Raw genomic sequence first — 48,424 nt, 5'->3', positions numbered from 1 at the left:
TCCGCGTAGTCGGTGATCACGAGCGAGTTGTTGCCCGGGTTCACGTTGATGGTGTTGTTGGGCGGAATGAGCGGGCGCAGCACCGGCAGCAGGCTGTTGGGCGACTCGTAGTTGAGCCTGAAGATCTGGGTGACGATCTGGTTGCCGGCCGACGAAGGCACAGCGCCGATGGAGGTGTTCACGGCAACGCTCTGCAGCTTGGCGTTGGCTTCGAGCACCACCTTGTAGAGGCCGTCGGCCTCCACCACCGCAAAACCCTGCAAACGCAGCGCCGCGGCGAACTGGTTGAAGGCAGCGGCTGGCTGCACGGGACGGTCGGTCACGAGGTCCATCGTGCCCTTCACGCGCGGATCGACCACCACGTCGCGGCCGGTCACCACGGCCATGGTGCGGGCCACGGCTTCGATGTCGGCATTGGAAAAGTTGAGCGTGATGGGCTCGGCGCGGCCGCGCGATACTGCGGCGCCGGCTGAAGGAGAAGCCTCTGTCGACCGCGTATCCGCAATGACCTGAAGCGTGATCCGCAGTGACTTGCCTTGCAGTTCCGCCTTGTATGACGTCGATTGCCTGAGATTCAATACAACCCGGCTGCGCTCACCTGCCTGGACCACATTGATTGAGCGCAGGTTGGGTTGGCTCACTTCAATGGCTGCGCGTCCGACATCGTTTGCGGCACCGGGAAAGTCCAGTGCGATACGCGCCGGGTTCTGAACTGAAAACCCGCTGGGCAAAACGGCGAGCGGTTGTGCCATATCGATCTGGATGACCTCGACACCCTGCTGCATGAAACCTGTGACCGCCTTGATTGCGTTTTGCGCACGGGCCGCAGTGAACGCGCTGGCCGCAAGCAGACTCAAGCCCACGGCACGCACGTAACCAGCAAATGCGAAACCACTCGGAGCCCTATGCAGCCGCTGGGTCTGACCGACACCCTTCCCGTCAGTGATAGTGGCCATGCCTTGTTTGTTCTGGTTCTCGCGTCAGCATGGGCCGCGGGTCTATATGTCGAACACGACGGTGCTTCGCGAGGCATCAGTCGCCGCCGATGACACCGCCGATGCGATGCCTGCGGCAGCGTCATTATGCCATTTGTTTCTATACGTAACCGACCGTGGTGAGTATTTGGATCAGCTCTTGACCGTGGAGCCAGTGGCGCCGGCACGGCTGCGGTTGTGGCTGGATGCGCGTCAATCGCGCATCGGGTTCACTACGGTCTGGAAACGAACAGCCCCAGTTCGGAAAGATCCGTAAAAGCTCCGTCGCCATTGTTGGCTGTGATGTTGAGCCGGTAGTAGCGATAGGAGGCCGCATTCGCGATCGCGTAGGTCTTCAGTTCCAGGCGTTCGGCAAACACCTGGTCGCTTTGCGTGTCGAGCGTGGTCCAGGCGGCGCCGTCGTTGGAGGCCTGGAACTGCCAGTCCTTCGGATCGCGGGGGACCTGGTCGTAGCTGCTGGTGACCGCATAACGCAGGACGCGCTCCGTGTGCCCGAGGTCGTACTGCAGCCAGCCGGTCGTGCCAGAGTAGAACCATTGCGTCGCCGAGTTCTGGTCGAAGGCACGTTTGGCGTTGCTCGCGTTGCCTGCGCTGTCGTTTGCAGTGCCACCGGTGGCAACGTTCACCATCGTACGCACCGGCGTGGCGCTGTCCATGGGAGAACGGCCGCTCGTTCCGGCGGAGTTGCTCGCCGTGATGGTGTAGTAGTAGGTCGTGCCATTGGTCACGGAGATGTCCGTGTAGCTGCTGCCGGTGACGCCCGACGCGATGGTCTCGTAGGGCCCGCCGCTGAACTCGGAGCGGCCGATCGTGTAGCCGGTGGCCCCGAAGGACGCCTGCCAGCGCAGCGGGACGGCGCCATCGCCCGGCGAGGCCAGCAGCATGGCGGGTGCCGCCGGGATGACGCGCGGCGCCCCACCGTCGCCGCCGGTGATCTGCACGTTGCTGAAGGTGGAGCTGTTCAGGGTGCCCCAGTTGGCCGAGGCGACCACCAGACCGACATAGATCGTGTCGGGAACGGGGGTGTCGATGCGGCCGACATCGGTGGCAGCCCAATTGGTGCCGTCGGGAGAAACGTAGCCGGTGATGATGTTCCCGATGCGCTCGAGCTTCACCCAGTACGAGCCCGTGGAGCTGGCGATGTCATGGGCTTTGGTCCCATAGTTCGTGCCGCCATACACCGCGAGCTTCGGCATGCTCTGTTCGACCTGGCCCCTCCCGGAAAGGGCCATCCAGGCGCGGGGAGCGCCTGTTTCCAGGCTTGTGCGCATCATCACGCCCGCCTTCGCGGCTGGGTTGGTGTTCTGCACCGACTCGACTTTCGCGATGATGGCGCTGTTGCCGGTGAGGGCCTTGTAGGTGAAGTGGCAAGCGTCTTGGGCGCCCCAGAAGATGTCGTTGCCCGCTCCTTGAACTGTCCATTTGCCATTGGCGTATGTGGCCATGCCGGCTGGGGTGGCGCCCCCGAAGTCAACATTGCTGAACCCCGAGGTGATCGAGGTGGTCGAAGGAATGGGCAGCGCCGGTGGCGGCGTCGCCTTCGAGGTATCGGACTCCTTGAGGAACATGAAGCTGGTGCCGTCCACGGGCGCCCAAAGGCGTCGCTGCGTGATGAAGGGTGCCTGGAGTCCCTTGCGCAGGACGTAGGCGCCATAAAGCTGAGTGAGTGCGACGCTTCCGCCATTGGCGCCCCGCCAGCCGCGATTGGTGACGTCTGAGGTGTAGTAGCGATCGGTGGTGCCGAAAGGAAGGGCTGTCGTTGGGACGAGCTCGTTCACCCTCGCGAAATACTCACCCGCCGCCAGCAGGCGGTTGTCAAAGTCGGAATAAATGTCGATGCCTTGGGTCCAGAGCGCCTCGGCCAGCATGGTCAGTGACTTGAGCTGTCCATAGGCGTGCCCCTGGTCGCGGAGGTAGTCGCCGAGCATGCCGATGTCATTGGAATTTCGCAGACCGATATGGGCGAGCGTGCGCGTCTGGTAGACGACCCTGTCCAATGTCTCGATGTCGTCGTTGTAGATCGCCATGAGTCCAAGCGCGACGAGGGCCAGTGCGCCCTTGTTGGCGGCCCCGAACTGACTTTCGCCATAGGGGTTCGCCGCTGGCATCAGGACGTTCTTGAAGTACGTCTTGACCGTCGCCGTGTCGGCCTCCGTCCAGCCCGGATAGGTGGTGCGCAGGATTTCCGCACCGCCAACGAACTGCATGGCGTAGTCACCCAGATCCAGCATCGATTCGCGACCCGAGAACTCAACGTGGGTGGTGGCCCACCCAAGCAGCAACTTGCGCGCATTCACCGCGTATTGCTCATTCTGGGTGAAATACCACATCCGCGAGAGGTCCGAGATCGCGACCATATCGGAGCGCCAAGCATTGAGATTCTCGTCGGGGGCGCGGCTCACCTTCGCGAATGGGCCACCACGCCCCGCGTAGCTGAGCCTGGACGTGGGGCTGTTCGCCAGTTGGTCGTAAGCGGACTTCCACGGCTCCTTGCCCTGATCCACGTTCGCCTTGAGCGTCTGAAGATCCGAAAGGGTGACCCCAACACCTGGATGCTTGATGACGCGGGCCACCGGGGCGTCTCCCGGGGCGGCGGGGACTTCGGGGCTGCCTTCCGGGCCGCCGGAGATTTCGGGGGTGCCCCCCGGGGCGGCGGGAATCTCCGGTGTACCTCCCTCGACAGCGGGGACCACCTGAGTGCCTTCCGTGACAACGGGGATCTCCAGGGCGCCTACCGCCTGGGCACTACCCTCATTTCCGCCACCGCAACCCGGGAGCACGACCGTGCTCAACACGAGCAACGCAGCAGCAAAATTGGCTTTATCAAACATCGGAACCTTCTTGGTCAATATGCGGAAAAGTCAGGGCCGGCATGGGCCGCCAGCTTTCCTCGACGACGCCGCGGCGTGCCGGCTCATCGGAGCCAGGTGCCCATCACAGTCGTCCTGCTCATGAGCGATGCGGGATGAAGCGGACGGGGCTGGGCGACGAGCGTCAATGGACACTTCACCCCTTCCTCTTATAACCTGTGACATTTTTGGCATATTTGTGTGTAGTTGTATATTGCTGCAAGAACCGAACCATTCGGATCGTTGCCGCAAGCCCTGAAAAGGCGACAAGACGCGTCAAGGCGTTGCACCTGCGCGGTCGGCGGGGTAAGCCCGGTGCCGAATTTCCCTCTCGTTTGATACGATTTTTGCCAGAACCGCCGGTTTCACAGGCGCTGGAGACAAGATGGGTTCGAGCATTTCACCGAGCGGCGCCGGCCAGGCGCTGTACCGCACCATGGTGCGCATCCGCGCCTTTGAGAATGCCGCCGAAGCGGCGAGCCAGGGTGGTGTGAGCGCCTATGGCCAGCAGGCCGCCGGCTCCGCCAAGGTGCGCGGGCCGCTGCACCTTTCCACCGGGCAGGAGGCCGTGCCGGCCGGCGTGTGCGCGCACTTGCGAACCAGCGACTACCTTACCTCCACGCACCGCGGCCACGGCCATACGCTGGCCAAGGGCGCGGACCTGACACGCATGATGTGCGAGCTGTTCGGCAAGGCCACTGGTTTCAACGGCGGCAAGGGCGGCTCGATGCACATTGCGGATTTCTCCGTTGGCATGCTGGGCGCGAATGGCGTGGTCGCGGCGGGACTGCCGATTGCCGTGGGTGCGGCACATGCGCAGAAGATCCTCCAGAAAAATGGCGACATCACGGTCTGCTTCTTCGGCGATGGCGCAATCAACCGCGGGCCCTTTCTCGAGGCACTGAACTGGGCGCGCGTGTACGACCTGCCGGTGCTCTTCGTCTGCGAGGACAACCGCTGGAGCGCCACCACCGCGAGCGGCCCGATGACGGCCGGCGAAGGCGCCTCGGCGCGCGCCGCCTCGATGGACATCGCGGCGACGCAGGTCGATGGCAACGACGTGTTCGGGGTGCACGAAGCCGCGGCCAAGCTGGTCGCCGAAGTGCGCGGCGGTGGCGGGCCGCGCCTGCTGCATGCGCTGACCTACCGGGTGAAGGGGCATGTGTCGGTCGACGTCGCGGCTTACCGCGATCCGGCCGAACTGGCGGCCGCGCTCGAAACCGATCCGATCGCGCGGGCGCGCGGGCACCTCCTCTCCCACGGCGTCAGCGCAGCTGCGCTCGATGCGATCGAGAACGCGGCACGCGACGAAGTCGATACCGCGCTGGCCGTGGCCGACGCGGCGCCCTGGCCCGAGCCCGGCGACGCCTTCACCGACGTGCAGACCATCGGAGCAGGGCAATGGCACTGACGATCACGAACGAACTCAGCTATTCCGAAGCCGCCGTGCTCGCCATCCAGTGCGAGATGGAAGCCGATCCGCGCGTGGTGGTGCTCGGCGAGGACGTGGGCCGCGGCGGCATCTTCGGCCAGTACAGGGGACTGCAGCAGGCCTTTGGCGCCGAGCGCGTGATCGACACGCCGATCAGCGAGGCCGCGATCATGGGCGCGGGGGTGGGCATGGCGCTCGCGGGCCTGCGGCCCGTGGTGGAAATGCGCGTGGTCGACTTCGCGCTCTGCGGCATGGACGAGCTGGTGAACCAGGCCGCCAAGAATCGCTTCATGTTCGGCGGGCAGGGCCGCGTGCCGCTGGTGGCGCGCATGCCGGGCGGCATCTGGGACGCCTCGGCCGCGCAGCATTCTCAGTCGCTCGAGGCCTGGTTCGCGCATCTGCCGGGCGTGGTGGTGGTCAGCCCCGCGACGCCGCAGGACAACTACAGCCTCTTGCGCGCGGCGCTGCAATGCGGCGATCCGGTGGTCTACATCGAGCACAAGACGCTCTGGGGCCAGCGCGGCGAAGTGGACGAAGACATGGCCGTGCCGCTCGGCAAGGCGCGGCGCGTGCGCGAGGGCGACGCGCTCACGCTCGTGAGCTGGAGCAAGCAGATGCAGGCGTGCGCCGCGGCCTGCGACACGCTCGCGGCCGAAGGCATTGCGGTCGACCTGATCGACCTTCGCACGCTCTGGCCCTGGGACCGCGAAACGGTGCTCGCATCGTGTGCGCGCACGCGGCGGCTTTTGGTGGTGCACGAGGCGGTGCAGGTGGCGGGCTTCGGCGCCGAGATAGCCGCCAGCGCCGCGGAGGCCACGGGCTGCCGCGTGGCGCGGCTTGGCGCGCCACGCATTCCGGTCGGCTATGCGCCGGTGCTCGAGGCGCAATCACGCGTGGGCGCCGAATCCATCGCGGCCGGCGCGAGAAAACTGCTGGGCTGAGCCGCCGTGCGCCATGGACCCGCTGTTCTTCAAGCTTGTGCGGGTGGTCAATCTCACGGCGCGCCCCTTCCATGAAAAGGTCGGCCGCGAACACCATCTCACGCTGAACGAATGGCGCGTGATGGTGGTGCTGGGTGGCGAGCCCGGACTCAACGCGACACAGATCACCGACTTCACGGGCCTCGACAAGATGGCAGTGAGCCGCGCTCTCGCGGGCCTGAAGCGCCACAAGCGCGTGCAGCGCCTGGGCGACCCCACCGACCGGCGCCGCGGCCGGCTCTACCTCACGGCGGCGGGCAAGGCGCTGCACGAATCCGTCGGAGCGCTGGGCCGGCAGCGCGAGGCCGTGCTGTTCGAGGGCGTGAACGCCGACGAGCTCGCCCGCCTGGGCGCGACGCTGGACAAGCTGATTGCTGCGGTTCAGCGCGCCGACTAAGGCGTCTGGTCAGGCTGCGAAGCCGCCGTCGATGTTGAGGCTGGCCCCAGTGACAAAACCTGCTTCGGGGCTGGCCAGGTAGGCCACCATGCCGGCGATTTCTTCGGGGCGGCCATGGCGGGCCAGTGCCATCAGGCCGTGCATGGCGGCGGCGTTCGGGCCGTCGGCGGGGTTCATGTCGGTGTTGACCGGGCCGGGCTGCACGTTGTTGACCGTGATGCCGCGCGGGCCGAGGTCGCGCGCGAGGCCCTGCACCAGTCCCTTGAGCGCCGACTTGCTCATGGCATAGGCGCTGCCGCCAGGCCAGGGCATGCGCTCGGCGTTGGTGCTGCCGATGTTGATGATGCGGCCGCCCTCGCCCATGTGCCGTGCGGCGGCCTTGGCAGCCACGAACACGGCGCGCACGTTGATGTCCAGCGTGCGGTCGAAATCCTCGAGCGAGAAATCTTCCAGGGTGCCGGGCAGGAAAACGCCGGCGTTGTTGACGAGAACGTCGATGCGGCCGAGCTTGCGTGCGGCTTCGTCGATGCCGGCGGTGAGCGCGGCGGCGTCGGCGCTGTCGATCTTCAGCGCCAGGGCGCGGCCGCCTTCGGCCTCGATGCTGCGCGCCAGTTCGTCGGCCGGCGCGGTCGAACTCGCGTAGCTGAAGGCGACGGCGGCGCCATCTTCGGCCAGGCGCCGCACGATGGCAGCGCCAATGCCGCGCGAACCGCCGGCGACGAAAGCGACTTTGCCAGTAAGGACAGGGGACGCTGTTTTGCTGATAGCCATGATTTTTTCCTTGAGATGTGAGGGGAAGGCCTTCAGTGTCGTGAGTCGATTACCTATGCGGTAGCCACCAATTGGCGCAATCAAATTCAACCAATGGTTGAAAATAGCCGTCCATGGAACCGCTCAATCACCTCGAGTCTTTCGTCCAGAGCGCGGACAGTGGCAGTTTCTCGGCCGCGGCCCGGCGGCTCGGGCTCACGCCGGCCGCGGTCAGCAAGAATGTTGCGCGGCTGGAAAAACGGCTCGGCGTGCGGCTGTTTCAGCGCAGCACCCGCCGCCTCACGCTCACCGAAAGCGGCGAGCGTTTCCTGGGCCAGATCGGCGGCGCGCTCACCACCCTGCAAGACGCGGTGGCCGATGTTTCGAAGAACGACGGGCAGCCTGCCGGTACGCTCAAGGTGAGCATGGGCCAAGCGTTTGGCCGCGAGCACGTGCTGCCGATGATGGGCGACTTTCTTGCGCGCTACCCGTCGATCCTGCCCGACTGGCATTTCGACAACCAGCAGGTCGATCTGGTGGGCGAAGGCTTCGACGCGGCCATTGGCGGCGGCATCGAGCTGTCGCCGGGCATGGTGGCGCGAGAGCTGTCGCGCATCCACGTGGTGGCGGTGGCCGCACCGGCTTATCTGTCGGGACGAACGCTGCCGGCGCATCCCGCGGAGCTGGTGCGGTTCGACGCGCTGCTGCGCCGCTCTTCGCCCACGGGGCGGCTGCGCAGCTGGACCTTGCAGCATGCAAGCGGCGACCAGACCACGGTGGAACTGCCCCGCCCGCGCGCAATTTTCAACGACCCCGAAGCCATTGCGCATGCTGCGCTGATGGGGCTGGGCGTGGCCATGCTGCCGATGCCATTCGTCGAGCGCGGCCTCCGGAGCGGCGAACTGGTGCGCCTGCTGCCCGAGTGGCATTTCGACGCGGGCGCGGTCTGGCTCTACTACCCGAGCAAGAAGCTGCTGCCGGCGAAGACGCGGGTCTTCATCGACTTCGTGCTGGAGCGCTTTCGCAGCGAACGCTTCGCGGAGCGGATGCAGGTGGCATAGGCCGGCGGATCACCGGGGTTTTACCGGCGGCGCCCGCCGCGGTTCACCTGTACAAACAGGCGCATGACTTCTTCAATTTTCAAAATGAATCGCCGGGCTGCGCTTGCGGCTTCCGCGGCCATTGCATTTGCAGCAACTCCCTCCTGGGCCCAGAACACCTGGCCGAACAAGCCGGTGCGCATCGTCGTGCCCTTTGCGGCGGGCGGCACCACCGACATCCTGGCGCGCGCGATTGCGCCCGAGTTGTCGAAGGCCTTCGGCCAACAGTTCATCGTCGACAACCGCGCGGGCGCGGGCGGCAACGTGGGCGCCGAAATCGTGGCGCGCGCGCCCAACGACGGCTACACGCTGCTGATGGGCACGGTGGGCACGCATGGCATCAACCGGGCGCTCTATCCCAAGCTGCCGTTCGACCCCATCAAGGACTTCGTGCCGATCACGCTGGTGGCGGCCGTGCCGAACGTGATGGAGATGAACGCCGACAAGGCCAAGGCACTTGGCATCCGCAACGTGCAGGATTTCATCAAGTACGCCAAGGCCAACCCGGGCAAGCTCAACATGGCATCGAGCGGCAGCGGCACCTCGATCCACCTGGCGGGCGAGCTCTTCAAGAGCATGACCGGCACCTTCATGACGCACATCCCGTACAAGGGGTCGGGTCCGGCGCTGCTCGACCTGGTGGGCGGCAACGCCGACGTGATGTTCGACAACCTGCCCTCGTCGATGGCGCAGATCAAGGGCGGCAAGCTCACGGCCCTGGCCGTGACCAGCGCCCAGCGCTCGCCGGCGCTGCCCGATCTGCCCACGGTGGAAGAAGCCGGTGGCCCGGCGCTCAAGGGCTTCGACGCCAGTTCATGGTTTGGCCTGCTGGCACCTGCAGGCACTTCGCCCGACATCGTGAACCGGATCCAGCAGGAAGTTGCCAAGTCGCTCAGCACCCCCGCCATCAAGGAAAAGATGCTGGCCCAGGGCGCGATTCCGAGTGGCAATACGCCGGCCGACTTCACCAAGCTGATTGCCAGCGAGCACGTGAAGTGGGCGAAGGTGGTGAAGGACTCCGGCGCAAAGGTCGACTGACCTCAGGCACGGATGCGTTGCCGGAGTCCCGTCAGGTCTTCCAGGTGACGTCTTTTTTCTCGACCAGGGAGTCCCTCAGCATGTGGAGCAGAGGGGCGGCGCGCTGGTGCAGTCCCACGTGCTGCTTCTCGGCCTCGCTGGCGTGGCCTTCGACGGCGTAGTCGTCGTTATTGTGGGGATTGCTGGCCTCGCGTGCCAGCGCGGATTCGAGCGCCGCAATGGCGGCGGGAATCTGCTCGACCGTGATGATGCCTTTGGGCGCGATGTCCTTGCCGACAATGTCGAACAGCTGGCGCGCGTGCACCTCGAGCATCACGAAATCAGGGGAGGCGCGGGACTGGAATCGGTACAGCATGATTGTTTTCACTCACTTGTAGATGTAGTCACGGGCAAAAGGGTACACCGATTGCGAACCGCGCAAAACACCATGCTCCACCCTGCCGTCCGGCCGGGTGGAAAGCATCTGGTGCAGTGAGATCCAGCCCTGCTCGAAGCTCATCGCGGAGCCCGCCAGGTAGAGGCGATAGGCACGCAGGATCCGTTCCGCGTTCGCGCCTTGCCGGCCACCTGCACGCTCGAGCACTTCGCGTGCCGCGCCGAGCTGCGCCTCGAGGGCGTCCGACCAGGCCCACAGCGTGCGCGCGTAGTGCGGACGAAGGCTTTCGGTGTCGACCATCTCCAGGCCCGCGGCAGCCGTTTCGCGCAGCACGTGCGTCACGTGCAGCAGTTCGCCTCCCGGGAAGATGTACTTCTCGATGAAATCGCCCATACCCGCGCCAAGCTGCCGGTAGTCGATCTGGCCCGAGGTGATGCCGTGGTTCAGCACCAGGCCGCCGGGCTTCAGGAGCGAATGGATCTTGCGGAAGTAGGTGGGCATGTTGGCCGCACCCACGTGCTCGAACATGCCGACCGACGAGATCTTGTCGAAAGGCGCGTCGGCAGACAGCTCGCGGTAGTCGCGCAGCTCCACGCGCACGCGGCCCTGCAGGCCTTTTTCCTCGATCAGCTGCTGCACGTGCGCGTGCTGGTTCTTCGACAAGGTGATGCCGGTGGCGTCGACGCCGTAGTGCTCCGCCGCCCACAGCAGCAGCCCGCCCCAGCCGGAGCCGATGTCCAGAAAGCGCTCGCCGGGCTGCAGCAACAGCTTGCGGCAGATGTGGTCCAGCTTGGCTTCCTGCGCCTCGGCCAAGCTCAGCTCGGGCGTACGAAAGTAAGCACACGAATAGACCCGGCGCGGGTCGAGCCACAGCGCGTAGAAATCGTCGGAAACGTCGTAGTGGAACTGGATCTGCTCGGCATCCTTGTTCATTGAATGGGAGCCGCGGGACTTGGCCAGCCGCATCAGGCGGGTCCACCAGGCGGTGTCGGTCTCGGCGGGGTTGCCGGGCAACATGCCGACCGTGGCGTCGATCAGGTCCCGCATGGCGCCCTCGATCTGAACCTTGCCTTCCACGTAGGCCTCGCCGATAGCCCCCACCTGTCGCGCCGCCAGCTTGGCCAGCGCGGACCACTCGCTGAATGCCAGCGTCACACGCGACCCGGGCTTGGCCACTCTTCGGCCATCAGGCAACTCCAGCGCGATGGGCACGGGCAGCGACGCAAGCTGCGACTCGATTTTGGGTATCAAGCTTTGCATGGTGAGCTCATGGTATTGATTTTTTCAGTTTTTTGCATGACATCACACGACTTGTGGGGTACCCCTGTGGTACGACCCCGTTGACAGCATATTGTTTATGCTTAAACTATTCAATCATGAACAGCTTCACCGACGGTCTTTCCGCCGCACCCGCCATGGACCTTCAACGCATCCTGTGCATCGGCGGCGGCCCCGCGGGCCTTTACTTCGCCTTGCTGATGAAGGCCCGCAACCCGGCGCTCGACATCACCGTGGTGGAGCGCAATCGGCCCTTCGACACCTTCGGCTGGGGCGTGGTGCTGAGCGACCAGACGCTCGCCAACCTGGCGGCGGCCGACGCCGAGACCGCGGCGCTGATTGGCAATGAGTTCCACCACTGGGACGACATCCAGGTGTTCTTCAAGGGGCGGCAGGTGCGCTCGGGCGGCCACGGCTTCTGCGGCATCGGCCGCAAGCGGCTCTTGAACATCCTGCAGGAGCGCTGCCTGGCTCTCGGCGTGAATCTGGTCTTCGAAACCGACGCCACCGACGACCAGGCGATTGCCGCCCAGTACAACGCCGACCTGGTGATTGCCAGCGACGGACTCAACAGCCGCATCCGCCAGCGCTACGCCGACGTGTTCAAGCCCGACATCGACCTGCGCAACTGCCGCTTCGTGTGGCTCGGCACGCACCAGACCTTCGACGCCTTCACCTTCGCCTTCGAACAGACCGAGCACGGCTGGTTCCAAGCCCACGCGTACCAGTTCGACGACAAGACCTCGACCTTCATCGTCGAGACGCCAGAGGCGGTGTGGAAGGCCCATGGCCTCGACCAGATGGAGCAGCCCGAGGCCATCGCCTTCTGCGAGAAGCTGTTTGCCAAGTACCTGGGTGGCCACCCGCTCATCAGCAACGCCACGCACCTGCGTGGCTCGGCCAACTGGATCCGCTTTCCGCGCGTGGTGTGCGAGCGCTGGACGCACCGCATCGACGTGGAGGGTCGCTCGGTCCCCGTGGTGCTGATGGGCGACGCGGCGCACACGGCGCACTTCTCGATCGGCTCGGGCACCAAGCTCGCGCTCGAAGACGCGATCGACCTGGCGAACGAGTTCGAGCGCGGCGGCACGGTCGACCATGTCCTCGAAGGCTACGAGGCACGCCGCAGCATCGAGGTGCTCAAGATCCAGAACGCCGCGCGCAACTCGACCGAGTGGTTCGAGAACGTGCCTCGCTACACGGGCATGCAGATCGAGCAGTTCGCCTACTCGCTGCTCACGCGCTCGCAGCGTATCAGCCACGAGAACCTGCGCGTTCGCGACACCGAATGGCTGGGCGGCTATGAACGGTGGCTCGCCGGGGGCAAGCCCGTGGCGCCCATGCTGATGCCGTTCACGGTGCGCGGTCTCACGCTGAGGAACCGCATTCTGGTGTCGCCGATGGCTACCTACAGCGCCGTGGACGGCGTGCCGCAGGACTTTCTGCTGGTGCACCTGGGCGCGCGCGCGCTCGGCGGCGCCGCGATGGTGTGCGTCGAAATGACCAGCCCGACACCGGAGGGCCGCATCACCCCCGGCTGCACAGGTCTGTACAACGACACGCAGCAGACGGCGTTCAAGCGCATCGTCGATTTCGTGCACACACAGTCGAGCGCGAAGATCGCAATGCAGCTCGGCCACAGCGGGGCCAAGGGTTCAACACGCGTGGGCTGGGAAGGCACCGACGAGCCTCTGGAGAGCGGCAACTGGCCGTTGCTGTCCGCCAGCGCGGTCGCCTATGGCGAGCAGAACCAGCTGCCGGCAGCAATGACGCGCGAACAGATGGACGACATGCGCGAACGCTTCGTCGACTCCACGCGCCGTGCCGCCGAATGCGGCTTCGACTGGCTCGAGCTGCACTGCGCGCACGGCTACCTGCTGTCGGCCTTCATCAGCCCGCTCACCAACCAGCGCACCGACGAGTACGGCGGCGGCATCGAGGCCCGCTGCCGCTACCCGCTCGAAGTGTTCCGCGCGATGCGTGCGGCGTGGCCCGAAGACAAACCGATGAGCGTGCGCATCTCGGCGCACGACTGGGCGCCGGGCGGCAACACCGACGCCGACGCGGTCATCGTCGCTCGACTCTTCAAGGATGCCGGCGCGGATTTCATCGACGTCTCCTCCGGCCAGACCACGCGCGACGCCAAGCCGGTGTACGGCCGCATGTACCAGACGCCGTTCTCGGACCGCATCCGCAACGAGGTCGGCATCTCGACGATTGCCGTGGGCGCCATCACCGATGCCGACCAGGCCAACAGCATCATCGCGGCCGGCCGCGCCGACTTGTGCGCCATCGCGCGCCCGCACCTCGCCGACCCCGCCTGGACGCTGCACGAAGCCGCCAAGCTGCAAAGCCGCGACGTCGACTGGCCCAAGCAGTACCTGAGCGGACGCGACCAGATGTACCGCGAAATTGCCAAGCAGCAGCAGATCGCCGCGGCCGCGAATGCGGCGCTGGCAGCGCAGAACACCGAGGAGACACACTGACATGAAACCCCCACGCTCATCGCTTCGCGTATCGCTGCCCCCCGAGGGGGCGCGTCAGTGCCTTCGGGCGGCCGGGCACCACTGACATGGACCTCGAAGCACGCGCCCACAGCGAGCATCCCGAGGCGCTGCGCCTCTGGCTGCGCCTTCTCACTTGCACCCAGCTGATCGAGAAGCAGGTGCGCAACGAACTGCGCTCGCAGTTCGCGACCACGCTGCCGCGCTTCGACCTGATGTCGCAGCTCGAGCGCTCCCCCGACGGGCTGAAGATGAATGAGCTCTCGCGCCGCATGATGGTGACGGGCGGCAACGTCACCGGCATCACCGACCAGCTGGTGACCGAAGGGCTGGTCGAGCGCATCAACGTCGAGGGCGACCGACGCGCTTGGCGCGTGCGCCTCACCGCCCGCGGGCGCAAGCTCTTCAACGACATGGCGCAGCAGCACGAAGACTGGATCGTCGATGCCTTCGCGGGCCTCAGCGCCAAGGAGATCGCGCAGCTCCACAAGCTGCTCGGCAAGGTCAAGCAACACTCACACAGCCAGATGGCGGAGGCCGAATGAAGCACTACATTGGCGCGGGCAATCCCATGCGCGCGCAATTCGAGGCGAAGGCGCCTTACGTCGCCAAGCACTTCGCATGGAGCTACGAGGCCGGCGTCGGCACCGTTACGCTGAACCGGCCCGAGCGCAAGAACCCGCTCACCTTCGACTCGTACGCCGAACTGCGCGACCTGTTTCGCGCGTTGAACTACGCAACCGACGTGAAGGCGATCGTTATCACCGGCGCAGGCGGCAACTTCTGCTCGGGCGGCGACGTGCACGAGATCATCGGCCCGCTCACCGGCATGCGCATGCCCGAGCTGCTCGAGTTCACGCGCATGACGGGCGACTTGGTGAAAGCCATCCGACATTGCCCTCAGCCGATCGTCGGTGCGATCGACGGCGTGTGCGCCGGCGCCGGCGCGATGATCGCGCTGGCCTGCGACCTGCGCTACGGCTCGCCCGCCACGCGCACCGCTTTCCTGTTCACCCGCGTGGGTCTTGCCGGCGCGGACATGGGCGCTTGCGCATTGCTGCCGCGCGTGATCGGCCAGGGCCGCGCCTCCGAACTGTTGTTCACCGGCCGCGCGATGACGGCGCAGGAAGGCCACGCCTGGGGCTTCTTCAATGCGCTGCACGAGAGCGATGCATTAGTGGAAGCCGCCACCAAGGTCGCGCGCGAACTGGCCGAGGGGCCGAGCTTTGCGCATGGCATGACCAAGACGATGCTGTCGCAGGAATGGTCGATGACCATCGACCAGGCGATCGAGGCCGAGGCGCAGGCGCAGGCCATCTGCATGCAGACCGAAGACTTCAAGCGCGCTTACGAAGCTTTCGCTGCCAAGCGCAAGCCCGTGTTCGGTGGGGACTGACGCCATGATGACGAAGATTCCCGCACCGCCTTCGACGGCGCATCTCGCACTGCCATTCTTCGACGAAGCCCATCGCTCGCTTGCGCGTGAGCTGCTGCCTTGGTGTGCGGCACAGGAAATCGATGAGCGCGACGACCGCGCCGCTTGCCGCGAATGGGTTCGCCGCCTCGGCGACGGCGGCTGGCTGCGCTATGCCGTGCCCGGCAGCGCGGGGGGGGCACTCGAACGCCTCGATTCACGCGCGCTCGTTTTGCTGCGCGAGACGCTCGGCTACCACTCGCCGCTGGCCGACTTCGCGTTTGCGATGCAGGGCCTGGGCAGCGGCGCAATCACGCTCGCAGGCACGCCCGAGCAGCAATCGCACTACCTCACGGCCGTGGGCAAGGGCGGCAAGATCGCGGCCTTCGCGCTCAGCGAGCCCGAGGCCGGTTCCGACGTGGCCGCCATGGCCATGCGCGCCGAGGCCACGCCCGACGGTTGGCGTCTTCATGGTGAAAAGACCTGGATCAGCAACGGCGGCATCGCCGACTTCTACTGCGTGTTCGCGAAGACGGAGCCGACGGCCGGCACGCGCGGCATCACGGCGTTCATCGTCGATGCGAATGCGGCCGGACTCGATACCTCCGAGCACATCGACGTGATGGCGCCTCATCCGCTCGCCACCCTGCGCTTCGAGAACTGCATCGTGCCGCGCACCGCGCAGCTCGGCGAACTCAACGGCGGCTTCAAGCTGGCGATGCGCACGCTCGACATCTTTCGTGCGTCGGTCGCGGCGGCTGCGCTCGGCATGGGCCGCCGTGCACTCGCCGAAGCTGTCGCACACGCGAAGGGCCGGCGCATGTTCGGGCAGACGCTCGCCGACTTCCAGCTCACGCAGGCCAAGCTCGGCGAGATGGCCGCATTGATCGACAGTGCCGCCTTGCTCACCTATCGCGCCGCGTGGATGCGCGATGACGCCGAACAGCGCGGCGCCCCAGCGGTTGGCGATGTTTCCGCTGCCGCGGCCATGGCCAAGATGTGCGCCACCGAGAACGCAAGCCGCGTGATCGATATGGCACTGCAGATGCACGGCGGCCTTGGCGTGAAGGTCGGCACGAAGATCGAGAGCCTCTACCGCGACATCCGCTCGCTGCGCATCTATGAAGGCGCAACGGAAGTTCAACAACTGATCATTGGCAAATCCGTTTTGCGGGGATAAACACCGTGTCTGCACAAGTCGACCGCTTCGTTCACGACCGCCTGCCGCCTGCCGAGCAGTTGCCGGTCTTCCGCTACGACCTGCCGGAGTTGCAGCTGTCCGATCAGCTGAACCTGGTCGAAGAGCTGCTGGACAAGGCACCCGCCAAGGGGTTCGGCGACAAGCCGATGCTGCGCTCACCCGCCGGCACGCTGACGTATTCGCAGGCAGCCGTCGAGGTCAACCGCATTGCGCAGGTGCTGACGGAGGACCTGGGCCTCGTGCCCGGCAATCGCGTGCTGCTGCGCGGCGGCAATTCCGTGGCCATGGCGTTGTCGTGGCTCGCCGTGGTGAAAGCCGGCTTGATCGCGGTGGCCACCATGCCGCTGCTGCGCGCCAAGGAACTGGGCGACATTATCGAAAAGGCACGCCCCGTGGCGGCGCTGTGCGATGGCCGCCTGCTCGAGGAGCTCGTGCTGGCGCAACGTGAGCACCCAGTGCTTGCCACGGTAATCGCGTTCAACAAGCCCGATGCGCCCGATTCTCTGTCGGCGCGCGCGGCCGGCAAGAGCGGCGTGTTTACGGCCTGCCCCACGGCGTCGGACGACATCGCCCTGCTCGCATTCACCTCGGGCACCACCGGCAAGCCCAAGGCGCCGGTCACCACGCACCGCGACGTGCTGGTGATGTGCGAGACCTGGCCGCGCCACGTGCTGAAGGCGCGAAGCGATGATGTCGTGATCGGCTCGCCGCCGCTGGCTTTCACATTCGGGCTTGGCGGACTGCTGGTGTTCCCGATGTGGGCTGGTGCCTCGGTGTACTTTGCCGATGCACCGTTCACGCCCGAAGGGCTCGTCAAGCTCATCAACGAGGTCGGTGCGACCATCTGCTACACCGCGCCCACGTTCTACCGCCAGATGGCGCCCTTCGTGCGGCAGCACGGCGCACCGAGTCTGCGCATCTGCGTGAGCGCCGGCGAGGCACTGCCCGACGCCACGCGGCAACTGTGGAAGGAAGCCACCGGCATCGAGATGCTCGACGGCATCGGCGGCACCGAGGTGTTCCACATCTACATCTCCGCGGCTGGCGACCAGGTGCGCCGCGGCGCGGTCGGCAAGGTTGTGCCCGGCTTCACCGCAAAAGTAGTAGACGACCAGGGCAACGAGGTGCCGCGCGGCACCGTCGGCAAACTGGCGCTGCAGGGGCCGGTGGGCTGCCGCTATCTCGACGATCCTCGCCAGGGCGATTACGTGAAGAACGGCTGGAACTACCCCGGTGACTCTTTCGTGCAGGACGACGATGGCTACTTCTTCTACCAAGCACGCGCCGACGACATGATCATCACGGCCGGCTACAACGTGGGCGGTCCCGAGGTGGAGGATGCGCTGCTCAAGCACCCTGCCGTGGCCGAATGCGGCGTGATCGGCAAGCCGGATCCAGACCGCGGCATGATCGTGAAGGCCTACTGCGTATTGAAGCCCGGCCATGAAGGCGATGCCGCACTCGTCAAGGCGCTGCAGGACCACGTCAAGGCCACCATCGCGCCGTTCAAATACCCGCGGGAGATCGAATTCGTGACGGTCCTGCCGCGCACCGAAACCGGCAAACTCCAGCGATTCAAACTGAGACAACTCGACCACGACACCACATCATGATGAACAAACTTTTGCAGCCTGCGGGCTGGTTGCCCCCCAAGGGCTATGCGAATGGCGTGGCCGCGCGCGGCACCATGGTGTTCGTCGGCGGACAGATCGGCTGGAATGCGCAGCAGCAATTCGAGTCGGACGACTTCATCGAGCAGTGCGGCCTGGCACTGCGCAACATCGCGGAAGTGCTGCGCGAAGCCGGCGCCGGCCCCGAGCACATGGTGCGCATGACCTGGTACGTGACGGACCGCGACGAGTACAGCCGCCGGCTCGCTGAACTCGGGCCCGTGTATCGCGACGCCATGGGGCGCAACTTTCCAGCCATGACCTGCGTGCAGGTGGCGGCGCTGGTCGAGCCGCGCGCCAAGATCGAGATCGAGGTCACGGCCGTCATCCCGGACTGACGCAAACACTCGCCCATAAAAAAGCCCTCTTCGCGAGGGCATTTTTTTATTTGCATTCTTCGACCCAAGAAAAAAGGCCCTTTGAAATTCAAAGGGCCTTTTAAATTGGTTGCGCGAGCAAGATTTGAACTTGCGACCTTTGGGTTATGAGCCCAACGAGCTACCAGGCTGCTCCATCGCGCGGCAAGATGGAATTATACCTTATTCAGCAGCGCCTTGTTCGGCGGCTTCTTCTTTAATTTCAGGACGGTCGACCAGTTCGACCAGAGCCATCGGCGCGTTGTCGCCCACGCGGAAACCCATTTTCAGGATGCGCGTGTAGCCGCCCGGACGTGCCGCGAAACGCGGGCCCAGATCGGCGAAGAGCTTGACGACGCTGTCGCGGCTGCGCAGGCGGTCGAAGGCCAGGCGCTTGTTGGCAAGCGTGGGCTTCTTGGCGAGCGTGATCATCGGTTCGATGACGCGGCGCAGTTCCTTGGCCTTGGGGACCGTGGTCTTGATGACTTCGTGCTCGATGAGCGAATTCATCATGTTCTGCAGCATCGCAAGGCGGTGCGAGCTGGTGCGGTTGAGTTTGCGGAGTCCGTGTCCGTGACGCATGGTGCTTTCCTTTACTTTATTTAAACAGGCAGCCGTATCAGGTACTGCCCGGTGCACGAGCCCTCATGGGCTCTCTTCAAAAAATCAACGCTTGTCGAGGCCAGCCGGCGGCCAGCTTTCAAGCTTCATACCCAAGGTCAGGCCGCGCGAGGCAAGCACTTCCTTGATTTCGTTGAGCGACTTGCGACCCAGGTTCGGGGTCTTGAGCAGCTCGTTCTCGGTGCGCTGGATCAGGTCACCGATGTAGTAGATGTTTTCGGCCTTCAGGCAGTTGGCCGAACGCACGGTGAGTTCGAGCTCGTCGACAGGGCGCAGCAGGATCGGGTCGAATTGCTGTGCGCTGCGCGGTGCCGGCGTGTCGAATGCAGCCAGTTCGCCGCCTTCGAGCTGTGCAAACACGGCCAGTTGCTCGACCAGGATTTTAGCCGAGGCGCGAACTGCGTCTTCGGCGGTGATCGCACCGTTGGTTTCGATTTCGACCAGCAGCTTGTCCAGGTCGGTGCGCTGTTCGACACGAGCGCTTTCGACCGTGTAGCTCACGCGCTTGACGGGCGAGAACGAAGCGTCCAGGACGATGCGGCCAATCGACTTGGTCGGCTCGTCGGCGTAGCGGCGCATCGTGCCGGGCACGTAGCCGCGACCCTTTTCGACCTTGATCTGCATGTCGAGCTTGCCGCCTTGCGACAGGTGCGCGATCACGTGGTCGGGGTTGATGATCTCGACGTCGTGCGGGGTCTGGATGTCCGATGCCAGCACCGGGCCTTCACCGTCTTTGCGCAGGCTGAGCGTGACTTCATCGCGGTTGTGGAGCTTGAACACCACGCCCTTGAGGTTCAGCAGGATGTTGACGACATCTTCCTGCACGCCGTCAATCGACGAGTACTCGTGCAGAACGCCGGCGATCGTGACTTCGGTGGCCGAATAACCGACCATCGACGACAGCAGAACGCGGCGCAGCGCGTTGCCGAGCGTGTGGCCGTAGCCGCGCTCGAAAGGCTCGAGCGTGACCTTGGCCTTGTTGGCGGCAAGTTGCTCGACCTGAATGGTCTTGGGTTTCAGCAGGGTGGTTTGCATGCAGACTTCCTCTCAATACCCCCGGCTCGTTACACCGGTAAGGCTGGTGAAGCACCCGTCGAGAGTGCCTCCCGATGGGAACAAAAAAATCAAACTCGGGCCGCGAAGGGCGACCCGTTATCGTCTGTTTAGCGCGAGTACAGTTCGACGATCAGCGATTCGTTGATGTCGGCTGCGAATTCGTCGCGATCAGGCACCTTCTTGAAGGTACCTTCGGCCTTGTCGGCGTTCACTTCGACCCAGGCCGGGATGCCGACTTGCTGGGCGAGCTGGAGCGCTTCGGCGATGCGGGTCTGCTTCTTCGACTTGTCGCGAACGGCGATCACGTCGCCGGTCTTCACCAGGTACGACGGGATGTTGACCGATTGGCCATTCACCGTGATCGCCTTGTGCGACACGAGCTGGCGTGCTTCGGCGCGCGTCGAGCCGAAGCCCATGCGGTAGACGACGTTGTCCAGGCGCGATTCGAGGATGAACAGCAGGTTGGCGCCGGTGTTGCCACGGCGACGATCGGCTTCTTCGAAGTAGCGGCGGAACTGCTTCTCGAGCACGCCGTACATGCGCTTGACCTTCTGCTTTTCGCGCAGCTGCAGGCCGTAGTCGGACGTGCGCTGACCCGAAGTGCGGCCGTGCTGGCCGGGCTTGGAGTCGAACTTGGCCTTGTCCTGGATGGAGCGGCGGGCGCTCTTCAGGAACAGGTCGGTGCCTTCACGGCGGGAGAGTTTGGCCTTGGGGCCGAGGTAGCGTGCCACGAGTTTTCCTTTGTGTCATCTGCCGCAGTTGCCTGCGGGAGCCATCGGCGAAGACGCGGATGGCGGTGGGCTTAGTAAAAAAACAAATGCGCAGCCGCTCAAAAGCCGGCTGCGCCTTGCGGACTGACGATCAGATGCGGCGACGCTTCTGGGGACGGCAGCCGTTGTGCGGAACGGGCGTCACGTCGGCAATGGAATTGATCCGGATGCCGAGCGCTGCCAGTGCGCGCACCGACGATTCGCGACCGGGGCCTGGGCCCTTGATCTCGACGTCGAGGTTCTTGATACCTTGTTCGACAGCAGCACGGCCGGCCACTTCGGAAGCCACCTGCGCAGCGAACGGCGTCGACTTGCGCGAGCCCTTGAAGCCCTGGCCACCCGACGAAGCCCACGACAGGGCGTTGCCCTGGCGATCGGTGATCGTGATGATGGTGTTGTTGAACGAGGCATGCACGTGGGCGATGCCGTCCGCAACGTTCTTGCGAACCTTCTTGCGAACGCGCTGTGCGGCGTTGTTTGCAGGTGCTTTAGCCATGCTGGTCTATCCTTATTTCTTCAGGGACTGCGCAGCCTTGCGCGGACCCTTGCGGGTGCGGGCATTGGTGCGCGTGCGCTGGCCGCGCATCGGCAGGCCGCGACGGTGACGGAAGCCGCGATAGCAACCGATGTCCATCAAACGCTTGATGTTCATCGTCGTCTCGCGACGCAGATCGCCTTCGATGGTGAAGAGAGCGATCTGGTCGCGGATCTTTTCGAGATCGGCGTCGGTCAGATCCTTGATCTTCTTCGAATATTCGATGCCGCTCGCTTCGCAGATTTGACGGGCGCGCGTGCGACCGATGCCGAAGATGGCGGTCAGGCCGATTTCAGCGTGCTTGTGCGGCGGAATGTTGATGCCAGCAATACGTGCCATGTGCGTCCTCTAATACTCTTCAATCAACCCTGGCGCTGCTTGTGGCGCGGGTCGGTGCAAATCACACGCACCACACCTTTACGGCGGATGACCTTGCAATTACGGCAGATGGTTTTGACCGAAGCCGAAACTCTCATTTCATTCTCCTAAAACTGTTTAACGTGGCGGTACACCGCCCCTACCCAAATTCTCAAACTGAAACTCACAGCCCTACGATGTCTTGAAGTTGGCCTTCTTCAGCAGCGATTCGTACTGCTGGGACATCATGTAGTTTTGCACCTGGGCCATGAAGTCCATCGTGACGACCACGATGATCAGCAGGGAGGTACCACCGAAGTAGAACGGTACGTTGTACTTCAGGATCAGGAACTCGGGCAGCAGGCAGACGAAGGTGATGTACACCGCGCCGGCCAACGTCAGGCGAACCAGAATCTTGTCGATATAGCGAGCGGTCTGGTCACCCGGACGGATGCCCGGAATGAATGCACCGCTCTTCTTGAGGTTGTCGGCCGTTTCCTTGCTGTTGAACACGAGTGCCGTGTAGAAGAAGCAGAAGAAAACGATCGCGGCAGCGTACAGCAGCACGTAGATCGGCTCSCCCGGACGCAGCGCGCCGGCAATGTCCTTGATCCAGCCGAAGCCACCTTCACCGGTGCTGAACCAGCCGACCACCGTTGCCGGCAGCAGGATGATCGACGAGGCGAAGATCGGCGGAATCACACCGGCCATGTTCAGCTTCAAGGGCAGGTGCGACGACTGGCCGCCATAGACCTTGTTGCCGACCTGGCGCCGCGCATAGTTCACGAGGATCTTGCGCTGGCCGCGTTCGACGAACACCACGAAGTAGGTGACCAGCACCACGATCGCGATGATGAAGAGCGCGATGATCGGGTTCATCGCTCCGGTGGTCACCAGCGATGCGAGACCGCCGATAGCGCTTGGCAGGCCGGCCGCGATACCTGCAAAGATCAGGATCGAGATGCCGTTGCCCAGGCCGCGCTCGGTAATCTGCTCGCCGAGCCACATCAGGAACATCGAACCTGCCGTGAGGCTCACCATCGCGGTCAGGCGGAAGCCAAAACCGGGAGCATTCACCAGCCCAGCCGACGACTCGAGTGCCACTGCGATGCTGAACGACTGGAACAATGCCAGGCCAAGTGCGCCGTAGCGCGTGTACTGCGTGATCTTGCGACGGCCAGCCTCGCCTTCCTTCTTCAATTGCTCGAAGGTAGGAACAACGTAGGTCATCAACTGCATGATGATCGACGCCGAGATGTACGGCATGATCCCCAACGCGAACACGGTGAAGCGCGACAGCGCCCCGCCCGAGAACATGTTGAACAGGCTCAGGATGCCGCCCTGCTGGCCCTGGAACAACGCAGCCAGCTGGTCCGGGTTGATGCCCGGCACAGGAATGTGCGCGCCGATCCGATAGACCACGAGCGCGAGCAGCAAGAAGACCAGCCGGCGACGGAGGTCGCCGAACTTGCCTGTCTTTGCGATCGTTGCCGCGTTAGTTGCCACGAAGAACTTCTTTCAGTCCAGTGTGATCAGGCGATGCTGCCGCCGGCTGCTTCGATTGCAGCCTTGGCACCAGCGGTTGCGCCCACGCCCGTCAGCTTGACGGCCTTGGTGAGTTCACCGGTCTTGATGATCTTGACCACCTTGGCGAGCTGGCCCACGAGGCCGGCTTGCTTGAGCGCCAGGACATCGACTTCGGCCAGGCCGAGCTGCTCGAGGGCAGTCAGCGTGACTTCGGCGTTGAACTTCAGCAGGTGCGACTTGAAGCCGCGCTTCGGCAGGCGACGCTGCAGCGGCATTTGACCGCCTTCGAAGCCAACCTTGTGGAAACCGCCTGCGCGCGACTTCTGACCCTTGTGACCGCGACCTGCGGTCTTGCCGATACCGGAGCCGATACCGCGGCCGACACGGCGCTTGGCGTGCTTGGCGCCATCCGCCGGCTTGATGCCATTGAGTTCCATATCAGTCTCTCTTACAGAACTTTGACCAGATAACTGATCTTGTTGATCATGCCGCGCACCGCCGGGGTGTCTTGCAGCTCGCTCACGCTGTTGAGCTTGCGCAGGCCGAGGCCACGCACGGTCGCGCGATGCGATTCCTTGGTGCCAATCGGGCTCTTGACCAATTGCACCTTGAGGGTTTGTTGTTGCGTCGTCATTTGAATGCTTCCTTCAGCCTTGCGAGAGCTTGCGCTCAGGCGAAGATTTCTTCGACGGTCAGGCCGCGCTTGGCAGCCACTTCGGACGCGGTCGTCGAGTTCTTCAACCCGTCGAGCGTGGCGCGAACCATGTTGTAGGGGTTCGACGAACCATGGCTCTTGGCCACGATGTCGGTGATGCCCATGACTTCGAACACGGCGCGCATCGGGCCGCCGGCGATGATGCCGGTACCCTTCGGGGCGGGGATCATGACGACCGAAGCGGCGCCATGGTGACCCGTCACGCGGTGATGCAGCGTGCCGTTCTTGATCGAGATCTTGGCCAGGTTGCGGCGGGCTTCTTCCATCGCCTTTTGCACGGCAGCAGGCACTTCCTTCGACTTGCCCTTGCCCATGCCGACGCGGCCTTCGCCGTCGCCCACGACGGTCAGTGCTGCGAAACCGAGGATACGACCACCCTTCACCACCTTGGTGACGCGGTTGATCGCGATCATCTTCTCGCGCAAACCGTCTTCAGGGCCTTCGTTCTGCGTTCTTGCTTGAATCTTTGCCATTTTGAATCTCGTGTCCGGTTAGAACTGCAGACCGGCTTCGCGAGCCGCATCGGCCAGCGCCTTGACGCGGCCGTGGTACGCAAAACCTGCGCGGTCGAAGGCGACCTTCTCGACGCCGGCAGCCTTCGCCTTTTCAGCGATGCGCTTGCCGATGGCCGTTGCAGCGGCGGCATTGCCACCCTTGCCCGAGCCGCCGAGTGCGGTGCGCACTTCGGCTTCGGCCGTCGATGCGGTGGCAATCACCTTGGTGCCGTCGTCGGAGATGACGGTGGCGTAGATGTGCAGATTGGTGCGGTTCACCGTCAGACGGGCCACGCCCTGCGTCGCGATGCGAATGCGGGTCTGGCGCGAGCGGCGAAGACGCTGTGCTTTTTTGGTCAACATCATTTTGCTGCCCCTTACTTCTTCTTGGTCTCTTTGATCACGATCTTCTCGTCCGAATAACGGATGCCCTTGCCCTTGTAAGGCTCAGGCGGACGAACAGCGCGGATCTCAGCGGCGATTTGACCAACGCGCTGACGGTCAGCACCCTTGATCACGATTTCGGTCGGGGTCGCGGTGGCCACCGTGATGCCTTGGGGCATTTCGATGTTGACCGGATGCGAATAACCGACTTGCAGGTTCAACTTGTTGTTGGAGGCTGCAGCCTTGTAGCCGACGCCGACCAGGTTGAGCTTCTTCTCGAAGCCCTTGGTCACGCCAACCACCATGTTGTTCACCAGCTGACGGATCGTGCCGCTCATCGCGTTCGCTTCACGCGACTCGTTGGCGGGCTCGAAATTCAGCTTGCCGTCATTGCTGACGACCTTGACCAGCACATTGCGTGCAAGGTTGAGCGTGCCGCCCGTGCCCTTGACGCTGATCTGGTCTTCCTTGATCGACACATCCACGCCTGCGGGGATGGTGATCGGCATTTTTCCTACTCGGGACATTTCAGTTACTCCTCGATGTCTCGGTTAGGCGACGTAGCACAGCACTTCGCCACCGACACCGGTAGCGCGTGCCTTGCGGTCCGTCATCACGCCCTTGGGGGTCGTGACGATCGCAACGCCGAGGCCGTTCTGGACTTGCGGAATGGAAGCACTGGCCTTGTAGACGCGCAGGCCGGGACGGCTCACGCGCTCGATGCGCTCGATGACCGGGCGGCCAGCGTAGTACTTCAGCGTGATGACGAGTTCGGACTTGCCGTCTTCGGTCTTCACTTCGAAGCCGTCGATATAGCCTTCGTCCTTCAGGACCTGTGCAATCGCAGCCTTCACCTTGGAAGACGGGATCGACACAGTGGGCTTCGCCACCATCTGCGCGTTACGGATACGCGTCAGCAGGTCGGCAATGGGATCACTCATGCTCATGTTGTTTGCTCCTGCCTGGCTTACCAGCTGGCCTTGGTGACACCGGGGATGTCGCCATTGAAAGCCAGTTCGCGGATCTTGGCGCGGGCCAGACCGAATTGACGGAAGGTGCCACGCGGGCGACCGGTGATTTCGCAACGGTTGCGCTGACGCGTGGGGTTCGCGTTGCGCGGGAGCTTTTGCAGGCCCAGGCGGGCAGCAGCGCGCTCTTCGTCGCTCTTCTTCAGGTCGTTGGAAATCGCCTTCAGTTCCGCGTGCTTCGCAGCGTACTTGGCGACCAGCTTGTCACGCTTGAGTTCGCGTTGGATCAGGGATTGTTTAGCCACGGTTCGCCTCAGTTCTTGAACGGAAAACGGAAACCAGCGAGAAGCGCCTTGGCTTCTTCATCGGTCTTGGCCGTCGTCGTGATGCTGATGTTGAGACCGCGCAGGGCATCGACCTTGTCGTATTCGATCTCGGGGAAAATGATCTGTTCCTTGACGCCGATGTTGTAGTTGCCACGGCCGTCGAACGCACGGCCGGAGATGCCGCGGAAGTCGCGAACACGCGGCAGCGCGATGGTCACGAAACGGTCCAGGAACTCATACATCTGCACGCCACGCAGCGTGACCATGCAGCCGATGGGCTGGTTTTCGCGGATCTTGAAACCGGCGATGGCCTTCTTCGACTTGGTGACCACGGGCTTCTGGCCGGCGATCTTGGTCAGGTCGGCAACTGCGTTGTCCAGGACCTTCTTGTCGGCGACAGCTTCACCCACGCCCATGTTGAGCGTGATCTTGGTGAGGCGGGGGACCTGCATCGGCGACTTGTAGCCGAACTTTTCCGTCAGGTCTTTCGCGATCTTTTCGCGATAGTGTTGTTGGAGACGTGCCATGTGAGTACCTCTTAGGCGAACTTGATTTCGTCGCCGCTCGACTTGAAGACGCGAACAGCCACGCGCTTGCCGTCAGCACCCTGGGTGATCTTGATGCCCACGCGATCGGCCTTGCCGGTCGCGGCATTGAAGATCGCCACGTTGGATTGGTGAATGGGCATGGTCTTTTCGACGATGCCGCCGGTCGTACCCTTGAGGGGGTTCGGCTTGGCGTGCTTCTTGACGATGTTCACGCCCTCGACGACGAGATGCGAATCATCCTTGCGAAGCGAGACGGTGCCGCGCTTGCCCTTGTCGCGCCCGGCCAACACGATGACCTGGTCGCCTTTGCGAATCTTGTTCATGGCGTTGTTGTCCTTACAGAACTTCGGGGGCCAGCGACACGATCTTCATGAACTTTTCGGTGCGCAGCTCGCGCGTCACCGGTCCGAAGATGCGGGTGCCGATAGGCTCCAGCTTGGCGTTGAGCAACACAGCTGCGTTGCCATCGAATTTGACGAGGGAGCCGTCGGCGCGACGGATGCCCTTGGCGGTGCGGACCACCACTGCGCTGTAGATCTCGCCCTTCTTGACGCGACCACGCGGAGCGGCTTCCTTGATGCTCACCTTGATGACGTCGCCCACGCTGGCGTAACGCCGCTTGGAGCCACCGAGCACCTTGATACACAGGACGGACTTCGCGCCTGTGTTGTCGGCCACTTCGAGCCGGGATTCAGTTTGGATCATTGCTAGTAGTTCCCAACTTGTACCGATGCGCCTCCGGGAGGGAAACGCTGCGGTCAGTCTTGGGCCCGTCGTCTGCACCTCGAACCACTCGAGGCACTTCCGCTTTGGGCTGAAAGCTTCGCCTTTTTGAAGCGAAGCCTGCGATTGTTGCACGGTGGCCAGGGCATGTCAACTGCCTTCTGACACGAAATGCACTGGAACTAGACTTGGCGGCGTGCATACCGTCAATTCAGGCCCCGTAGCTCCCGCATCTCCCCTGCGCCGCAGGCTGCTGGCCAGCGCGGCCGCCGCTGCAGCGGGGTCGGGACTGGCCGGCTGCGGCAGCCCGGTGATCCCCACTGCCACAACGGTAAGGCTGCGCCGCTTGGCCGAGGCGTACTGGCCGCACCGGCTGAATATACAGGGCACTACGGCGGGCGGCCTCTCCGGCATAGACTACGACGCAGAAAGAAGTGAGTACATCCTTCTCAGCGATGATCGGTCAGACCTGAACCCCGCCCGTTTTTATACCGCTCAATGGGCACCGCCGTGGCTGCAGCCGCCCGCGCCGAAGAGCGTCGTGCAATTGCAACGCCCTGGCGGCGGCCCCTGGCTCGCGCGCCGCCGGGCCGAGGCCCAGGCGCCCGTGCCCGACCCAGAGGCACTGCGCCTGCGTCCAAGAACCGGAACCCTGCTCTGGACCAGCGAAGGCGACGTGACACGGGGATTCGGACCTGCTTTCTACGAATCGGCGCGCGATGGCCGGCTGCTGCGCGAGTTTCCCCTGCCGGCCATGTTCAATGCCGATGCCTCGCAGCGCCGCGGCCCACGCGACAACCTGGGACTGGAGGGCCTGGCGCTCACGCCCGACGGCCGCCACGCCTGGCTTGCCATGGAAAACGCGCTGATCCAGGATGGCCCGACCCCCACCACCAGGGCGCCGGGCGGCCCCTGCCGGCTGACCCGCATGGACCTGGAAACCGGCAAGGCCACGCGCCAGATTGCCTATGTTCCCGATGCGATTCCGCAGCGGCCGCTGATTCCCGGCAGCCTTGCCGACAATGGCATCAGCGAGGTCCTGATGCTCGACGCCGACCGCATGCTGGTGCTGGAACGCGCCTATGCCACGGGCGCCGGAAACTCGTTGCGCCTCTACGAGATCGATACCCGCGACGCCACCGATGTGCTGGACATCGACGCGCTCGCCGCGGGCAACCATCGCCCCGCGGCGAAGACGCTGGTCGCCGACTTTGCCCAGCTCGGCCTTTCGCGCCTCGACAACACCGAAGGCATGTGCTGGGGGCCGGCGCTGCCGGACGGCAAGCGCATGCTGGTGGTGGTGAGCGACGACAATTTCAACCCGCTGCAGACAACCCAGTTCGCGGCATTCGAATACACCGACCGACCATGACCATTGCCGTCACATTCCTGCCCCGCACCGGCCCGGCGCCGCTCCCCCCCATTGCCTTCATCGGCGGCGGCAACATGGCCAGCGCCATCATCGGCGGCCTCATCAAGCAGGGCACGCCCGCCGACGCCTTCGAGGTGGTCGAGCCCTTCGAGGAGGCTCGCCGGAAACTGGCGCAGTCCTTCGGCATCACCGCACACAACGAGGCCGGCGAAGCCCTTTCGCGCTGCGCCGTGGTGGTGTGGGCGGTCAAGCCGCAGACTTTTGCGGACGCGGCCCTGCCGGTGCGCCCCTTCGCCGAAAACGCGCTGCACCTGAGCGTGGCTGCAGGCATTCCATCGGGCAGCATTGCGCGCTGGCTCGGCAGCGAACGCGTGGTGCGCGCCATGCCCAACACGCCCGCGCTGGTGGGCCAGGGCATGACCGGCCTCTATGCACGCGCCGGGGTGGACGCGGCCGATCGCGCCCTGGTCGGGCAGCTGCTGGCGCCGACCGGCGAGCTGCTCTGGGTCGACGACGAAGCCGCGCTCGACGCGGTCACGGCCATGTCCGGCTCGGGCCCGGCCTACGTGTTCTATTTCATCGAGGCCATGACCGAAGCCGGGGTCGAAATGGGCCTGTCGCCCGACCAGGCGCAGCGGCTGGCCATTGGCACCTTCACCGGGGCCTCAGCGCTGGCGCATAGCGCCACCGAGCCGCCGTCGGTGCTGCGCGAACGGGTGACCTCGAAGGGTGGAACCACTTACGCGGCCCTCACTTCGCTCGAGGGTGCCGACGTCAAGGCGAAGTTCAAGACCGCGATTCGCGCGGCGCAGAAGCGCGCGGCGGAACTGGGCGAGGAATTCGGCAAGGCCTGAGCGGCCCGGTCTTCGCCCGCTCTATTTCAGCGCATAGCCGCCTGCGATGCCGGCGAACACCGTGAAGCCGAGCCAATGGTTCAGGCGGAAGGCCTTGAAACAGCCGTCGCGGGTGCGGCCGCGAATCAGCTGCCAGTGCCAGACGGCCTGCGCCGCGGCGATGCCGATGGCTGCGAAAAACACGGCGCCCAGGCCCTGGCTGGCCCCAGCCCAAGCCCAGACGGCCAGGAAGATCGCGTAGCTTGCCATCACCGCCGCCACGTCGAAGCGGCCGAAGGTGATGGCCGAGGTCTTCATGCCGATCTTGAGGTCGTCGTCGCGGTCGACCATTGCATATTCGGTGTCGTAGGCCAGCACCCAGAACAGATTGCCGGCCAGCAGCCAGGCAGCGAACACCGGAACCGTCGATTGCACCGCCGCAAAGGCCATCGGAATGCCAAAGCTGAAGGCGATGCCGAGCACCGCCTGCGGAACCGACACGAAGCGCTTGGCGAACGGATAGGCCAGCGTGATGGCCAGCGCCGCGAACGACCAAAGAATGGTGAGCCGATTGGTCGTGAGCACCAGCCCGAAGGCCGCTAGCGCCAGCACCGCGCCCAGCAGCAGCGCCTCCTTGACCGACACCGCGCCGCTGGTCACCGGCCGCTGCGCGGTGCGCTTCACATGGCGGTCGAAGTCGCGGTCGGCCACGTCGTTGACGCAGCAGCCCGCACTGCGCATGAGGACGGTGCCCAGCGCGAACACCACCAGCAGATGCCAGCCCGGCCAGCCCCCTGAAGCAAACCAGAGCGCCCCCAGCGTAGGCCAGAGCAGCAGCAGCCAGCCCGCGGGGCGGTTCCAGCGAATCAGGTCGAGATAGAGCGCAAAACGGCGGGCGAGCATGCGGCAGGCAAAAAAAGAGCGGCCATTGTGCCGCTCTCGGTGCCAAGGCTCGGCGAGCCCCGCGCTTTTTCAGTCCTCGAGCAGCGAGCGCAGCATCCAGGCGGTCTGGTCGTGCACCGTGCAGCGCGCGGTCAGCATGTCGGCCGTCGGGTCGTCGCCGGCTTCCTCGGCCACGGGAATGAATTCGCGCGCGATGCGCGACACGGTCTCGTGGCCCTTGACCAGGATGCGCACCATCTCCATTGCCTTGGGCGGGGTCTGCGGCACGTCCGGCACGGTGGCGATCTTGCTGAACTCCGCGTAAGAGCCCGGCGCGTAATGGCCCAGCGCGCGAATGCGCTCGGCGAGCACGTCGGTGGCGCCCCAGAGTTCGGTGTACTGTCCCATGAACATCGCATGCAGCGAATTGAAGTGCGGCCCCGTCACGTTCCAATGAAAGTTGTGGGTGGTGAGGTAGAGCGTGTAGGTGTCGGCCAGCACGCGGCTCAGGCCCTCGGCAATGGCGGCGCGGTCCTGGCGCTCGATGCCGATGTTGATGATTGGCGCGTTGCGGCTGCCGGACTCCTGCGCCACCTGGGCATTGCCCTTCTTTGGCACCTTGCCCTTCGAAGAGGACGACGACGTGTTTTTCGATGTCTTCGATTCTTTTGCCATGGCGTGAATTTCTTTCTTCAAACTTTTGGGAGACAGGCCTGTGATTCTGAAAGCCGACCCGCGGCTTCGCAACAGCGCCACTCTATCCCGGCGATGAACGAAATCGAACAGCCGCCACGTAGGCCAGGTTCGCGACTTTTATGACAGCCGCTTGACGCCCGGCAACTCGCACGCATAGATGGCGTTGCGCAACGCGGCGATCGCCTCGTAGCGCGTGAAGGTGCGGCGCCAGGCCAGCACCACTCGCCGCGTCGGAGGATCGCGGTCCTGTGCGTCGCGCACCGGCAGGTAGCGCACCATCTGCTCGAGCTCCTTGCGCCCCTTGACCTTGGGCTTGAGCGCTTCGGCGGGCACCGACAGGCGCGGCACCAGCGTCACGCCCATGCCCGAGGCCACCATGTGCTTGATGGTTTCGAGCGAGGAACCCTCGAAGCTCTTGCGAATACCCTCCGCGTTGCTCGAGAAGCGCGCGAACTCGGGGCACACCTCGAGCACATGGTCGCGAAAGCAATGGCCGGTGCCGAGCAGCAGCATGGTTTCATTCTGCAGTTCGTCGGACGTGATGGATTCGCGATCCGCGAACTTGTGCTTGATGGGCAGCGCGGCCACGAAGGGCTCGTCGTAGAGCGGCGCCATCGCCAGCCCCGTGTCGGGAAAAGGCTCGGCCATGATCGCGCAGTCGATCTCGCCGGCGCGCAGCATCTCCAGCAGCTTGGCAGTGAAGTTCTCCTGCAGCACCAGCGGCATCTGGGGCGTGCGCGAAATCACCTGGCGCACGAGGTCGGGCAGCAGGTAGGGGCCAATGGTGTAGATGACACCGAGGTTCAGCGGTCCGGCCAGCGGGTCTTTGCCGCGCTTGGCAATTTCCTTGATGCTGGCGGCCTGGTCGAGCACGCTCTGCGCCTGCTGCACGATCTGCTCGCCGAGCGGCGTCACGGTCACTTCGCCGGCGCTGCGCTCGAAGAGCTTGACCTCGAGCTCGTCCTCGAGCTTCTTGATGGCCACGGAGAGCGTCGGTTGGGAGACGTAGCAGGCCTCGGCGGCCTTGCCGAAGTGCCGTTCGCGGGCTACTGCGACGATGTATTTGAGTTCGGTGAGAGTCATAGCTTGCGTCAATTATGCGCAAGCCTCTGTAAGCGGGCACTGCCTGGGGTCGGCGTGCGCCCGACAACGCTCCGCGCGCAGGCGCCTGGCTCGGCCTACGCCTTCAGGTACTCGGCCTTCGTGCCAAGCCAGCGGTCGATGTGGCGCTGCGCCAGGTCCGGGTGCTTCTCGAGCATGACGGGCGCCAGTTCGCGCGCCCAGTCGAGCAGCATCACGTCACTGTTCAGGTCGGCAAAGCGCAGCAGCGGCGCACCCGACTGCCGCGCGCCCAGGAATTCGCCCGGACCCCGAATTTCGAGATCGCGCCGCGCAATCTCGAAACCGTCGCTGGTCTCGGCCATGGCCTTGAGCCGCGCCCGCGCCGCCTCGCCCACGCGGCCGCTGTCGCCGGGCGCATAGAGCAGCACGCAGGCCGAGGCCGCGGCGCCGCGCCCCACGCGGCCACGCAGCTGGTGCAGTTGCGAGAGGCCGAAGCGCTCGGCATGCTCGATCACCATCAGCGAGGCGTTGGGCACGTCCACGCCCACTTCGATCACGGTGGTGCTCACCAGCACCTGGATTTTATTGGCGGTGAAAGCCGCCATCACGGCCTGTTTCTCGGCCGTGGGCATGCGCGAATGCAGCAGCCCCACGTTGACGGCCGGACCGAGCGAGTCCGCGAGCTCGTCGCGCGTTTCGGTGGCGTTGCGCAGATCGACGGCCTCGCTCTCTTCGATCAGCGGGCAGACCCAGTAGACCTGCCGCCCTTGCCCGAGCTGCGCCTGGATGCGCGCGATCACCTCGTCGCGCCGGTGGTCGGCCACCAGCTTGGTGACGATGGGCGTGCGGCCCGGCGGCAGCTCGTCGAGCGTGGACACGTCGAGGTCGGCGTAGTAGCTCATCGCCAGCGTGCGCGGGATGGGCGTGGCGCTCATCATCAAGAGGTGCGGCTCGAGGTGACCCACGGCCTTGCCGCGCAGCGCCAGCCGCTGTGCCACGCCGAAGCGATGCTGCTCGTCGATGATCGCAAGCGCGAGGTTCTTGAAGCGCACTTTTTCCGAAATGACGGCATGCGTGCCGATCACCAGGGCCGCCTCGCCGCTTTCGACCGCGGCCGACATGGTGTCGCGCTCCTTCTTCTTCTGGCTGCCCGTGAGCCAGGCCACGCGCAGGCCGCGCTCGGCCAGCAGCGGGTCGAGCCATCCGACCAGCTTGCCGAAGTGCTGGGCGGCAAGAATTTCAGTCGGCGCCATCAGCGCGCACTGAAAGCCCGCATCGATGCAGCGCGCCGCCGCGAGCGCCGCCACCACGGTCTTCCCCGAGCCCACGTCGCCCTGCAGCAGGCGGTGCATCGGGATCTCGCGGGCCAGGTCGTGCGAGATCTCTTCGCCCACGCGCTGCTGCGCGCCCGTCAGGCCGAAGGGCAGCACGGCAAGCAATTGCGCATGCAGCGAACTCGGCTGCGGCTTGGGCGAAAAAGGCAGCTTCGGCGCACGCTGCGCCGCGCGTTCCAGCCGCGCCTGAAGCTGCGAGAGCTGCTGCGCCAGCAGCTCCTCCGCCTTGATGCGCTGCCACGCCGGATGGCTGTGGTCTTCGAGCGTGGCCATCGCCACGTCGGGCGTCGGGTAGTGCAGGAAGGTCAGCGAACTGCGCAAGTCCCAGGCGCCGCGAAGGCCGATCTGCACCGGTATCGTCTCGTCGAGCACCGCTCGCGCCAGGCCCGAGCGCACCTCGCGCCGGAGCACCGGCTGCGGCAGGCCGGCCACGGTGGAATACACGGGCGTAAGCGCCTCGGGCAGCGCCGTGCCGGCCGCCTTGACGGTCGGATGCATCATCTGCCGCCCGACGAAACCGCCGCGCACCTCCCCGCGTACGCGCACCCGGGCGCCGACCGCGAGCTGCTTCTGCTGCGAGGGATAGAAATTGAAGAAGCGCAGCTGGCAGGTGTCGCTGCCGTCGTCAATGGTGGCAATCAGTTGCCGCCGCGGTCGGTACACCACTTCGCACTCGGTCACCACGCCTTCGACCTGCGCCATGTCGCCGTCGCGCGTGTCGGCCAGCCGCACGATGCGCGTCTCGTCCTCGTAGCGCATCGGGAGGTAGAGCGCAAAGTCGATGTCGCGCACCAGGCCGAGCTTGCGCAGTGCGCGCTGCACGGCGCTCAGGCCCGCGCCGGGCGCGGCTGGGGCGGCGGCGGGTGGGCTTGAGGTCTTTTCGGGCGGCACTGACTTCGCGGAAGCGGGCATGGGACAATTCTGCCCGGCTCCAGCCACGCTTTTACTCATCTTCCACGCCTCCTTGGCACGGGCCCGTCCGGCCCTCAAGCACCATGCGCGCCTTCACGCTCTCCGATTTCGATTTCGCCCTGCCGCCCGAGCTGGTGGCGCAACACCCGGCCTCTGAACGCACCTCCTCCCGCCTGCTCGACGGCACCGGCAGCGAGCCCGTCGACCGCATCTTCAAGAACCTGCCTTCGTTGCTGCGCGAAGGCGACCTGTTGGTCTTCAACGACACGCGCGTGGTCAAGGCACGCCTCTTCGGCGAGAAGCCGACCGGCGGCAAGCTCGAGCTCTTGATCGAGCGCGTGCTGCAGGGCCACGAGGTTGTTGCGCATATGAAGGTCAGCAAGAAGCCGCCCGTGGGCACCACGCTGCAGATGGTGGGCGGCTTTCGTGCGACGCTGCTGGGCCGCTGGCCCGACGAGCAGGGCGCGCTGTTCCGGTTCGGCTTTGAAAGCGACGCGGGCGAAGATCCCTATGCGCTGATGGCCCGCTGCGGCCACGTGCCGCTGCCGCCCTACATCACGCACACCGATTCGGCCGACGACGAGAGCCGCTACCAGACCGTGTTCGCGCGGGTGCCCGGCGCCGTGGCCGCACCGACAGCCGCGCTGCATTTCGACGAAGCACTGCTGGACGAACTCGACGCGCGCGGCGTGCAACGCGCCAACGTCACGCTGCACGTGGGCGCCGGCACTTTCCAGCCGGTAAAGACCGAGAACATTGCCGAGCACACGATGCACGCCGAGCGCTACGAGGTGCCCGAAACCACGCGGCGCGCGATTGCCGAATGCAAGGCACGCGGCGGCCGCGTGGTCGCGGTCGGCACCACCACCGTGCGCACGCTCGAATCGTGGGCCAAGAGCGGCGAGGCCACGGGCGACACGCGCATTTTCATCACGCCAGGCTTTGCCTTCGAGCACGTCGACCAGCTGGTCACCAACTTCCACTTGCCGAAGAGCACGCTGATGATGCTGGTCTCGGCCTTTGCCGGCTACGAGCATGTGATGGCGCTTTATTCCCACGCCATTGCCCATCGATACCGCTTCTTCAGCTATGGCGACGCCATGCTGCTGGCGCGCGCCGCCCTATGAAGATCAGCGCCCCGCGCCTTTGGCTGGCCGCATTCGGGTGCGCGATGCTGCTGCCGGCGGCCGGCCATGCGCGCGGCTACACCCCGCAGGGGGTCTGTGGCGGCCATGCGCGGCTCGACATCGCCAGCCCCGCAGGCACCTGCGTCGCGCTGCTGGCCGACGAGGCACAGGGCCTGCGCGCGCCCCGGCGAATCCTCGAGGTGGCGCCGGGGCGCTACTGGGTGATCGACATGGGATCGTGGGAACCGCGACGCGGCCGCCTGCTTGAGATGGTGCTGCCCGCCGACGGTCCCGCGCCGCGGCGCGCGCACTTCAGCGTGCTGGCCGAGCAGCTCGACCGGCCGCTGGGGCTCGTTGCCGGACCCGACGGCAAAATCTACATCGGCGAGTCAGGCACGGTCTGGCGAACGCCGGTTCCTTCGCCCGGCGGCGCACTGCAGCGTGAGACGGTGATCGACGGGTTGCCGGGCGATGGCACGCATCCGCTCAAGGAACTGGCCTTCGGGCCGGGTGGACGGCTCTACGTGAACGTCGGCTCCGACTCCGATGCCTGCCGCGATGCGTCGTCGAAGCAATACCCGCTGCTCTGCCCCGACCTGGCCGGACCGAAGCCGCGCGCCACGGTGTACGAAGCCGTGCTCGCGGGGCCGGACTACAAGCTGCAGAGCTTCAAGCCCTTTGCCACAGGCCTGCGCAACTCGGTCGCATTGACCGTGCTGCCGGACGGCCCGGCCAAGGGCACGGTGCTGCAGGGCGAGAACTCCATCGACTACGAAGACGTGGGCCAGCCCCCCGAAGAGTTGAACCGGCTGCAAGCCGGGCGCGACTATGGCTGGCCCTATTGCGTCGGCAACCGCCGGCCCGCGCGCGGCTACGAGAACCGGCATGACTGCAAGGCCACCGAGGCTCCGCTGATGCTCTGGCCCGCGCACGTCGCACCGCTGCAGATGATCGTCGGGCCCGCGGGCAGCCGCTTTGCGGGCCAGCTGCTGGTGGCATGGCGCGGCCACCAGGCGCCCGGCCACCGCGTGGTGGGCTACAAGCTCAATGCGCGGGGCCTCCCCTCCGGAAAGCCGATCGAATGGCTCGCCGGCTGGAACCCCAAGCCCGGCGTGCGCCCGATGGGCCGCCCCACCGGCATCACCGTCGACCGGCAGGGCCGCCTGCTCGCCGTCGAAGACTTCAACCGTACCATCCTGATGCTGCTGCCGGACGCCGGCGCCGCCACCCAGAAATGACCGACGCCACGCCCCTGCCACGCCTGAAGTTCGAACTTCTCAAGACCGATCCCGACAGCCACGCGCGCCGGGCCACGCTCACGCTCAACCATGGCGTGGTGCAAACGCCGATCTTCATGCCCGTGGGCACCTACGGCACCGTCAAGGGCGTGATGCCGCGCAGCCTGGAAGAAATGGGTGCGCAGATCATCCTGGGCAACACCTTCCACCTCTGGATGCGTCCCGGCCTCGACGTCATGGCCAGCTTCGGCGGGCTGCACCAGTTCGAGAAGTGGAACAAGCCCATCCTCACCGACTCGGGCGGTTTCCAGGTGTGGTCGCTCGGCGCTATGCGCAAGATCAGCGAAGAGGGCGTGAAGTTCGCTTCGCCCGTCAACGGCGACAAGCTGTTCCTCACGCCCGAGGTCTCGATGCAGATCCAGACCATTCTCAACAGCGACATCGTGATGCAGTTCGACGAGTGCACGCCCTATGACACCAAGGGCCACATCACGACCGAGGCCGAGGCGCGCACTTCGATGGAGCTGAGCCTGCGCTGGGCCAAGCGCTGCCAGCACGAATTCGCGCGGCTCGAAAACCCGAACGCGCTGTTCGGCATCGTGCAGGGCGGCATGTTCGAAAACCTGCGCGAAGAATCCCTCGCCGCGCTGGTGGACATGGACTTTCCCGGCTACGCCATCGGCGGCGTGAGCGTGGGCGAGCCGAAGGAAGAGATGCTGCACATCATGGGCCACACGCCGCACCGGCTGCCCGCGAACAAGCCGCGCTATTTGATGGGCGTGGGTACCCCCGAAGACCTGGTGCAGGGTGTGGCCGACGGCGTCGACATGTTCGACTGCGTGATGCCCACGCGCAATGCGCGCAACGGCACGCTGTTCACGCGCTTCGGCGACCTGAAGATGCGCAACGCGCGGCACAAGAACGACCCGCAGCCCATCGACCCGAGCTGCACCTGCCATGCCTGCGCGGGCACGTCAGGCGTCTCGTGGAACGACGGCGGGCGCGAAGGCTTCAGCCGTGCCTACCTGCACCACCTCGACCGCTGCGCCGAAATGCTCGGGCCGATGCTCACCACCATCCACAACCTGCACTACTACCTGAACCTGATGCGCGAAATCCGCGAATCGCTCGAGGCGGACAGCTTCACGGCGTTCAGGGCGCGCTTCAAGACGGATCGCGCGCGCGGCGTGTAGCCGCCACGCATTGGCGCCCGTTTACTTGGCGGCCGCTGGCGCCTTGACCGACAGCGGCGTCGTATAAGGCTCGATGCGCAGCAGCTCGTTCTTGAACACCGCCACCTGCCGCAGCGGCGCTTGAACCAGGGCCCCGGCGGCATCCTTCTGCGATGCGTATTGCCAAAGCGTGAGCTGCCCCTTGGCCGCCAGCAATTCGGCCAGGCGCTGCACGGCGGGCGCCGAGCCTGTGCCGAGTTGCGCGGCCTCCACGCCGACAACAATCTCGTCGCGTGGCGAGACAATCTTGAAGAGCTGGATGGGCGCAGGGGCCTGGGCCCGCGCCGGCCGAACGGCGAGCGCCAGTGGAAGAAGCGCCAGTGCGGCGAGGCCGGTCATGGCACGGCGGCGGTAAAGGGTGTTCATGGGCCGCAAGCGTAGCCACGCAAGCGCCCGTTGCCCACATGCCGGAAGCCATACGCCACGCCACATACGCCAGAGGTATGCAGGAGTAAACCGGGTGCGCGGGCATGCGTTCATCCGCTACGCTCAACGGCATGACGACCGCTTCTTCCTCTTCAGCAATCACCGCATACACCGCGCGCTATCCCTCGCTGGCCGGTCGCACCGTGTTCATTTCAGGCGGTGCCACCGGCATCGGCGAAGCGCTGGTGCGGGCGTTCCACGGCCAGGGCGCGAAGGTCGGCTTCTGCGATCTCGACGCCGCCACGGGCCGCGCGCTCGCATCCCAATTGCAAGGCGGCAACCCGGCGCTGTTTTGCGAGTGCGACGTGACCGACACCGCCGCGCTCACCGCCGCCATTGCCGCGGTTCGGGCGCAGTTCGGTCCCATCGGCGTGCTGCTGAACAACGCCGCCAACGACCGGCGCCATGACATGGCCGACGTGACGAGCGAAGACTTCGATCGCCTGGTGGCGGTCAACTTCAAGCACCAGTTCTTCGCGGCGCAGGCCGTGGCCGATGACATGCGCACGCTGGGCGGCGGATCGATCATCAACTTCGGCTCGATCAGCTGGATGATCAAGGGCCGGGGCTATCCGGTCTACCAGGCCTGCAAGGCCGCCGCGCGTGGCCTCACGCGCTCGCTGGCGCGTGACCTGGGCAAAGAGAACATCCGCGTCAATTCGATCGTGCCTGGCTGGGTGATGACCGAACGGCAGATCAAGCTGTGGGTCAAGCCGGAGTCGGGCGCCGAAATCGATGCGGCCCAGTGCCTGCCGGGCCGCGTGATGGCCGAGGACATTGCCGCCATGGCGCTCTTCCTTGCCGCCGACGATTCGAAAATGTGCACCGCGCAAGACTTCGTGGTGGATGCCGGCTGGACCTGAGCCCCTGGCGCCCACTTGTCAAAAAGCAAGAAGCCCGGCATGCCGGGCTTCTTGCTTCGAGGGGCGGACGATCAGTCGCGCAGCTCGGCCGGAACCTTGCCGCCGTTGGCCGCCAGCTTGGTCATGACCTGGCGATGCAGCCAGATGTTCATCTTGGCGCTGTCGCTGGTGTCAGCGCCGTAGCTGAGCTCGCCGGCCAGCTGCTTGCGCGCGTCGAGGCTGCTGTCCAGGCCGAGCAGCTTCATCAGGTCGACGATGGATGTGCGCCAGTTCAGGCTGCTCGCGCCGGGCATGCCGTCGAGCAAGGCCTCGACGTCGACCACAGTGATGGCGGGCGGCGGCGCCGCGGCGGCCGGAGCACCGGCGGGGGCCGGTGCAGCCGCAGGTGCGTCGGCGGCGTGTGCGGACGGGAAGATCTTGGAAAGAATGCTGCCGAAAATGCTCATGCTGGGTGCTCCCTCTGTGTTGATGACTGAAATCCGCGTCCACCTCCGTGTCGCAGCCGGACGTTGTAGCACGGCCCTGCGGCGCTGCCGCTACACGGCAGGCTGAGCCGGTGCGCCGGGTGTGAACGAATCCGCAGAGCTCGCTGCCGATGCGAGCGGCACGCGCGGCAAGGCGGAGCTACCGCAGGCGTGGCAGAACTTCGAAAACGCGCTCTTGCGGGTTTCGCACTGGCCGCAGTGGTCGAACAGGCCGATGCCGCAGTGCGGGCAGAAGTCGATCTCGTTGTTCTTCAGGTCCACCGGCCGCTCGCAGCCGGGGCACACGTTCTTGCCGAGCCGCGTGAGGGCGGTGTCGTAGCTGAGCTCTTCGCGCCGCACCTGGTCGGGCTGTTGCTCGGCCAGCTTCTGGCGGGCAAGGTAGCGGTTCAGCGCGACGATGGCGTAGCGCCCCACGAGCACCGTGACCAGAATGCCCACCACGTAGCGCACGTAGCCGCCATAGCTCGGCATGTAGGGCACCAGCTCGACGAAGAAAGCGAATAGCGCAAAGAAGATGAAGCCCCAGACAAACGGCCAGTAGGTGCCCTTGCGCTTCTTCACGAACAGCCAGCCCGCCACCGCCAGCAGGGGCAGCGTGAGCGCAAGCCTGTAGCCGAACACGCGCAGTTCGACGCGGCGGTACTCGGCGTCCAGCTTGTCCTGGGCGGCGCGCTCCAGCACCGCCAGCGATTCCCGGGCACGCTGCTCGCCCTGCCGCGCATCGATCACGATCTGGTGCTGCGCATCCACCTTGCGCTGCACGGCGTCTTCCTTGTTCTTGAGCGCGTCGAGCGCCTTGGTGCGCGCGATGAGCTCCGTGTCCTGGTCGGGCTGCGCGGTGGCACGCCGGGTGGCAATCCAGTTGCCGAAGGTCTCGCGGGCGTTGGCGCTCGCCTGCTGCGCGGCACTGAGCTGCAGGCTGATCTGCTCGAGCTCCCGCGACGCAGCCAGTTCGGTCTTTTCCGCCGCCTTGATCGTCTCGCGCAGCGGCGCGGCCGCGGCACGGTCGATGAAGTCGTCGAGTTCGAGCGCTCGCTCGACCCGCGGCAGATCGCCCACGACAGTGCCGCCGAGCCCGATCAGGAAACTCGCGAACACCAGGGCCACCAGCCACAGGCCGCGGCGGAACCACTTCTCGGACAGACGCAATGACTTGCTCATTTTTTTCCTCTTTTCTTCTTCTGAAGCGCGCACGCTCCCGTTGCAACTACAGCTTGAAAGCCACCGGCGCCGCACCCAGACCAGCGCGCGGCAGCCATGCGAACAACGAATCGACCGTGACCGTTTCGATGCGGTCCGAAAACCGCTTGTCGTTCGGGTGATCGTCGAAGGCTACGTTGGCCGAGCCTACGCGGCCGCCCAGGCGAGTGAGCGGGCCGAGCCGCAGTGTCGTCGGTTCGTAGCCCTTGAACTGCATCCACGCCTGCGCCTGCCCGCGATTGACGATGGTCGCGGGCTCCATGGCTGCGGCAAGCGTCTCGACGGCCCACTGGTTCGACTGCTGGTACTTCTGGCCCCATACGTAGCTCACGATGCTGTAGGGCGCAACGTTCAGCCGGGTGATGCGCGACGGCGATTCGCGCAGCACGGCCAGAAGCTGCGTTTGGACCTGCGGCGTAGGCACCGCCCAGGCCGCTTCGTAGCGCCAAAGATCGTCGAGGAAGAACTCGCCGAGCCCCTGCCGGTACACCGCGGCCTCGGCCGTGCCGCACTGGTTGAGCTTGTGCACCACGCGCCACGGGCCTTCATCGGTCTTGTAGGCGATGCCCAGGTGCGAATAGCGAAGGCCGTACTTGCTCAGATCCTGCCCGGCACGCGCCAGGAGCACGACGCGGGCGCCGCTCGCATCCAGCTGCTGCGACGTGCGCTCGGCCAGCTGCATGCCCTTGACGATCAGCTCGGCCGTCGGCTTCGCCTGCTCGCAGGACCGGCCGGCCTGTGCCTGCAGCGGCATGGCGATTGCAAGCGCAAGCAGCAGCGAAGGAAAAAGCGCCCGCTTCATGACAGCCTCTCGTTGTGCAAGAGCGCGCGGCCGATCGCGTTGGGCACGAAGGCCAGCACCTCGCCCGCGGCCGACAGCACGATGCCGGTGCCGATCACGCTGACCAGCACGCCCGTGCCGACCGCCGTGGACACGCCATTGGCGGCGCGGCCCATCACCTTGACGCTGGCGCGGGCGCCATCCGAGGCGCGTTCCAGCAGGTAGACGGTGCCGTCGGCCGAAGCCTCGACCGCAATCACCGTGAGCATCGAGCCGCCCACCGAAAGCGCGGCAGGCACCGCGACCACCGCCGTGGCCGAAGCGCCCACGGCTGAAGCGGCACCCATGACCGAGGCCACGGGCAGCAGCGAGAGTGCGGCCGAAGCCTCGGAACCCCGGGTCTGAGCCTGGGCCTGAAGGGGCAGCGTCGCGCTGGCGAATACGGTGCAAGCAGCGACCAGAAGAGAAGCAATGGACTTTTTCATGGCGGTCTTTCGATGGTTGACGTGTGGATGAGAAAAGAGGCGCTCAGTCGGCCGAGGTGGAGGAAGCAGCCGCTTCCTGGCGAGCGGCGCGGCGGCCTTGCAGGCGCGCTTCGATCAGGTCGGCTTCGTGGCGGTCGCGCAGCGTCTTGGCCAGCGTGAAGGCCGAGCTGATCAGGAAGAGCCAGCTCACGCCCAGGAAGGCCTTGTAGGCGTCGTTGATCTCCATGCGGAGCAGGCCCCAACCGGTCAGGCCCATGGCCGTGAAGAAGCTGCCCCAGACCACCAGGCGCCACATCGGCACGTCGCGGCCTGCGGTGCCGCCGGCGTCCGCATGCTGGTTGTCGCGGATGAACTTGGCCAGCATGAAGGCGGTGCTCAGGCAGAACACGTAGCCCATCACCATGAACGCACGGTCCAGCGCCTCGCCCGGCAGCCAGCTCAAGCCGGTAGCGCACAGGAACACGGCAATCGCGAAAGAAGCCCACACCTGCAGCTGCCAGGCCCGCGTATCGCGCTGGATCGAAACGGTGGTGGATGAGAAGGTTTGCATGAATGCCTCGCGGCGTAGTGAAGGTGGGCGAATGATGGTTCGCTCCCGCACCGCGAGGATCAAATGCTTCAACCAGTTCTGGTTTGAGCCGCCACGAGTATCTTCGAAAGATACTTTTTGGTGCCGGGCTTGCCGGCAAAGGCCGCGCCTAGGTGGCCAGCAAGCCGCTCACGCGCTGCTGCAGCGCATCGGGCCGCACGTCGGCTGGAGGCACCGCGTGGCCGACGTTCAGCCCCACGCGGCTGAAGAAGCCGCGCCGGAAGGGCTTGGCCATGGCCACGTTCTGGCCGCCGCGCAGTTCGATGCGGCTGAAGTACGAGCCCCAGAGGTTGGTCAGCGCCATCGGGATCACCGGCGGCTCGATGCCTTCGGCGCGCGCGCTTTCGATGATCTTCATCACGCCGCCCTTGAAGGGTTGCAGCGTGCCGTCGCGCGTGATCGCGCCTTCGGGAAAGATCGCCAGCAGGTCGCCTTCGCGCAGCACTTGCAGCGCTTTGGCAAAGGCGGCTTCGTAGGCGGCGGGGTCTTCCTTTTGCGGCGCGATGGGAATGGCCTTGGCCAGCTTGAACAGCCAGCCCAGCACCGGCACCTTGAAGATCCGGTGGTCCATGATGAAGCGGATCGGACGCGGGCTCGCCGCCATCAGCAGGATGGCATCGATGAAGCTCACGTGGTTGCACACCAGCACGGCCGCGCCCTCGGTCGGAATGTGCTCGTCGCCCTTGATCTCGAAGCGGTAGACGAAGTGCGACAGCATCCACGCGATGAAGCGCAGCAGGTACTCCGGCACCAGCATGAAGATGTAGAACGCCACCACCGCGTTGGCGATGCCGGTGAACAAAAAGATCTGCGGAATCGTGAAGCCGGCGCCAAGCAGCGCGCCCGCGATGACCGAACTGCCGATCATGAACAGCGCATTGAGGATGTTGTTGGCCGCGATGATGCGCGCGCGGTGCGTCGGCTGGCTGCGCAGCTGGATCAGCGCGTACATCGGCACGCTGTACAGGCCCGCGAAGAGCGACAGCAGCGCCAGGTCGGCCATCACGCGCCAGTGCGCGGCCTGGCTCACGAAGGCGCCGAGCCCCATGACCGCGACCGGCGGCAGCGCGCGCGACGCAAAGTACAGGTCGATGGCAAACACGCTCATGCCGATGGCGCCCAGCGGCACCAAGCCGATTTCCACCTGCCGGCGGCTCAGCGTTTCGCACAGCAGCGATCCGACACCGATGCCCACCGAGAACACCACCAGCAGCAGCGAAGCCACCTGCTCGTCGCCATGCAGCACTTCTTTCGCGAAGCTGGGGAACTGGCTCAGAAACACCGCGCCGAAGAACCACATCCACGAGATGCCCAGCAGCGAGCGGAAGACCACGATGTTGCCGTGCGCGAGCTTGAGGTTGCGCCAGGTCTCGCTGAACGGGTTCCAGTTGATCACGAGCCCCGGATCGGTGGCGGGCGCCGGTGGAATGGCCTGCGCCACGCCGCGCCCGACCAGTGCCAGCAGCAAGCAGGCCACGGCCACCGTGGTGTGGCCGACCTGCGGAAGGGCCACCAGCAGCCCGCCGGCCACCTGGCCGAGCAGGATGGCGACGAAGGTGCCCATCTCGACCATGCCGTTGCCGCCCGTGAGTTCGCGCGCGTCGAGCACCTGCGGCAGGTAGGCAAACTTGACCGGCCCGAACAGCGTCGAATGCAGGCCCATGAGGAACACGCAGCCCAGCAGCACCACCGCATCGGCCCTGACGAAGCCCCAGGCCGCGAGCAGCATGATCGCGATCTCGAGGTTCTTCACGAAGCGGATCATCTTCGTCTTGTCGAACTTGTCGGTGAGCTGCCCCGCAGTCGCGGAAAACAGCAGAAACGGCAGGATGAACAGCGCGCCGATGGCCAGACCCGCCATGGCCGGCGGCATCCAGCTCAGCTGGAGCTGGTAGGTCACCATCACGGTGAAGGCGAACTTGAAGAGGTTGTCGTTCGCTGCGCCCGCGAACTGCGTCCAGAAGAAGGGTGCGAAGCGCCGCTGCCCGAGAAGCGCGAACTGGTTGGCGTGCGCGTTCGCTTCGTGAGGCGGGGTGACTGCAGCAGCAGCGGCGGGATTTGTCATTCGAAGCAACTCCTCTTGTCTTGTTATCTACACGCTGCCCGGGGGAGAGCCTATGTCGTTAGGGCGGCTGCGTCGGGATTGTGCCGCAGCAACGTTGCCCGCCAGCCGATATCGAGCTTCCTGAGCGCCGCAAGCACAGGCAGGCCGGCCAGCGATGCGGCCAGGTGCTTGAGGCTGTGGCCGGAAATCAGCTGCCCGGTCATCTCGTAGATCGGCTCGTCGGCCAGTTCGAAGCCCTTGGCCAGCACATAGAAGAAGATCACCCAGCCGAGCTTGAGTCCGACCGCGCCGCGCATCGGCGTGGCCAGGGCCAGCGTCAGCACCACGGCCATGCCGCCGAACTGCACGATCGCCCAGGGCAGGACATTGCCGCTTTCATGGAACACCTCGGCCGCCAGCAGGCCGCCCGCCAGCACGAACCAGGCCGCCGGCCAGCCGGCACGCTGGCTCACGCGCTCGCAGACCGCAATGCCGATCAGGCCGGCGAACGCCACCGCCATGCCGGCCCGGTCGGCCGCGAGCCGGGACGCGTCGGGCATCAGGTGAAAGAAGGCCGAGCCGGCGGCAGTGGCAATCAGCCCCGCAAAGAAAAGCCAGGCGCAGTCGAGCGTGTTGTCCGGCGGATCGTTGGCCGGCGGTGCCAGCGGGAATTCGGCCAGCGCCTGCTGATGGGCACGGTCGATCCGGTGGAGCCGGTACAGGCCCCAGCAGCCGACGAGCGCGAAGGGCAGATTGCTGAGCACGTCCATCGCGTTGGGCAGGCCGTACCAGGCGCGGCTGTCGGCAAACACCGAGGCGATCGCCACGTCGGCGGCCGGCAGCGCGGGCCCGAGGAGGGCAGCCAGCGCGAGCAGGGCAAAGGTGAAAAGCAATCCGCGTTCACGGCGGCTGAGGGTGGGCGGGAGCATGGCGGTCCTCGTTGGGTGGGTGGTACGAGTCGCGGAATTTAGTTGCCAGCCTCTCTACAGGCATCGAGAATCGATACGAGGCATTAATTCACACCTTTCGGTATCTTCATTTAATACCCCTTTGCCAGCAAGCTACTTTCATGAGCACCACCGTCGACCTCGTCCAAGCCCTGAAGAACGAACTCAAGAGCGCCCGCATGACCTATGCCGACCTGGCGCGGTCGCTCGACATGGCCGAATCCAGCGTCAAGCGCATGCTGGCCAAGAGCGACATGCCGCTGTCCCGCGTCGACGCCATCTGCCGCGCGCTCAAGATCGACTTTGCCGAGCTGGCGCGCCGCGTGGCCGATGCCCAGCCGCTCTTGAAGGAGCTCACGCAGGAGCAGGAAAAAGCGGTGGTCAAGGACAAGAAGCTGCTGCTGGTGGCGATCAGCGTGCTGAGCCAGTGGACGCTGGAGCAGATCGTGTCTTCGTACCGGATCAGCGAGGCGGAATGCATCGGCTTTCTGGCACAGCTGGACCGCATCGGCATCATCGAGCTGCGCCCGCTCAACCGCTACCGGCTGAAGCTGGCCAAGACCTTCCGCTGGCGGCCGCACGGCCCGGTGATGGAGTTCTTTCGGGAGAACGTGGTGCTCGACTACTACCGCGGCGGCTTCGACGGCCCGGCCGAAGGGCTGCTGCTGGTGCACGGCTCGATCAGCCGTTCGCTGGCGCCGGCGTTCCTCGACCGGCTGCAGCGCGTGGCGCAGGACTTTGCGCAGCAGCACCAGACGGACCAGAAGCTCTCGGCAAAAGACCGGGAGGGCTACACGCTGCTGCTGGGCATGCGCAATTGGGAATTCGAAGCCTTCACCCGGCTTCGCCGCGCCTGACGACCAACGTTTGCTTTCAGGGCTTGGCGGCTTCCAGCGCGTCGCGCGTAGCTCGAGCGGCGCTCTTCGCCGCAGCGGCAAAGTCTTCGCCCGACGAGGCATAGATGATGGCGCGCGACGAGTTCACGATGATCGGCGCATCGGCGCGCCAGCCGGCACGCACCGTGGCCACTGCATCGCCGCCCTGGGCGCCGACACCCGGAATCAGCAGCGGCACCGTGGGCGCGAGTTCGCGCACGCGTTCGATCTCCGCCGGATAGGTGGCGCCCACAACGAGGCCGAGCTGGCCGTTGAGATTCCACGGGCCCTGCGCCAGCTTGGCGACGTGCTCGTAGAGGAAAGGCTGGCCCTCGATGTCCGCCAGCCGCTGCCCCTGCAGGTCGGAGCCGCCGGGGTTGCTGGTGCGGCAGAGCAAAAAGGCGCCCTTGCCTTCATGCTTGAGGTAGGGCGCCACCGAATCGAAGCCCATGAAGGGCGACAGCGTCACCGCGTCGGCGCCATAGCGCTCGAAGGCCTCGATGGCGTATTGCTCGGCCGTGGTGCCGATGTCGCCGCGCTTGGCGTCAAGGATCACGGGCACATGGGGCGCATTGCGGCGCATGTGCTCCATCAGTTGTTCGAGCTGGGCTTCGGCGCGGTGGGCCGCGAAATAGGCGATCTGCGGCTTGAAGGCGATGACCAGGTCGGCCGTGGCGTCGACGATGCGCGCGCAGAAGTCATAGATGCGGCCCGCGTCGCCCTTGAGCTGCCCCGGGAACTTGGCTGGCTCCGGATCGAGCCCCACGCAGAGCAACGAACCGTTTTTTTGCTGTGCGGTGGCCAGCTTGTCGAGGAAAGTCATGGGGCCTGATTTTAAGGACCCACCCGCTTGCCCTTAATTCGACGGCGTTTGCTGCTCAGCGGCCAGACAGAGATCGGCCCAGGCGCGCGCCTTGTCGGCGGGGTTTCGCAGCAGGTACGCCGGGTGGTAGGTCGCCACCACCGATACGCCCTGGATCGACGCCAGCGGCACGGCGCGTCCGCGCAATTTGCCGAGCGGATCGGCGCTTTGCATCAGGCTTTGCGCGGCCAGCGGTCCCATGGCGAGCACCAACGTCGGCGCCAGTGCGGCGGCATGTTCCTCGAAGGCCTCGGACATCGGCCGCGGGCTGCCGGGCTGGCCGGCGGCCACGCCGCGGTGCGTGCGCATCAGGTGCACCGGCGTCTTGCCGTCGTGCAGCTTGAGGGCGCGCAGCATGTTGTCGAGCAGCTTGCCCGCATCGCCCGCAAAGGGCTCGCCGTGGCGGCCGTCGGCCTCGGGCGGCATGTCGGCCACGACGATCCAGCCGCCCTGGGCTGGCCCGGTTCCGGCCTCGGCGTAAAGGCGGCGGGGCGCCTCGACCAGCACCGCGGCGCCATGGGCGATCGGCGCGGCCGCGGGGCGGGCCGCCGGGGCCGTTGCCGCAGCGGGCCTTGCGGCCGGGGCGGGCGCCTCGGCGACGAAGCGTTCGCGCGTTTCTTCAACCGGCGGCGGCTCCACGGCAACCGCTTTCGTTTCCACGGCGACCCTTGGCGCCTCGGCCACTTCGGGCATCGGCCACCAGACCTTCACGCCCATTTCGTCGAGCATCGCGCGCTGGCGCGCATCGAGCTTCAATGTCTGTACCGCGCTCATCGCAAAGCTCCCCAGGCGGAGCCTGTTTCATTCAGTCGCAG

The 48,424-nt window shown here is 65.4% G+C and carries 55 protein-coding genes and 1 tRNA gene (1 of these 56 running past the window's edge); 18 read left to right on the top strand and 38 right to left on the bottom strand.

Going from position 1 to position 48,424, the window contains the following annotated elements; translation table 11 throughout:
- Positions 1-956 (bottom strand): type IV pilus secretin family protein (locus ASC78_RS28200; protein WP_235505205.1); only part of this gene is annotated, 956 nt, incomplete at its 3' end.
- A 251-nt stretch (positions 957-1,207) separates the two neighbouring features.
- Positions 1,208-3,826, bottom strand: a complete 2,619-nt coding sequence (locus ASC78_RS25070; RefSeq protein WP_055807926.1) for a discoidin domain-containing protein — start codon at positions 3,824-3,826, stop codon at positions 1,208-1,210.
- Positions 3,827-4,229: 403 nt separating this feature from the next.
- Between ASC78_RS25070 and ASC78_RS25065 the strand changes: the two genes are divergently transcribed.
- From ASC78_RS25065 to ASC78_RS25055, 3 genes are read left to right on the top strand one after another with little or no spacing between them, the layout of a single operon-like run.
- Complete coding sequence (locus ASC78_RS25065) at positions 4,230-5,255, top strand: thiamine pyrophosphate-dependent dehydrogenase E1 component subunit alpha (RefSeq protein WP_200934364.1); 1,026 nt, start codon at positions 4,230-4,232, stop codon at positions 5,253-5,255.
- Positions 5,246-6,217, top strand: a complete 972-nt coding sequence (locus ASC78_RS25060; RefSeq protein WP_055807845.1) for an alpha-ketoacid dehydrogenase subunit beta — start codon at positions 5,246-5,248, stop codon at positions 6,215-6,217. Before ASC78_RS25065 ends, ASC78_RS25060 begins: the two co-directional genes overlap by 10 nt.
- Before the next feature lie 13 nt (positions 6,218-6,230).
- Positions 6,231-6,653 (top strand): MarR family winged helix-turn-helix transcriptional regulator, encoded by a 423-nt coding sequence (locus ASC78_RS25055; RefSeq protein ID WP_055807843.1) that lies wholly within the window; start codon positions 6,231-6,233, stop codon positions 6,651-6,653.
- 9 nt (positions 6,654-6,662) lie between these two features.
- Here ASC78_RS25055 and ASC78_RS25050 read toward each other — a convergent pair whose 3' ends face one another.
- Positions 6,663-7,424 carry an SDR family oxidoreductase gene (locus ASC78_RS25050; RefSeq protein WP_055807841.1) on the bottom strand — a complete coding sequence of 254 codons (762 nt, stop codon included), beginning with the start codon at positions 7,422-7,424 and terminating at the stop codon, positions 6,663-6,665.
- A 113-nt stretch (positions 7,425-7,537) separates the two neighbouring features.
- Between ASC78_RS25050 and ASC78_RS25045 the strand changes: the two genes are divergently transcribed.
- Positions 7,538-8,464 carry a LysR family transcriptional regulator gene (locus tag ASC78_RS25045; RefSeq protein WP_055807839.1) on the top strand — a complete coding sequence of 309 codons (927 nt, stop codon included), beginning with the start codon at positions 7,538-7,540 and terminating at the stop codon, positions 8,462-8,464.
- Positions 8,465-8,527: 63 nt separating this feature from the next.
- Positions 8,528-9,541, top strand: a complete 1,014-nt coding sequence (locus ASC78_RS25040) for a Bug family tripartite tricarboxylate transporter substrate binding protein (protein WP_055807837.1) — start codon at positions 8,528-8,530, stop codon at positions 9,539-9,541.
- A gap of 31 nt (positions 9,542-9,572) precedes the next feature.
- Here the strand turns inward: ASC78_RS25040 and ASC78_RS25035 are convergent, their stop codons facing one another.
- Both ASC78_RS25035 and ASC78_RS25030 read right to left on the bottom strand, forming a co-directional pair.
- Positions 9,573-9,896: a DUF1840 domain-containing protein gene (locus tag ASC78_RS25035; protein ID WP_055807923.1), complete on the bottom strand. Its 324-nt coding sequence runs from the start codon at positions 9,894-9,896 to the stop codon at positions 9,573-9,575.
- Between the two features lie 12 nt (positions 9,897-9,908).
- Positions 9,909-11,177: a class I SAM-dependent methyltransferase gene (locus tag ASC78_RS25030; protein ID WP_055807835.1), complete on the bottom strand. Its 1,269-nt coding sequence runs from the start codon at positions 11,175-11,177 to the stop codon at positions 9,909-9,911.
- A gap of 155 nt (positions 11,178-11,332) precedes the next feature.
- On the opposite strand from ASC78_RS25030, the gene ASC78_RS25025 reads away from it, so the two are divergent.
- From ASC78_RS25025 to ASC78_RS25000, 6 genes are all read left to right on the top strand, one after another.
- The gene (locus tag ASC78_RS25025) at positions 11,333-13,681 is read left to right on the top strand and encodes a bifunctional salicylyl-CoA 5-hydroxylase/oxidoreductase (RefSeq protein ID WP_443082743.1); all 2,349 of its coding nucleotides are present in this window, start codon (positions 11,333-11,335) and stop codon (positions 13,679-13,681) included.
- A gap of 86 nt (positions 13,682-13,767) precedes the next feature.
- Positions 13,768-14,244, top strand: a complete 477-nt coding sequence (locus ASC78_RS25020) for a MarR family winged helix-turn-helix transcriptional regulator (protein WP_055807832.1) — start codon at positions 13,768-13,770, stop codon at positions 14,242-14,244.
- Positions 14,241-15,095 (top strand): enoyl-CoA hydratase family protein, encoded by an 855-nt coding sequence (locus tag ASC78_RS25015; RefSeq protein WP_055807830.1) that lies wholly within the window; start codon positions 14,241-14,243, stop codon positions 15,093-15,095. Before ASC78_RS25020 ends, ASC78_RS25015 begins: the two co-directional genes overlap by 4 nt.
- Positions 15,096-15,099: 4 nt before the next feature.
- Positions 15,100-16,293, top strand: coding sequence for an acyl-CoA dehydrogenase family protein (locus ASC78_RS25010; protein ID WP_055807827.1), 1,194 nt, complete (start codon positions 15,100-15,102; stop codon positions 16,291-16,293).
- A gap of 5 nt (positions 16,294-16,298) precedes the next feature.
- Positions 16,299-17,927 carry an AMP-binding protein gene (locus tag ASC78_RS25005; RefSeq protein ID WP_055807826.1) on the top strand — a complete coding sequence of 543 codons (1,629 nt, stop codon included), beginning with the start codon at positions 16,299-16,301 and terminating at the stop codon, positions 17,925-17,927.
- Complete coding sequence (locus ASC78_RS25000) at positions 17,924-18,322, top strand: RidA family protein (RefSeq protein WP_055807824.1); 399 nt, start codon at positions 17,924-17,926, stop codon at positions 18,320-18,322. The genes ASC78_RS25005 and ASC78_RS25000 overlap by 4 nt, the downstream gene beginning before the upstream one ends.
- A gap of 106 nt (positions 18,323-18,428) precedes the next feature.
- Here ASC78_RS25000 and ASC78_RS24995 read toward each other — a convergent pair.
- From ASC78_RS24995 to rplN, 18 genes are all read right to left on the bottom strand, one after another.
- Positions 18,429-18,505 (bottom strand) — tRNA-Met (locus ASC78_RS24995).
- Positions 18,506-18,523: 18 nt separating this feature from the next.
- A complete protein-coding gene (rplQ, locus tag ASC78_RS24990) occupies positions 18,524-18,922 on the bottom strand; it encodes a 50S ribosomal protein L17 (protein ID WP_055807822.1) in 399 nt (132 codons plus the stop codon).
- A gap of 84 nt (positions 18,923-19,006) precedes the next feature.
- Positions 19,007-19,996, bottom strand: coding sequence for a DNA-directed RNA polymerase subunit alpha (locus ASC78_RS24985; protein ID WP_028258417.1), 990 nt, complete (start codon positions 19,994-19,996; stop codon positions 19,007-19,009).
- Between the two features lie 128 nt (positions 19,997-20,124).
- Positions 20,125-20,748, bottom strand: coding sequence for a 30S ribosomal protein S4 (rpsD, locus tag ASC78_RS24980; protein WP_013544104.1), 624 nt, complete (start codon positions 20,746-20,748; stop codon positions 20,125-20,127).
- A gap of 130 nt (positions 20,749-20,878) precedes the next feature.
- Positions 20,879-21,283, bottom strand: coding sequence for a 30S ribosomal protein S11 (gene rpsK, locus ASC78_RS24975; protein WP_009124825.1), 405 nt, complete (start codon positions 21,281-21,283; stop codon positions 20,879-20,881).
- A gap of 12 nt (positions 21,284-21,295) precedes the next feature.
- Positions 21,296-21,661 (bottom strand): 30S ribosomal protein S13, encoded by a 366-nt coding sequence (gene rpsM, locus ASC78_RS24970; protein WP_013544105.1) that lies wholly within the window; start codon positions 21,659-21,661, stop codon positions 21,296-21,298.
- 23 nt (positions 21,662-21,684) lie between these two features.
- On the bottom strand, positions 21,685-21,798 hold the full coding sequence (gene rpmJ / locus ASC78_RS27230) for a 50S ribosomal protein L36 (RefSeq protein ID WP_013544106.1): 114 nt from the start codon (positions 21,796-21,798) through the stop codon (positions 21,685-21,687).
- A 73-nt stretch (positions 21,799-21,871) separates the two neighbouring features.
- Positions 21,872-23,185, bottom strand: a complete 1,314-nt coding sequence (gene secY / locus ASC78_RS24965) for a preprotein translocase subunit SecY (protein WP_055807820.1) — start codon at positions 23,183-23,185, stop codon at positions 21,872-21,874.
- Positions 23,186-23,211: 26 nt separating this feature from the next.
- Positions 23,212-23,643: a 50S ribosomal protein L15 gene (rplO, locus tag ASC78_RS24960; RefSeq protein ID WP_055807818.1), complete on the bottom strand. Its 432-nt coding sequence runs from the start codon at positions 23,641-23,643 to the stop codon at positions 23,212-23,214.
- A gap of 11 nt (positions 23,644-23,654) precedes the next feature.
- On the bottom strand, positions 23,655-23,840 hold the full coding sequence (rpmD, locus tag ASC78_RS24955) for a 50S ribosomal protein L30 (RefSeq protein WP_009124818.1): 186 nt from the start codon (positions 23,838-23,840) through the stop codon (positions 23,655-23,657).
- Between the two features lie 35 nt (positions 23,841-23,875).
- Entirely contained in the window at positions 23,876-24,394 is a 519-nt protein-coding gene (gene rpsE / locus ASC78_RS24950) for a 30S ribosomal protein S5 (RefSeq protein ID WP_042577478.1), read from the bottom strand.
- A gap of 18 nt (positions 24,395-24,412) precedes the next feature.
- Positions 24,413-24,778 carry a 50S ribosomal protein L18 gene (rplR, locus tag ASC78_RS24945; RefSeq protein WP_038111818.1) on the bottom strand — a complete coding sequence of 122 codons (366 nt, stop codon included), beginning with the start codon at positions 24,776-24,778 and terminating at the stop codon, positions 24,413-24,415.
- Positions 24,779-24,792: 14 nt separating this feature from the next.
- Positions 24,793-25,326 (bottom strand): 50S ribosomal protein L6, encoded by a 534-nt coding sequence (gene rplF, locus ASC78_RS24940; protein ID WP_055807816.1) that lies wholly within the window; start codon positions 25,324-25,326, stop codon positions 24,793-24,795.
- Between the two features lie 24 nt (positions 25,327-25,350).
- Positions 25,351-25,746, bottom strand: coding sequence for a 30S ribosomal protein S8 (gene rpsH / locus ASC78_RS24935; RefSeq protein ID WP_055807814.1), 396 nt, complete (start codon positions 25,744-25,746; stop codon positions 25,351-25,353).
- A 20-nt stretch (positions 25,747-25,766) separates the two neighbouring features.
- Entirely contained in the window at positions 25,767-26,072 is a 306-nt protein-coding gene (rpsN, locus tag ASC78_RS24930; RefSeq protein ID WP_015867798.1) for a 30S ribosomal protein S14, read from the bottom strand.
- Positions 26,073-26,080: 8 nt separating this feature from the next.
- The gene (gene rplE, locus ASC78_RS24925; protein ID WP_013544114.1) at positions 26,081-26,620 is read right to left on the bottom strand and encodes a 50S ribosomal protein L5; all 540 of its coding nucleotides are present in this window, start codon (positions 26,618-26,620) and stop codon (positions 26,081-26,083) included.
- A gap of 11 nt (positions 26,621-26,631) precedes the next feature.
- Positions 26,632-26,964: a 50S ribosomal protein L24 gene (gene rplX / locus ASC78_RS24920; protein ID WP_015867799.1), complete on the bottom strand. Its 333-nt coding sequence runs from the start codon at positions 26,962-26,964 to the stop codon at positions 26,632-26,634.
- A 13-nt stretch (positions 26,965-26,977) separates the two neighbouring features.
- Positions 26,978-27,346: a 50S ribosomal protein L14 gene (rplN, locus tag ASC78_RS24915; protein WP_009124801.1), complete on the bottom strand. Its 369-nt coding sequence runs from the start codon at positions 27,344-27,346 to the stop codon at positions 26,978-26,980.
- Positions 27,347-27,602: 256 nt separating this feature from the next.
- On the opposite strand from rplN, the gene ASC78_RS24910 reads away from it, so the two are divergent.
- Both ASC78_RS24910 and proC read left to right on the top strand, forming a co-directional pair.
- A complete protein-coding gene (locus ASC78_RS24910) occupies positions 27,603-28,736 on the top strand; it encodes an esterase-like activity of phytase family protein (RefSeq protein WP_055807920.1) in 1,134 nt (377 codons plus the stop codon).
- Positions 28,733-29,590 (top strand): pyrroline-5-carboxylate reductase, encoded by an 858-nt coding sequence (gene proC, locus ASC78_RS24905; protein ID WP_055807812.1) that lies wholly within the window; start codon positions 28,733-28,735, stop codon positions 29,588-29,590. Before ASC78_RS24910 ends, proC begins: the two co-directional genes overlap by 4 nt.
- A 21-nt stretch (positions 29,591-29,611) precedes the next feature.
- On the opposite strand, the gene ubiA is transcribed toward proC, so the two are convergent.
- From ubiA to recG, 4 genes are all read right to left on the bottom strand, one after another.
- Positions 29,612-30,472: a 4-hydroxybenzoate octaprenyltransferase gene (gene ubiA / locus ASC78_RS24900; protein ID WP_055807810.1), complete on the bottom strand. Its 861-nt coding sequence runs from the start codon at positions 30,470-30,472 to the stop codon at positions 29,612-29,614.
- A gap of 69 nt (positions 30,473-30,541) precedes the next feature.
- Entirely contained in the window at positions 30,542-31,126 is a 585-nt protein-coding gene (locus tag ASC78_RS24895) for a Dps family protein (protein WP_082517652.1), read from the bottom strand.
- 138 nt (positions 31,127-31,264) lie between these two features.
- Complete coding sequence (locus ASC78_RS24890; protein ID WP_055807808.1) at positions 31,265-32,230, bottom strand: LysR substrate-binding domain-containing protein; 966 nt, start codon at positions 32,228-32,230, stop codon at positions 31,265-31,267.
- Between the two features lie 95 nt (positions 32,231-32,325).
- Positions 32,326-34,455: an ATP-dependent DNA helicase RecG gene (gene recG, locus ASC78_RS24885; RefSeq protein WP_055807806.1), complete on the bottom strand. Its 2,130-nt coding sequence runs from the start codon at positions 34,453-34,455 to the stop codon at positions 32,326-32,328.
- A gap of 83 nt (positions 34,456-34,538) precedes the next feature.
- Between recG and queA the strand changes: the two genes are divergently transcribed.
- From queA to tgt, 3 genes are read left to right on the top strand one after another with little or no spacing between them, the layout of a single operon-like run.
- On the top strand, positions 34,539-35,582 hold the full coding sequence (queA, locus tag ASC78_RS24880) for a tRNA preQ1(34) S-adenosylmethionine ribosyltransferase-isomerase QueA (protein ID WP_055807804.1): 1,044 nt from the start codon (positions 34,539-34,541) through the stop codon (positions 35,580-35,582).
- Positions 35,579-36,820: a PQQ-dependent sugar dehydrogenase gene (locus ASC78_RS24875; RefSeq protein WP_055807802.1), complete on the top strand. Its 1,242-nt coding sequence runs from the start codon at positions 35,579-35,581 to the stop codon at positions 36,818-36,820. The genes queA and ASC78_RS24875 overlap by 4 nt, the downstream gene beginning before the upstream one ends.
- On the top strand, positions 36,817-38,013 hold the full coding sequence (tgt, locus tag ASC78_RS24870; RefSeq protein WP_055807800.1) for a tRNA guanosine(34) transglycosylase Tgt: 1,197 nt from the start codon (positions 36,817-36,819) through the stop codon (positions 38,011-38,013). The genes ASC78_RS24875 and tgt overlap by 4 nt, the downstream gene beginning before the upstream one ends.
- 21 nt (positions 38,014-38,034) lie before the next feature.
- Here tgt and ASC78_RS24865 read toward each other — a convergent pair whose 3' ends face one another.
- Positions 38,035-38,418 (bottom strand): hypothetical protein, encoded by a 384-nt coding sequence (locus ASC78_RS24865; protein WP_235505202.1) that lies wholly within the window; start codon positions 38,416-38,418, stop codon positions 38,035-38,037.
- Positions 38,419-38,549: 131 nt separating this feature from the next.
- Here ASC78_RS24865 and ASC78_RS24860 point away from each other — a divergent pair, with 131 nt between their 5' ends.
- Entirely contained in the window at positions 38,550-39,341 is a 792-nt protein-coding gene (locus ASC78_RS24860; protein ID WP_055807796.1) for an SDR family NAD(P)-dependent oxidoreductase, read from the top strand.
- Between the two features lie 71 nt (positions 39,342-39,412).
- Here the strand turns inward: ASC78_RS24860 and ASC78_RS24855 are convergent, their stop codons facing one another.
- The 7 genes from ASC78_RS24855 to ASC78_RS24825 all read right to left on the bottom strand — a co-directional run bounded on the left by ASC78_RS24855 (position 39,413) and on the right by ASC78_RS24825 (position 45,854).
- A complete protein-coding gene (locus tag ASC78_RS24855) occupies positions 39,413-39,787 on the bottom strand; it encodes a DUF3597 domain-containing protein (protein ID WP_055807794.1) in 375 nt (124 codons plus the stop codon).
- A gap of 90 nt (positions 39,788-39,877) precedes the next feature.
- On the bottom strand, positions 39,878-40,987 hold the full coding sequence (locus tag ASC78_RS24850; protein ID WP_055807792.1) for a zinc ribbon domain-containing protein: 1,110 nt from the start codon (positions 40,985-40,987) through the stop codon (positions 39,878-39,880).
- Positions 40,988-41,033: 46 nt separating this feature from the next.
- A complete protein-coding gene (locus tag ASC78_RS24845) occupies positions 41,034-41,828 on the bottom strand; it encodes a DUF2145 domain-containing protein (protein WP_055807790.1) in 795 nt (264 codons plus the stop codon).
- The gene (locus ASC78_RS24840; protein ID WP_055807788.1) at positions 41,825-42,292 is read right to left on the bottom strand and encodes a hypothetical protein; all 468 of its coding nucleotides are present in this window, start codon (positions 42,290-42,292) and stop codon (positions 41,825-41,827) included. Before ASC78_RS24840 ends, ASC78_RS24845 begins: the two co-directional genes overlap by 4 nt.
- Before the next feature lie 43 nt (positions 42,293-42,335).
- On the bottom strand, positions 42,336-42,842 hold the full coding sequence (locus ASC78_RS24835; RefSeq protein ID WP_055807787.1) for a YiaA/YiaB family inner membrane protein: 507 nt from the start codon (positions 42,840-42,842) through the stop codon (positions 42,336-42,338).
- 148 nt (positions 42,843-42,990) lie between these two features.
- Positions 42,991-44,946, bottom strand: a complete 1,956-nt coding sequence (locus ASC78_RS24830) for an MFS transporter (protein WP_055807785.1) — start codon at positions 44,944-44,946, stop codon at positions 42,991-42,993.
- 50 nt (positions 44,947-44,996) lie between these two features.
- Positions 44,997-45,854: a hypothetical protein gene (locus ASC78_RS24825; protein ID WP_055807783.1), complete on the bottom strand. Its 858-nt coding sequence runs from the start codon at positions 45,852-45,854 to the stop codon at positions 44,997-44,999.
- Positions 45,855-45,994: 140 nt separating this feature from the next.
- Between ASC78_RS24825 and ASC78_RS24820 the strand changes: the two genes are divergently transcribed.
- Positions 45,995-46,729 (top strand): helix-turn-helix domain-containing protein, encoded by a 735-nt coding sequence (locus ASC78_RS24820; protein ID WP_055807781.1) that lies wholly within the window; start codon positions 45,995-45,997, stop codon positions 46,727-46,729.
- A gap of 16 nt (positions 46,730-46,745) precedes the next feature.
- Here ASC78_RS24820 and pyrF read toward each other — a convergent pair whose 3' ends face one another.
- The 3 genes in view from pyrF to rimI are tightly spaced (at most 33 nt apart) and all read right to left on the bottom strand, a layout consistent with a single transcriptional unit that may run on beyond the window.
- On the bottom strand, positions 46,746-47,570 hold the full coding sequence (gene pyrF / locus ASC78_RS24815; RefSeq protein WP_055807779.1) for an orotidine-5'-phosphate decarboxylase: 825 nt from the start codon (positions 47,568-47,570) through the stop codon (positions 46,746-46,748).
- A 33-nt stretch (positions 47,571-47,603) separates the two neighbouring features.
- Complete coding sequence (locus ASC78_RS24810; protein ID WP_055807777.1) at positions 47,604-48,383, bottom strand: uracil-DNA glycosylase; 780 nt, start codon at positions 48,381-48,383, stop codon at positions 47,604-47,606.
- Positions 48,380-48,424, bottom strand: the final stretch of a protein-coding gene (gene rimI / locus ASC78_RS24805) for a ribosomal protein S18-alanine N-acetyltransferase (protein ID WP_055807776.1). It continues 498 nt past the right edge of the window; the window shows 45 of its 543 coding nt (coding positions 499-543); its start codon lies beyond the right edge, outside the window; the stop codon is at positions 48,380-48,382. The genes ASC78_RS24810 and rimI overlap by 4 nt, the downstream gene beginning before the upstream one ends.

The organism is Variovorax sp. Root318D1, assembly GCF_001424835.1.
In the GTDB taxonomy this organism is placed as follows: domain Bacteria; phylum Pseudomonadota; class Gammaproteobacteria; order Burkholderiales; family Burkholderiaceae_C; genus Variovorax.
This window is presented reverse-complemented; position numbering and strand designations above follow the sequence as displayed.

Bases quoted from the DNA above. Each gene is read 5' to 3' on its own strand.
- ASC78_RS24820 (WP_055807781.1), top strand. From the start codon at position 45,995: ATGAGCACCACCGTCGACCTCGTCCAAGCCCTGAAGAACGAACTCAAG.
- ASC78_RS25035 (WP_055807923.1), bottom strand. From the start codon at position 9,896: ATGCTGTACCGATTCCAGTCCCGCGCCTCCCCTGATTTCGTGATGCTC.
- ASC78_RS24875 (WP_055807802.1), top strand. From the start codon at position 35,579: ATGAAGATCAGCGCCCCGCGCCTTTGGCTGGCCGCATTCGGGTGCGCG.
- ASC78_RS24865 (WP_235505202.1), bottom strand. From the start codon at position 38,418: ATGAACACCCTTTACCGCCGCCGTGCCATGACCGGCCTCGCCGCACTG.
- rpsH (WP_055807814.1), bottom strand. From the start codon at position 25,746: ATGAGCATGAGTGATCCCATTGCCGACCTGCTGACGCGTATCCGTAAC.
- ubiA (WP_055807810.1), bottom strand. From the start codon at position 30,472: ATGCTCGCCCGCCGTTTTGCGCTCTATCTCGACCTGATTCGCTGGAAC.
- rplE (WP_013544114.1), bottom strand. From the start codon at position 26,620: ATGGCACGTCTCCAACAACACTATCGCGAAAAGATCGCGAAAGACCTG.
- rplF (WP_055807816.1), bottom strand. From the start codon at position 25,326: ATGTCCCGAGTAGGAAAAATGCCGATCACCATCCCCGCAGGCGTGGAT.
- ASC78_RS24830 (WP_055807785.1), bottom strand. From the start codon at position 44,946: ATGACAAATCCCGCCGCTGCTGCTGCAGTCACCCCGCCTCACGAAGCG.
- ASC78_RS25040 (WP_055807837.1), top strand. From the start codon at position 8,528: ATGACTTCTTCAATTTTCAAAATGAATCGCCGGGCTGCGCTTGCGGCT.
- ASC78_RS24835 (WP_055807787.1), bottom strand. From the start codon at position 42,842: ATGCAAACCTTCTCATCCACCACCGTTTCGATCCAGCGCGATACGCGG.
- ASC78_RS24850 (WP_055807792.1), bottom strand. From the start codon at position 40,987: ATGAGCAAGTCATTGCGTCTGTCCGAGAAGTGGTTCCGCCGCGGCCTG.
- ASC78_RS25030 (WP_055807835.1), bottom strand. From the start codon at position 11,177: ATGCAAAGCTTGATACCCAAAATCGAGTCGCAGCTTGCGTCGCTGCCC.
- ASC78_RS25065 (WP_200934364.1), top strand. From the start codon at position 4,230: ATGGGTTCGAGCATTTCACCGAGCGGCGCCGGCCAGGCGCTGTACCGC.
- rpmD (WP_009124818.1), bottom strand. From the start codon at position 23,840: ATGACGACGCAACAACAAACCCTCAAGGTGCAATTGGTCAAGAGCCCG.
- ASC78_RS25000 (WP_055807824.1), top strand. From the start codon at position 17,924: ATGATGAACAAACTTTTGCAGCCTGCGGGCTGGTTGCCCCCCAAGGGC.
- ASC78_RS24895 (WP_082517652.1), bottom strand. From the start codon at position 31,126: ATGGCAAAAGAATCGAAGACATCGAAAAACACGTCGTCGTCCTCTTCG.
- rplQ (WP_055807822.1), bottom strand. From the start codon at position 18,922: ATGCGTCACGGACACGGACTCCGCAAACTCAACCGCACCAGCTCGCAC.
- ASC78_RS24840 (WP_055807788.1), bottom strand. From the start codon at position 42,292: ATGAAAAAGTCCATTGCTTCTCTTCTGGTCGCTGCTTGCACCGTATTC.
- ASC78_RS25070 (WP_055807926.1), bottom strand. From the start codon at position 3,826: ATGTTTGATAAAGCCAATTTTGCTGCTGCGTTGCTCGTGTTGAGCACG.
- rplX (WP_015867799.1), bottom strand. From the start codon at position 26,964: ATGAACAAGATTCGCAAAGGCGACCAGGTCATCGTGTTGGCCGGGCGC.
- ASC78_RS25020 (WP_055807832.1), top strand. From the start codon at position 13,768: ATGGACCTCGAAGCACGCGCCCACAGCGAGCATCCCGAGGCGCTGCGC.
- ASC78_RS25010 (WP_055807827.1), top strand. From the start codon at position 15,100: ATGATGACGAAGATTCCCGCACCGCCTTCGACGGCGCATCTCGCACTG.
- pyrF (WP_055807779.1), bottom strand. From the start codon at position 47,570: ATGACTTTCCTCGACAAGCTGGCCACCGCACAGCAAAAAAACGGTTCG.
- tgt (WP_055807800.1), top strand. From the start codon at position 36,817: ATGACCGACGCCACGCCCCTGCCACGCCTGAAGTTCGAACTTCTCAAG.
- rpsM (WP_013544105.1), bottom strand. From the start codon at position 21,661: ATGGCACGTATTGCTGGCATCAACATTCCGCCGCACAAGCACGCTGAA.
- rplR (WP_038111818.1), bottom strand. From the start codon at position 24,778: ATGTTGACCAAAAAAGCACAGCGTCTTCGCCGCTCGCGCCAGACCCGC.
- ASC78_RS24860 (WP_055807796.1), top strand. From the start codon at position 38,550: ATGACGACCGCTTCTTCCTCTTCAGCAATCACCGCATACACCGCGCGC.
- ASC78_RS25060 (WP_055807845.1), top strand. From the start codon at position 5,246: ATGGCACTGACGATCACGAACGAACTCAGCTATTCCGAAGCCGCCGTG.
- ASC78_RS24890 (WP_055807808.1), bottom strand. From the start codon at position 32,230: ATGACTCTCACCGAACTCAAATACATCGTCGCAGTAGCCCGCGAACGG.
- rplO (WP_055807818.1), bottom strand. From the start codon at position 23,643: ATGGAACTCAATGGCATCAAGCCGGCGGATGGCGCCAAGCACGCCAAG.
- ASC78_RS25050 (WP_055807841.1), bottom strand. From the start codon at position 7,424: ATGGCTATCAGCAAAACAGCGTCCCCTGTCCTTACTGGCAAAGTCGCT.
- rplN (WP_009124801.1), bottom strand. From the start codon at position 27,346: ATGATCCAAACTGAATCCCGGCTCGAAGTGGCCGACAACACAGGCGCG.
- ASC78_RS24985 (WP_028258417.1), bottom strand. From the start codon at position 19,996: ATGCAAACCACCCTGCTGAAACCCAAGACCATTCAGGTCGAGCAACTT.
- ASC78_RS24855 (WP_055807794.1), bottom strand. From the start codon at position 39,787: ATGAGCATTTTCGGCAGCATTCTTTCCAAGATCTTCCCGTCCGCACAC.
- ASC78_RS24810 (WP_055807777.1), bottom strand. From the start codon at position 48,383: ATGAGCGCGGTACAGACATTGAAGCTCGATGCGCGCCAGCGCGCGATG.
- recG (WP_055807806.1), bottom strand. From the start codon at position 34,455: ATGCCCGCTTCCGCGAAGTCAGTGCCGCCCGAAAAGACCTCAAGCCCA.
- rpsK (WP_009124825.1), bottom strand. From the start codon at position 21,283: ATGGCTAAAGCACCTGCAAACAACGCCGCACAGCGCGTTCGCAAGAAG.
- proC (WP_055807812.1), top strand. From the start codon at position 28,733: ATGACCATTGCCGTCACATTCCTGCCCCGCACCGGCCCGGCGCCGCTC.
- ASC78_RS24845 (WP_055807790.1), bottom strand. From the start codon at position 41,828: ATGAAGCGGGCGCTTTTTCCTTCGCTGCTGCTTGCGCTTGCAATCGCC.
- ASC78_RS25045 (WP_055807839.1), top strand. From the start codon at position 7,538: ATGGAACCGCTCAATCACCTCGAGTCTTTCGTCCAGAGCGCGGACAGT.
- rpmJ (WP_013544106.1), bottom strand. From the start codon at position 21,798: ATGAGAGTTTCGGCTTCGGTCAAAACCATCTGCCGTAATTGCAAGGTC.
- ASC78_RS25025 (WP_443082743.1), top strand. From the start codon at position 11,333: ATGGACCTTCAACGCATCCTGTGCATCGGCGGCGGCCCCGCGGGCCTT.
- ASC78_RS25015 (WP_055807830.1), top strand. From the start codon at position 14,241: ATGAAGCACTACATTGGCGCGGGCAATCCCATGCGCGCGCAATTCGAG.
- ASC78_RS24825 (WP_055807783.1), bottom strand. From the start codon at position 45,854: ATGCTCCCGCCCACCCTCAGCCGCCGTGAACGCGGATTGCTTTTCACC.
- ASC78_RS25055 (WP_055807843.1), top strand. From the start codon at position 6,231: ATGGACCCGCTGTTCTTCAAGCTTGTGCGGGTGGTCAATCTCACGGCG.
- queA (WP_055807804.1), top strand. From the start codon at position 34,539: ATGCGCGCCTTCACGCTCTCCGATTTCGATTTCGCCCTGCCGCCCGAG.
- rpsE (WP_042577478.1), bottom strand. From the start codon at position 24,394: ATGGCAAAGATTCAAGCAAGAACGCAGAACGAAGGCCCTGAAGACGGT.